At 72.0% G+C, this 54,354-nt stretch carries 51 protein-coding genes, 2 tRNA genes and 1 pseudogene; 41 read left to right on the plus strand and 13 right to left on the minus strand.

Features of this window, described 5'->3' with window-relative positions; all coding sequences use genetic code 11:
* The first annotated feature begins 190 nt into the window (after nt 1-190).
* Nucleotides 191-418 carry a hypothetical protein gene (locus ACTHLI_RS08130; protein WP_440182658.1) on the plus strand — a complete coding sequence of 76 codons (228 nt, stop codon included), beginning with the start codon at nt 191-193 and terminating at the stop codon, nt 416-418.
* Here the strand turns inward: ACTHLI_RS08130 and ACTHLI_RS08135 are convergent.
* Nucleotides 415-1,626 (minus strand): DUF4238 domain-containing protein, encoded by a 1,212-nt coding sequence (locus ACTHLI_RS08135; protein ID WP_440182659.1) that lies wholly within the window; start codon nt 1,624-1,626, stop codon nt 415-417. The two genes, ACTHLI_RS08130 and ACTHLI_RS08135, sit on opposite strands and share 4 nt — an antisense overlap.
* A 335-nt stretch (nt 1,627-1,961) precedes the next feature.
* On the opposite strand from ACTHLI_RS08135, the gene ACTHLI_RS08140 reads away from it, so the two are divergent.
* From ACTHLI_RS08140 to ACTHLI_RS08160, 5 genes and pseudogenes are all read left to right on the plus strand, one after another.
* A complete protein-coding gene (locus tag ACTHLI_RS08140; RefSeq protein WP_440182660.1) occupies nt 1,962-2,243 on the plus strand; it encodes a hypothetical protein in 282 nt (93 codons plus the stop codon).
* Nucleotides 2,244-2,529: 286 nt separating this feature from the next.
* Entirely contained in the window at nt 2,530-3,195 is a 666-nt protein-coding gene (locus tag ACTHLI_RS08145) for a potassium channel family protein (protein WP_440182661.1), read from the plus strand.
* A 111-nt stretch (nt 3,196-3,306) separates the two neighbouring features.
* Nucleotides 3,307-3,411, plus strand: a pseudogene (locus ACTHLI_RS08150) (DUF2510 domain-containing protein); the annotation flags it as partial.
* Between the two features lie 87 nt (nt 3,412-3,498).
* Nucleotides 3,499-4,725 carry a GmrSD restriction endonuclease domain-containing protein gene (locus tag ACTHLI_RS08155; protein ID WP_440182705.1) on the plus strand — a complete coding sequence of 409 codons (1,227 nt, stop codon included), beginning with the start codon at nt 3,499-3,501 and terminating at the stop codon, nt 4,723-4,725.
* A gap of 273 nt (nt 4,726-4,998) precedes the next feature.
* Complete coding sequence (locus ACTHLI_RS08160) at nt 4,999-5,403, plus strand: DUF6703 family protein (protein WP_440182662.1); 405 nt, start codon at nt 4,999-5,001, stop codon at nt 5,401-5,403.
* An 8-nt stretch (nt 5,404-5,411) separates the two neighbouring features.
* Here the strand turns inward: ACTHLI_RS08160 and ACTHLI_RS08165 are convergent, their stop codons facing one another.
* A complete protein-coding gene (locus ACTHLI_RS08165) occupies nt 5,412-5,897 on the minus strand; it encodes a hypothetical protein (protein ID WP_440182663.1) in 486 nt (161 codons plus the stop codon).
* Nucleotides 5,898-6,063: 166 nt separating this feature from the next.
* On the opposite strand from ACTHLI_RS08165, the gene ACTHLI_RS08170 reads away from it, so the two are divergent.
* The 11 genes from ACTHLI_RS08170 (at nt 6,064) to ACTHLI_RS08220 (ending at nt 14,409) form a co-directional block, all read left to right on the plus strand.
* On the plus strand, nt 6,064-6,582 hold the full coding sequence (locus ACTHLI_RS08170) for a DoxX family protein (protein ID WP_440182664.1): 519 nt from the start codon (nt 6,064-6,066) through the stop codon (nt 6,580-6,582).
* A 162-nt stretch (nt 6,583-6,744) separates the two neighbouring features.
* Nucleotides 6,745-7,185, plus strand: coding sequence for a Dps family protein (locus tag ACTHLI_RS08175; RefSeq protein ID WP_440182706.1), 441 nt, complete (start codon nt 6,745-6,747; stop codon nt 7,183-7,185).
* A gap of 123 nt (nt 7,186-7,308) precedes the next feature.
* Nucleotides 7,309-7,382: transfer RNA gene (locus ACTHLI_RS08180), tRNA-Pro, on the plus strand.
* A 67-nt stretch (nt 7,383-7,449) separates the two neighbouring features.
* Nucleotides 7,450-8,910 carry a trigger factor gene (gene tig / locus ACTHLI_RS08185; RefSeq protein ID WP_440182665.1) on the plus strand — a complete coding sequence of 487 codons (1,461 nt, stop codon included), beginning with the start codon at nt 7,450-7,452 and terminating at the stop codon, nt 8,908-8,910.
* Between the two features lie 220 nt (nt 8,911-9,130).
* A complete protein-coding gene (locus ACTHLI_RS08190) occupies nt 9,131-9,733 on the plus strand; it encodes an ATP-dependent Clp protease proteolytic subunit (RefSeq protein ID WP_440182666.1) in 603 nt (200 codons plus the stop codon).
* 29 nt (nt 9,734-9,762) lie between these two features.
* Entirely contained in the window at nt 9,763-10,431 is a 669-nt protein-coding gene (locus ACTHLI_RS08195) for an ATP-dependent Clp protease proteolytic subunit (protein WP_440182667.1), read from the plus strand.
* Between the two features lie 257 nt (nt 10,432-10,688).
* A complete protein-coding gene (gene clpX / locus ACTHLI_RS08200; protein WP_440182668.1) occupies nt 10,689-11,969 on the plus strand; it encodes an ATP-dependent Clp protease ATP-binding subunit ClpX in 1,281 nt (426 codons plus the stop codon).
* A gap of 74 nt (nt 11,970-12,043) precedes the next feature.
* Nucleotides 12,044-12,889 carry an aminoglycoside phosphotransferase family protein gene (locus tag ACTHLI_RS08205; protein ID WP_440182669.1) on the plus strand — a complete coding sequence of 282 codons (846 nt, stop codon included), beginning with the start codon at nt 12,044-12,046 and terminating at the stop codon, nt 12,887-12,889.
* A gap of 75 nt (nt 12,890-12,964) precedes the next feature.
* Nucleotides 12,965-13,531: a winged helix-turn-helix domain-containing protein gene (locus ACTHLI_RS08210; protein WP_440182670.1), complete on the plus strand. Its 567-nt coding sequence runs from the start codon at nt 12,965-12,967 to the stop codon at nt 13,529-13,531.
* A 351-nt stretch (nt 13,532-13,882) separates the two neighbouring features.
* The gene (locus ACTHLI_RS08215; protein ID WP_440182671.1) at nt 13,883-14,134 is read left to right on the plus strand and encodes a hypothetical protein; all 252 of its coding nucleotides are present in this window, start codon (nt 13,883-13,885) and stop codon (nt 14,132-14,134) included.
* Between the two features lie 26 nt (nt 14,135-14,160).
* Nucleotides 14,161-14,409, plus strand: coding sequence for a hypothetical protein (locus tag ACTHLI_RS08220; protein WP_440182672.1), 249 nt, complete (start codon nt 14,161-14,163; stop codon nt 14,407-14,409).
* 199 nt (nt 14,410-14,608) lie between these two features.
* Here ACTHLI_RS08220 and ACTHLI_RS08225 read toward each other — a convergent pair whose 3' ends face one another.
* From ACTHLI_RS08225 to valS, 3 genes are read right to left on the minus strand one after another with little or no spacing between them, the layout of a single operon-like run.
* Nucleotides 14,609-14,866, minus strand: coding sequence for a hypothetical protein (locus ACTHLI_RS08225; RefSeq protein ID WP_440182673.1), 258 nt, complete (start codon nt 14,864-14,866; stop codon nt 14,609-14,611).
* A 1-nt stretch (nt 14,867) separates the two neighbouring features.
* Nucleotides 14,868-15,314, minus strand: a complete 447-nt coding sequence (locus ACTHLI_RS08230; protein WP_440182674.1) for an N-acetyltransferase family protein — start codon at nt 15,312-15,314, stop codon at nt 14,868-14,870.
* Between the two features lie 11 nt (nt 15,315-15,325).
* The gene (gene valS / locus ACTHLI_RS08235; RefSeq protein ID WP_440182675.1) at nt 15,326-17,881 is read right to left on the minus strand and encodes a valine--tRNA ligase; all 2,556 of its coding nucleotides are present in this window, start codon (nt 17,879-17,881) and stop codon (nt 15,326-15,328) included.
* Between the two features lie 181 nt (nt 17,882-18,062).
* Between valS and ACTHLI_RS08240 the strand changes: the two genes are divergently transcribed.
* The 5 genes from ACTHLI_RS08240 to ndk all read left to right on the plus strand — a co-directional run bounded on the left by ACTHLI_RS08240 (nt 18,063) and on the right by ndk (nt 24,987).
* Nucleotides 18,063-19,217: an MFS transporter gene (locus tag ACTHLI_RS08240; protein ID WP_440182676.1), complete on the plus strand. Its 1,155-nt coding sequence runs from the start codon at nt 18,063-18,065 to the stop codon at nt 19,215-19,217.
* Nucleotides 19,218-19,432: 215 nt separating this feature from the next.
* The gene (ileS, locus tag ACTHLI_RS08245; RefSeq protein WP_440182707.1) at nt 19,433-22,813 is read left to right on the plus strand and encodes an isoleucine--tRNA ligase; all 3,381 of its coding nucleotides are present in this window, start codon (nt 19,433-19,435) and stop codon (nt 22,811-22,813) included.
* On the plus strand, nt 22,806-24,167 hold the full coding sequence (locus ACTHLI_RS08250; RefSeq protein WP_440182677.1) for a bifunctional folylpolyglutamate synthase/dihydrofolate synthase: 1,362 nt from the start codon (nt 22,806-22,808) through the stop codon (nt 24,165-24,167). Before ileS ends, ACTHLI_RS08250 begins: the two co-directional genes overlap by 8 nt.
* Entirely contained in the window at nt 24,158-24,568 is a 411-nt protein-coding gene (locus ACTHLI_RS08255) for a DUF4233 domain-containing protein (protein WP_440182678.1), read from the plus strand. The genes ACTHLI_RS08250 and ACTHLI_RS08255 overlap by 10 nt, the downstream gene beginning before the upstream one ends.
* On the plus strand, nt 24,565-24,987 hold the full coding sequence (gene ndk / locus ACTHLI_RS08260; RefSeq protein WP_440182679.1) for a nucleoside-diphosphate kinase: 423 nt from the start codon (nt 24,565-24,567) through the stop codon (nt 24,985-24,987). The genes ACTHLI_RS08255 and ndk overlap by 4 nt, the downstream gene beginning before the upstream one ends.
* A gap of 88 nt (nt 24,988-25,075) precedes the next feature.
* Here the strand turns inward: ndk and ACTHLI_RS08265 are convergent, their stop codons facing one another.
* Nucleotides 25,076-25,684: a vitamin K epoxide reductase family protein gene (locus ACTHLI_RS08265; protein ID WP_440182680.1), complete on the minus strand. Its 609-nt coding sequence runs from the start codon at nt 25,682-25,684 to the stop codon at nt 25,076-25,078.
* Between the two features lie 284 nt (nt 25,685-25,968).
* Here ACTHLI_RS08265 and ACTHLI_RS08270 point away from each other — a divergent pair, with 284 nt between their 5' ends.
* Nucleotides 25,969-28,341: an Rne/Rng family ribonuclease gene (locus ACTHLI_RS08270; RefSeq protein ID WP_440182681.1), complete on the plus strand. Its 2,373-nt coding sequence runs from the start codon at nt 25,969-25,971 to the stop codon at nt 28,339-28,341.
* Between the two features lie 63 nt (nt 28,342-28,404).
* Here ACTHLI_RS08270 and ACTHLI_RS08275 read toward each other — a convergent pair whose 3' ends face one another.
* Both ACTHLI_RS08275 and ACTHLI_RS08280 read right to left on the minus strand, forming a co-directional pair.
* Entirely contained in the window at nt 28,405-29,301 is an 897-nt protein-coding gene (locus tag ACTHLI_RS08275) for an endonuclease domain-containing protein (RefSeq protein WP_440182682.1), read from the minus strand.
* A 137-nt stretch (nt 29,302-29,438) separates the two neighbouring features.
* On the minus strand, nt 29,439-29,702 hold the full coding sequence (locus tag ACTHLI_RS08280) for a DUF4031 domain-containing protein (RefSeq protein WP_440182683.1): 264 nt from the start codon (nt 29,700-29,702) through the stop codon (nt 29,439-29,441).
* 214 nt (nt 29,703-29,916) lie between these two features.
* Between ACTHLI_RS08280 and rplU the strand changes: the two genes are divergently transcribed.
* The 9 genes from rplU (at nt 29,917) to rsfS (ending at nt 37,162) form a co-directional block, all read left to right on the plus strand.
* Nucleotides 29,917-30,225, plus strand: a complete 309-nt coding sequence (gene rplU, locus ACTHLI_RS08285; RefSeq protein ID WP_440182684.1) for a 50S ribosomal protein L21 — start codon at nt 29,917-29,919, stop codon at nt 30,223-30,225.
* A 10-nt stretch (nt 30,226-30,235) separates the two neighbouring features.
* The gene (gene rpmA / locus ACTHLI_RS08290) at nt 30,236-30,517 is read left to right on the plus strand and encodes a 50S ribosomal protein L27 (RefSeq protein ID WP_440182685.1); all 282 of its coding nucleotides are present in this window, start codon (nt 30,236-30,238) and stop codon (nt 30,515-30,517) included.
* Nucleotides 30,518-30,594: 77 nt separating this feature from the next.
* Complete coding sequence (gene obgE / locus ACTHLI_RS08295) at nt 30,595-32,103, plus strand: GTPase ObgE (protein ID WP_440182686.1); 1,509 nt, start codon at nt 30,595-30,597, stop codon at nt 32,101-32,103.
* A 109-nt stretch (nt 32,104-32,212) separates the two neighbouring features.
* Nucleotides 32,213-33,034 carry a glutamate 5-kinase gene (gene proB / locus ACTHLI_RS08300; protein WP_440182687.1) on the plus strand — a complete coding sequence of 274 codons (822 nt, stop codon included), beginning with the start codon at nt 32,213-32,215 and terminating at the stop codon, nt 33,032-33,034.
* A gap of 43 nt (nt 33,035-33,077) precedes the next feature.
* The gene (locus ACTHLI_RS08305) at nt 33,078-34,352 is read left to right on the plus strand and encodes a glutamate-5-semialdehyde dehydrogenase (RefSeq protein ID WP_440182688.1); all 1,275 of its coding nucleotides are present in this window, start codon (nt 33,078-33,080) and stop codon (nt 34,350-34,352) included.
* A 54-nt stretch (nt 34,353-34,406) separates the two neighbouring features.
* A complete protein-coding gene (locus ACTHLI_RS08310; RefSeq protein WP_440182689.1) occupies nt 34,407-34,598 on the plus strand; it encodes a hypothetical protein in 192 nt (63 codons plus the stop codon).
* The gene (gene nadD / locus ACTHLI_RS08315; protein WP_440182690.1) at nt 34,558-35,229 is read left to right on the plus strand and encodes a nicotinate-nucleotide adenylyltransferase; all 672 of its coding nucleotides are present in this window, start codon (nt 34,558-34,560) and stop codon (nt 35,227-35,229) included. The genes ACTHLI_RS08310 and nadD overlap by 41 nt, the downstream gene beginning before the upstream one ends.
* Nucleotides 35,226-36,788 (plus strand): hypothetical protein, encoded by a 1,563-nt coding sequence (locus ACTHLI_RS08320; protein WP_440182691.1) that lies wholly within the window; start codon nt 35,226-35,228, stop codon nt 36,786-36,788. Before nadD ends, ACTHLI_RS08320 begins: the two co-directional genes overlap by 4 nt.
* An 8-nt stretch (nt 36,789-36,796) precedes the next feature.
* Nucleotides 36,797-37,162: a ribosome silencing factor gene (rsfS, locus tag ACTHLI_RS08325; protein ID WP_440182692.1), complete on the plus strand. Its 366-nt coding sequence runs from the start codon at nt 36,797-36,799 to the stop codon at nt 37,160-37,162.
* Between the two features lie 167 nt (nt 37,163-37,329).
* Here the strand turns inward: rsfS and ACTHLI_RS08330 are convergent.
* The 3 genes from ACTHLI_RS08330 to ACTHLI_RS08340 all read right to left on the minus strand — a co-directional run bounded on the left by ACTHLI_RS08330 (nt 37,330) and on the right by ACTHLI_RS08340 (nt 40,116).
* Nucleotides 37,330-37,405 (minus strand) — tRNA-Ala (locus ACTHLI_RS08330).
* A 64-nt stretch (nt 37,406-37,469) separates the two neighbouring features.
* A complete protein-coding gene (locus ACTHLI_RS08335) occupies nt 37,470-38,909 on the minus strand; it encodes an MFS transporter (RefSeq protein ID WP_440182693.1) in 1,440 nt (479 codons plus the stop codon).
* A 58-nt stretch (nt 38,910-38,967) separates the two neighbouring features.
* Nucleotides 38,968-40,116, minus strand: a complete 1,149-nt coding sequence (locus tag ACTHLI_RS08340; RefSeq protein WP_440182694.1) for an acyl-CoA dehydrogenase family protein — start codon at nt 40,114-40,116, stop codon at nt 38,968-38,970.
* 106 nt (nt 40,117-40,222) lie between these two features.
* On the opposite strand from ACTHLI_RS08340, the gene ACTHLI_RS08345 reads away from it, so the two are divergent.
* Entirely contained in the window at nt 40,223-41,614 is a 1,392-nt protein-coding gene (locus ACTHLI_RS08345; protein ID WP_440182695.1) for a glucose-6-phosphate dehydrogenase, read from the plus strand.
* A 4-nt stretch (nt 41,615-41,618) separates the two neighbouring features.
* On the opposite strand, the gene ACTHLI_RS08350 is transcribed toward ACTHLI_RS08345, so the two are convergent.
* The gene (locus ACTHLI_RS08350) at nt 41,619-42,611 is read right to left on the minus strand and encodes an App1 family protein (protein WP_440182708.1); all 993 of its coding nucleotides are present in this window, start codon (nt 42,609-42,611) and stop codon (nt 41,619-41,621) included.
* Nucleotides 42,612-42,814: 203 nt separating this feature from the next.
* On the opposite strand from ACTHLI_RS08350, the gene ACTHLI_RS08355 reads away from it, so the two are divergent.
* From ACTHLI_RS08355 to ACTHLI_RS08370, 4 genes are read left to right on the plus strand one after another with little or no spacing between them, the layout of a single operon-like run.
* Nucleotides 42,815-43,726 carry an ABC transporter ATP-binding protein gene (locus ACTHLI_RS08355; protein ID WP_440182696.1) on the plus strand — a complete coding sequence of 304 codons (912 nt, stop codon included), beginning with the start codon at nt 42,815-42,817 and terminating at the stop codon, nt 43,724-43,726.
* The gene (locus tag ACTHLI_RS08360) at nt 43,726-44,421 is read left to right on the plus strand and encodes an ABC transporter permease (protein ID WP_440182697.1); all 696 of its coding nucleotides are present in this window, start codon (nt 43,726-43,728) and stop codon (nt 44,419-44,421) included. The genes ACTHLI_RS08355 and ACTHLI_RS08360 overlap by 1 nt, the downstream gene beginning before the upstream one ends.
* Complete coding sequence (locus ACTHLI_RS08365; protein WP_440182698.1) at nt 44,421-45,158, plus strand: ABC transporter permease; 738 nt, start codon at nt 44,421-44,423, stop codon at nt 45,156-45,158. Before ACTHLI_RS08360 ends, ACTHLI_RS08365 begins: the two co-directional genes overlap by 1 nt.
* 4 nt (nt 45,159-45,162) lie before the next feature.
* Nucleotides 45,163-46,116 carry an ABC transporter substrate-binding protein gene (locus tag ACTHLI_RS08370; protein WP_440182699.1) on the plus strand — a complete coding sequence of 318 codons (954 nt, stop codon included), beginning with the start codon at nt 45,163-45,165 and terminating at the stop codon, nt 46,114-46,116.
* A 796-nt stretch (nt 46,117-46,912) separates the two neighbouring features.
* On the opposite strand, the gene ACTHLI_RS08375 is transcribed toward ACTHLI_RS08370, so the two are convergent.
* Nucleotides 46,913-47,608, minus strand: coding sequence for a DedA family protein (locus ACTHLI_RS08375; protein ID WP_440182700.1), 696 nt, complete (start codon nt 47,606-47,608; stop codon nt 46,913-46,915).
* 63 nt (nt 47,609-47,671) lie between these two features.
* Here ACTHLI_RS08375 and leuS point away from each other — a divergent pair, with 63 nt between their 5' ends.
* From leuS to holA, 4 genes are all read left to right on the plus strand, one after another.
* Nucleotides 47,672-50,212 (plus strand): leucine--tRNA ligase, encoded by a 2,541-nt coding sequence (gene leuS, locus ACTHLI_RS08380; protein WP_440182701.1) that lies wholly within the window; start codon nt 47,672-47,674, stop codon nt 50,210-50,212.
* Between the two features lie 85 nt (nt 50,213-50,297).
* Nucleotides 50,298-50,900, plus strand: a complete 603-nt coding sequence (locus tag ACTHLI_RS08385; protein ID WP_440182702.1) for a helix-hairpin-helix domain-containing protein — start codon at nt 50,298-50,300, stop codon at nt 50,898-50,900.
* The gene (locus tag ACTHLI_RS08390) at nt 50,897-53,203 is read left to right on the plus strand and encodes a ComEC/Rec2 family competence protein (RefSeq protein WP_440182703.1); all 2,307 of its coding nucleotides are present in this window, start codon (nt 50,897-50,899) and stop codon (nt 53,201-53,203) included. The genes ACTHLI_RS08385 and ACTHLI_RS08390 overlap by 4 nt, the downstream gene beginning before the upstream one ends.
* A 10-nt stretch (nt 53,204-53,213) precedes the next feature.
* A complete protein-coding gene (gene holA, locus ACTHLI_RS08395; protein ID WP_440182704.1) occupies nt 53,214-54,236 on the plus strand; it encodes a DNA polymerase III subunit delta in 1,023 nt (340 codons plus the stop codon).
* Nucleotides 54,237-54,354 lie beyond the last annotated feature (118 nt).

Genomic DNA, 54,354 nt, shown 5'->3' on the forward strand with positions numbered 1-54,354 from the left:
GGCGGATCGCGGTCCACCGGTTCGGGTGATCCGGTCCCGCCTCAGCGAGCATCCGCAGCGCCCGCTCACGCATCTCCGGGCTGTACGTCGTCATCGGTTCCATCCTGACTCTTCAGTCGGAACGAAACCCAGGCCGAATCAGACTACGACTTTCTCGGCCTCTCTAGACTGACCCGCCTAACCGGCCCACGTGACCGACGTGGGTGCGCGGGCGGATCGAGGAATGGTTCGGCCCTTCGTCCACGGTCGAGCGCTGATCGTGCTGCTGCTGACCGCGATGGCTGCACCGCGATTTCTGCTGAGTAAGCCATCCGGCGTAGACGCGATGAAGGCCAATTCGGAGGACGCCGAGCGCGTGATGATCATCCACACGCCCCTGCCGATCATCGTGAAGAGATCGGTCGCGGTCCGCTCTTAACCGCGGCCCGCACGCTGGATTCGATCCATCTCCGCGAGGTTTCGCGGGTCAGTGGGCGGCGCGTCGGGCACCACTTCAGGCCAGAGTCGCTCGATCGGGCGGACAGGCGCAAGCGGGTCGCCGTGCCAGCGCTTGGGATTCCAAAGGTGGATCAGGCTCTCGGTGGAGTCTCGCGAGTGCGCCACCGTGGCGTTTCCCTGCCACTTCCCTGGCGGGACGTACAGCTTGTCGGCCCGAGCATCGGACGGGGATGAGAAGATCTGGCGCTCTGCGTTGCCAGCGATCACGCGATTCAGGTCGTGCGTCTCGATCACGGACAGCGTCGAACCCGTGGGCACCAGCACCGGGAGGTCTCCTCGGATTAGCAGGAGCACGGATTGAGGGCCCAGTGGGAACGCGAGGAATGGAGCCCCCATGTACCCCGCGCCTCGGGACCGCGGCGGATACTCGCCCATGTGCTCCTGGAGTTCAATCACGGGTTCGTCACTCGTAACGATGCGGCGCGCAGTGTTGTACACGGCGAGTTTGCGGGTGCTGAGCGCGAGCGTGATCGATTCCGCCGACTTCCCCGACAGTCGTAGTTCCTCTTCCCTCGTGAAGAACGGTCGGTCGGGGTCGGCGTACCGCTTCAGCAAACGCTCCCGCTGCTCTGTAACTGCTGGCCCGTCCCCGTCGAAGCCTGCCTTCCTCATCAGGGCGATGAACTCGTCATCCGGCATCGAGCGAATCAGTGCGGTGTAGCCGTCGGCCATGTGATTCCGCATCCGGCGGCGCGAAGCGCGCGAGCGACTTGCCTGGATGCCCAAGAAGCCGAGCAGTAGCCCTTGGTCCTCGACGCTCATCCGCCCGTCAGAGGAGTCAAGACGCGCGAAGACCGGCTTGGCAGCGCCCTCGATCGCAGACAGCCACGTCTCCCACACCACGGGCGACACCCCGTCGGCGAAGCGTCGCGGGTCGATCCGGTAGAAGTCGGTTTCTACTCCTGCGTTTGCGGTCGAGGTGACGAAAGGCGCACGGCTCCCGTTCGTATCAACGACCTTCACCCGACCGCTCTCTGCCCATCTGTCGAGGTAGAAGCGCGGGACCACGTGATGGCGTCGGGGCTCACGCCCCGCGTCGGTCATCGCTTGTGCGGCCGCAAAGACGGCATCGATGTCGAACCTCGGGTCGTACCAGGGCCCCGTTCGCCTTCGCCTTCGCTTGGTCACTGAGCGAAGGTAGGCGCCGCTATCGGAACGGGGATCGCGCGGCGCGCGGTCGTCCAACAGGTGGAGGCCCCGGCGCCCCCGGCGCCCCTTGGTCGGTCGTGCACGCAGCGGGGTGCTCCGTACCTGCCGTGTCGTGCTGCCCTGTCGGTGCAGCCGGGAATGGTTCGCCCATGGGCTTAGCAAGCGACATCGCCGCATGGGTCGGAGCCACGGCCGGTCTCGGCTCCCTCGGATGGCAGGTGCGGACATGGCGCCGCTCGGCGCATGACGTGGCCGTCCGTGTGAGCAACGCATGGCCCCAGGTGGGAGGCGTCCTCGGTGATCACTGGATCGAGGTGACCGCCGTCAACAACGGATCCGGCGCGGTGACCATCACGGGATGGGGCATCACGGCCGGAGGCGGCGCCAACATCGTGATGATCAATCCGCTGCCGGAGTCGAAGCCGCTGCCGCACCGACTCGAAGGTGGCTCTGATGCCAAGTTCTACATACCCGCGGACCACGTGAAGGCTCAGCACCTCCAGCGCGATGTGCCCTACTCGCAGATGCGACCGTGGGTGCGGCTTGCGACAGGGCGGGAGGTCGTCTGCCGCCGAGGCGTTCCGATGCGGGACTGAGCGGTCCGTAACCGTCCGCGTAATCGATCGGCGACTACGGCGTACCCTTCAACCGGGCGGACGAGGCCGTCTCATATCATGTTTTCCCTGGTCAGGAGCACCTCGGTGGGCAGTTATCTCAGTCTTCCAAACCTGATCACACGGGTTCGATTCCCGTCATCCGGTCCAGGAGGGCTGCTCCCTGGTCGGGGCAGTCGTGGCACAGGGTCAGGACGAGGCGTTCGGCAGGAGCTGCGCCGCCTACTGGGGATCGCGGCCCCACGCGGGCGGGTGATTCGCTCGACGTGTGACTCAGCAGCGGTGGCGCGCACTCACGGAATGGCCGCTTCTCGCGCTCTCGCTCATCTTCCTGCTCGTCTACGCGTTCGAGGTGATCGCCGACCTGCCCGGTCGCGAATCCGCGGTGCCCGACTCGGTGATGAACGGCATCTGGGTCCTGTTCGTCGCGGACTACGTCGTGAACCTGGTGCTCGCGCGCCCGCGTCGCCGCTGGTTCCTCACCCACTCGTGGGAACTGGCGATCGTCGCCCTTCCGATGCTGCGTCCCCTCCGGCTCCTTCGGCTGCTCTCCGTCGTCGCGTTGCTGCAACGGAACACGGTGCGTGCCGTTCGCGGACGGGTCGGCGTCTATGTCGTCGCCGCGACGACGCTGCTCGTCGCAGTCGCGGGAATCGCGGTGCTGGATGCCGAGCAGAACGCGCCCGGCTCGAACATCCACAACATCGGGGACGCGTGGTGGTGGGCGTTCGCCACCATCACCACCGTCGGTTACGGGGACTTCTACCCCGTGACGCTCGCCGGTCGGCTCGTGGCCGTCGCGCTCATGGGATGCGGCGTCGCGTTGCTGGGTTCGGTCACGGCGCTGTTCGCGTCGTGGCTCGTCGGACAGGTGCAGGCCGCCAAGACGGAGGTCCTGGTCGTCGACGAGGAAGAGGCCTCCGCCGACCGGTAGTCGCTCGGCACTACGCAGAGCGCCGCGCTGCCGGAGGTGTGCGGTCCCGCCTCCGTGATCCGGGGCATCCGTCCACGTACGGTGCAGACGGACCGACCGATGGGGGAGCCGATGTCCGAACCGGAGATCCCGAGGCCGGGCTGGTACCCGGATCCGCGCGAGCAGGGCCTCGAGCGATGGTGGTCCGGGCGTGACTGGACCGACGACACGCGTCCCCGGGCGGCTACCGACCAGTCGCCGGAGGCGCCGCCGCCAGCGCACGGCAGCGTCTCTCCGAGAAGCCCAGGGCGGTTCCGAACCAGCGTGGGTGCTCGCGAGATCGTGGCGACCGTCGTCGTGGGGCTCCTGGTCCTCGTCGCGCTGCCCGAAGGGGTCGCGGGCGTCGGCATCGTCGTGGGGCTCGCGGCGCTCGTCGTCGCGGCGTGGGCGCTGATCCGTGGGCGGAGCCGGACGTTCCGGATCCGTTCGCGTTCCGTCGGACTCGGGGTGCTGCTCACCGCTGCGTCGGTGGTGCTGGGCAGTGCAGGCGCGTACGGCGCGATGCATCCCACGAGCGCCGTCGTGATCGTCGCGGGATCCGCCGATCCTTCGGCCGGGCGGACTCCGGCAGCGACGGCTGGGCGGGCTTCGGCCGCGGCGCTGAGTACGGCTTCGAGTACGCCGGAGACGCCGACCGCGACGGTCACGACCTCCGCGGCACCGACGAGCTCGGCCCTCGCCGTGCTCGCCACGCTGACCATCAAGGGCAAGTCGCCGTTGACGGGCTACGACCGAGTCGCGGACTTCGGCCCCGCCTGGCTCGATGTCGATCGGAACGGCTGCGACACCCGCAACGACATCCTCCGCCGCGACCTGACCTCGACCACGGGCAGCGGTTGCCGTGTGCTGACCGGCACGCTGCACGACCCGTACACCGGCAAGGTCATCCACTTCGTGCGCGGCAACACCACCTCCACCGCGGTGCAGATCGATCACGTCGTCGCGCTCGCTGATGCCTGGCAGACCGGCGCGCAGAAGCTGTCGCTCCAGCAGCGCGCCGATCTCGGGAACGACCCCATCAACCTCTTCGCGGTGGACGGCCCGACGAACGAAGCGAAGGGCGACGGTGACACCGCGACGTGGCTGCCGTCGAACAGGTCGTTCCGCTGCGAGTACGTCGCGCACCAGATCGGGGTGAAGGCCGCCTATCACCTCTGGGTGACGCCGGCCGAGCACGACGCCATGCAGCGCGTGCTCACGACCTGCCCGAGTGTCACGATCCCGACCTCCGTGACGGCACGGCTCACGCCGACTGTTCCCGTGCACACCACGGCGCCCAGGCCCCCGGCGGCGACGAAGCCGAGGTCGACGAGCGGCGGTTCGTCGTCCTCGTCGCACCACGCGAGTCCGCCGAGCGGGTCGAAGCCGGGCTCGCCGGCCGGCGCGACCGCGCGATGCCGCGACGGCTCCTACTCCTTCTCCGCACACCGGCGAGGCACCTGCTCGCACCACGGCGGTGTGGCCGTCTGGTTGCGGGACGTGCCGAGTTGATCGGCTGAGACCTCGATGCTGCTCCAGGGCCTGCGCCGCAGGATCTCGGGGCCCGCAGGGGGAGTGGCCCGCGCCTCGCTCTGCTGAGCCGCAAGTGGGGCGAGACGCGGGTCGACCGAGCTGCAGCGTGCTCGGCACTCATGCGGGCCGTCCTGTGCGTATCCCGCGCGTGCGCGAACGCTACGACCGGAAGCCTGAGAAGACCTGTGGACTGGCGTCCGGACCAGGCACTGCCTTGTGCCCGGTCCGGACACCAGATTGCATTCGCACGGTGTGCGTCGGCCACTCGACGATGCCGAGCGGCCGGAGGAGCATACGTGGCTCTCGCGGCCGGGACGCCCGCCTGCCCATGGTTCCAAGGGGCGGCGCGCGCAGCGCCGTGAAGTCGATCGAGGCCGGACGTTCAGGATGCCCGGAACGGGACTGCATACGGTCCTCATCGTGGCGGCCGAACGACGGTGGGGACACAGCGTCTGGCTCTGGCGCGCGCTGGCGGTGTCCGCGATCGCTTCGGTGGCCCTGCTCCTCCTGTCGCTCACCGAGGACGGGCGGATCTTCGCGGTGCTGCTCCTGATCGCGGAGGCGTTCATCGCCGTGACGGCGTACGTGCGATGGGCGAGGGCGGAGCGGACTCGGTTCGAGGCCGAGCTCCAAGGTCCGGGCGACGGCGGCTACTGAGCCGAGCGTCAGCGGCCCGCGAAGCTCGACAGGTCGGCGGCGATGCGGCTGAGGGTCGCGTTGCCGTGGCCGTAGCGCCGGCGCTGCCGGTCGACCGCGGCGATGAGCCGGTCCAGGCCCTCCTCGTCGATCCGGCACGTGAGCCGGAGGATCGCGAACCCGATCCCGATGAGCGCGGGGTCCGTGTCGCGGGTCCGCTGGAGGTCGGTCGCGTCGAACTCCTCGTCCTCCAGCTCGAGCACGTCGTCGGCGAGGTCACGCAGCGTGGCGTCCTCGTCGAGCGGCAGGAAGTCCTCGACGAGCTCCGCGACGGCGTCCCAGCCCTCGTCCGAGCCGAACGGCGTGAGCTCGTCCGACTGGTCCTCGTACAGCTGATCCGGGAACGCACGGAGGAAGGCCGGGTGCGGCGCGGGCAGCTCGAGCTCGTCGAAGTCGTCCTCGTCGAGGTCGTCGTCGGAGTCCTCATCGAGAGGAGCGGGCCGCTCGGACGTCACGGTGCGACCGTAGCCAGGGCAGCGGGGCACGGCACCGGCGCGCGTCCATCCGTCGGTCGACGTTCACCCGGCGTTCGCACGGCCGGCCGGTACCGGCCGGAGCGCGCGCCAGGGAGGGCTCAGGAGCTCGCATCTAGAGTCGCCCCGACTCGACGAGAGGAACTCCATGGCAATCGGAACCCTGCTCCTCCGCCTCACGGTCGGCGGCCTCTTCATGGGCCACGGCCTGCAGAAGCTCACGGGCGCGTTCGACGGGCCCGGACTCGAAGGCGCCGAGGGCATGATGCGCTCCCTCGACATGCACCCGCCGCGCCAGCACGCCCTCGCTGCGGCGTCGGCCGAGACGTTCGGCGGCGCGGCGCTCGCGCTCGGCGCAGCGACGCCGGTCGCTGCCGCGGCGCTCATCGCCACGATGACCACGGCGGTCCGCAAGGTCCACCTCCGGAACGGGCCCTGGAACAGCAAGGGCGGGTGGGAGTTCAACGCGGTGCTCGCGGCCGCGGCGGCTGCCGTCGCCTCCGACGGCCCCGGCGTGCTGTCCGTGGACGCGCTCTTCCGCCGCTCGCGGTGGGGGATCGGCGGCGCGCTCTTCGCGCTCGGTGCCGGCGTGGCCGGCTCGTTCGCGGCCACGGAGTACGCCAAGCGCAGCAAGCCGGAGGGGCCGGCCGACGCCGACGCGGCCTGACGGCTCCACAGCGCACGTCCACCGCGTGTTCAGTCGGTCTCGTCATCATCGACCGCGACGAACCGGAAGGACACCAGGAACGTGACCAACCTCGAAACCCCCACCAATGTCGAGGCCAAGGCCGAGCCGACCCTCGACCAGACGCAGGCCAGTGCCGACGACATCAACGGCACCCAGCAGTTCCTCGCCCCGGTGGTGCTCGCCATGCAGGCGCTCGCCATCGACGGCAAGCAGGCGCACTGGCACGTGCGCGGCGAGAACTTCATCGCGGTGCACGAGCTGCTCGACAAGCTGGTCGACCACGCCAGGGCCTACGCCGACCTGGCCGCCGAGCGGACGGTCGCCCTCGGGCTCCCGATCGACGCGCGGTTGCAGACCCTCGCCGCCAAGAACCCGCTCCCGCAGATGAAGGACGGGTTCCAGAACTACGGGCCGATGATCCAGCAGGTCGTCGCCCAGCTCGACGCCGCGATCGCGGTGGTCCGCCGCGCGGTCGAGGGGCTCGACGACATCGACCTGAACAGCCAGGACGTCGCCATCGAGATCGAGCGCGGGCTGGTGGAGGACCGCTGGTTCCTCGCCGCGCACCTCGCGACCGACTGACCTGTCGAGCGCTGGAGGGGTCGCCCTGGAGGGGGCGGCCCCTCCACCGCTGTCCGGGACTCGCTAGACTTCCCGCCGGGCGTTTCCGGCTCCACCGCGGCGCTCCTTCACCGGTCGCCTCCGCGGGGCGTAGCTCAGCTTGGTAGAGCACCCGCTTTGGGAGCGGGAGGCCGCAGGTTCGAATCCTGTCGCCCCGACCGACGGCGGTGCGCGAATCGGAAGCGCCGCACGGACTTCGCAATTCAAGGATCGAGGAACACGACCATGGTCACCACGACCGTCGAGAAGCTGAGCCCGACGCGGGTCAAGCTCGCCATCTCCGTCGCGCCGGACGAGCTCAAGCCGAGCATCGCCCACGCCTACAGCCACATCGCCGAGGACGTGCAGATCCCCGGCTTCCGCAAGGGCAAGGTGCCGCCGCCCATCATCGACCAGCGCGTGGGACGCACCGCGGTGCTCGAGCACGCGGTCAACGAGGGCCTCGACGGCTTCTTCCGCGAAGCGGTCGCCGCGAACGACATCCAGCCGCTCGGGCGCCCGGAGGCCGACATCACCGCGTGGCCGGACGCGAAGGACTTCTCCGGGGACCTCGAGCTGACGGTCGAGGTCGATGTCCGACCGGAGATCGAGCTGCCCGAGCTCGGCAAGCTGACGGTCATCGTCGACGCCATCGAGGTCACCGACGCGGACGTCGCGCAGCAGGTCGACGAGCTCCGCAGCCGGTTCGGCACGCTCAGCACGGTCGAGCGTCCCGCGAAGACCGGCGACTTCGTGCAGATCGACCTCGTCGCGACCATCGGCGACCAGCAGGTGGACTCGGCGAACGCGATCTCCTACGAGATCGGCTCCGGCGAGCTGATCGAGGGCATCGACGAGGCGCTGGAGTCCCTCACCGCCGGGGAGTCCACGACGTTCTCCTCCACCCTGCTCGGTGGCGACCACGAGGGCGAGGAGGCGCAGATCGCCGTCACCGTCCTGGCGGTCAAGGAGCGCGAGCTGCCCGACCTCGACGACGACTTCGCCCAGATGGCGAGCGAGTTCGACACCCTCGATGAGCTGCGCGCCGACGTGACGCGGCAGGTGGAGCAGCAGAAGCGTTTCGAGCAGGTCTCCCAGGCGCGCGACAAGGTCGCGGACGCCCTGCTCGCGCAGGTCGACGTGCCGGTGCCCGCCTCCCTCATCGAGGACGAGGTGCACCGCCACCTCGAGAGCGAAGGGCGCCTGGAGGACGAGACACACCGCGCCGAGGTGACGGAGGCGAGCGAGAAGGCGTTCCGCTCGCAGCTGCTCTTCGACAAGGTCGCCGAGCAGGAGCAGATCGGCGTCTCGCAGGACGAGTTCGCGCAGTACGTCATCCAGTCCGCGCAGCAGTACGGCGTGCAGCCGCAGGAGTTCATCGAGGTGCTGCAGCAGAACAACCAGCTGCAGTCCGTGTTCTCCGAGGTCGCGCGCAGCAAGGCCATCGGCGTGCTGCTCGGCAAGGTGGAGGTCGTCGACACGAACGGCGCACCGGTCGACCTGAGCGACTTCGTGCCGGCCGAGTCCATCGCGAACGTCGCCGACGAGGAGACCGGGGAGCCGGTCGAGACGCTCGAGCAGGCGGACGCGGAGGTCGTCGCGGAGGCCGAGCAGCTCGCGGATGAGGCCCCCGCGGCCGAGGAGCCCGCCCCGGCGCCGAAGAAGCGCGCCTCCCGCAAGAAGGCGGAGCCGACGCCGGAGGCCTGAGCCCTTCGCCACACCTCTGTTGCCGCTTCCGGTGACCCGCGCTCGCGTGGGGCACCGGGGGCGGCAACACGTGTCTCCGGGCGATGAGAGCAGCAGCAGCCCTGCCCGAACGCCGACGGCGAACAGGGCCACCCGGGTCAGGCCCGCTCAGTAGCGTTGTGGCCACGCTTCGAATCGCGGGTCGAGGCGTGTTACGACCACACGAACGGAAGTGCTCCCCATGGCCGACTTCAGCCCGACGCCCAGCGTCTTCGACCGCCTGCTGCGCGATCGGATCATCTGGCTCGGCAGCGAGGTTCGCGACGAGAACGCGAACGAGATCGCCGCCAAGCTCCTCCTGCTCGCCGCGGAGGACAGCGAGAAGGACATCTACCTGTACATCAACTCGCCCGGTGGCTCGATCACGGCCGGCATGGCGATCTACGACACGATGCAGTTCATCCCGAACGACGTCGTCACCGTCGGGATCGGCATGGCCGCGTCCATGGGGCAGCTGCTGCTCACGGCGGGCACGAAGGGCAAGCGGTACATCACGCCGAACGCCCGCGTGCTCCTCCACCAGCCGCACGGCGGGTTCGGCGGCACCTCGTCCGACATCCAGACGCAGGCGCAGCTCATCATCGACATGAAGAACCGTCTGGCGCAGATCACCGCCGACGCGACGGGCAAGACCGTCGACCAGGTGAACGCCGACGGCGACCGCGACCGCTGGTTCAACGCGGAGGAGGCGCTCGAGTACGGGTTCGTCGACCACATCCGCGCCTCCGCAGCCGACGTCACCGGCGGCGCCGGCACCGGCGCGAAGACCTCGGCCACGGTCTGAGACCCGAAGGAGACGAAGGAATGAACTGGATGAACACGCCCCGGTCCGGCGGCGACCTGCAGATGCCCTCGAGCCGGTACATCCTGCCGAGCTTCGAGGAGCGCACGGCCTACGGGTACAAGCGCCAGGACCCCTACGCGAAGCTGTTCGAGGACCGCGTGGTCTTCCTCGGCGTGCAGGTCGACGACGCCTCGGCGGACGACATCATGGCCCAGCTGCTCGTGCTCGAGAGCCAGGACCCCGAGCAGACGATCCGCATGTACATCAACTCGCCCGGCGGCTCGTTCACCGCCATGACGGCGATCTACGACACGATGCAGTACATCCGGCCGCCGATCTCCACGGTCGTGCTCGGGCAGGCCGCGTCCGCCGCCGCCGTGATCGCGGCCGCGGGGACGCCCGGCATGCGCCTGGCTCTGCCGAACGCGCGCATCCTCATCCACCAGCCCGCCACCTCCGGCGGCTCCGGCGGGCAGGCGAGCGACATCGAGATCCAGGCGGCTGAGGTGCTGCGCATGCGCACCTGGCTCGAGGAGACGCTGGCCAAGCACTCGAAGCGCACCATCGAGCAGGTGAACCGCGACATCGAGCGCGACAAGATCCTGAACGGTCAGGACGCCCTCGAGTACGGCCTGATCGACCAGGTGCTCTCGAGCCGCAAGCAGGTTCCGGCGACCCCGGCGCTCACCCCGGCCTGAGCCGCGGGCCCATCCGGATCACGCCCCGGATGCTCCGTCTCGGCGGGACGCATCGTCCTGCCGAGACGCGGCATCCGGGGCGTTCCTCGTCCTGGGGCCCAGCACGGCACCCCGGTCGCATCGTTCTCCCGCGCCGCCGTCGTGTCCGCGCTCCGCGAACGGGGGATGCGACACCCCGTGCGACACACCGCCGCCCGGTGTCGGCGCGCGGGTTAGGCTCGACGCCAATCGATCGACTCCCGGGGGAGAACCGCTCCATGGCTCGTATGGGCGAAAGTGCCGACCTGCTGAAATGCTCGTTCTGCGGCAAGAGCCAGAAGCAGGTCCAGCAGCTCATCGCCGGTCCCGGCGTCTACATCTGCGACGAGTGCGTCGAGCTCTGCAACGAGATCATCGAGGAGCGCCTGGCCGAGGCGGCCGAGGACAGCCCGGGGGAGTTTGATCTCCCCAAGCCGAAGGAGATCTTCTCCTTCCTCGAGGAGTACGTCATCGGCCAGGAGGCGGCCAAGCGCGCGCTCTCCGTCGCCGTCTACAACCACTACAAGCGCGTGCGGGCCAAGGGCGCGCTCGCCTCCGCGGACTCGATCAAGGACGACATCGAGATCGCGAAGTCGAACATCCTGCTCATCGGGCCGACCGGCTGCGGCAAGACCTACCTCGCCCAGACGCTCGCGAAGCGCCTCAACGTGCCGTTCGCCGTCGCCGACGCGACCGCGCTGACGGAGGCCGGCTACGTCGGTGAGGACGTCGAGAACATCCTGCTCAAGCTCATCCAGGCCGCCGACTACGACGTCAAGCGCGCCGAGACGGGGATCGTCTACATCGACGAGGTCGACAAGATCGCGCGGAAGGCGGAGAACCCCTCCATCACCCGCGACGTCTCCGGGGAGGGTGTGCAGCAGGCCCTGCTGAAGATCCTCGAGGGCACGACCGCCTCGGTGCCTCCGCAGGGCGGCCGCAAGCACCCGCATCAGGAGTTCATCCAGATCGACACGACGAACGTGCTGTTCATCGTGGCCGGTGCGTTCGCGGGGCTCGAGCAGATCATCGGTCAGCGGGTGGGCAAGAAGGGCATCGGCTTCGGGGCGCAGCTGCACTCGAAGGTCGACGAGAAGACCCTGTTCGCCGACGTGCTGCCGGAGGACCTGCACAAATTCGGCCTGATCCCCGAGTTCATCGGGCGCCTGCCCGTCGTGACGACGGTGCTGCCGCTCGACCGCGGGGCCCTGATGGAGATCCTGACGGAACCGAAGAACGCCCTGGTGAAGCAGTACCAGCGGATGTTCGAGCTCGACGGCGTCGACCTGGAGTTCGACCACGGCGCGCTCGAGGCGATCGCGGACCTCGCCGTGCTGCGGCAGACGGGCGCCCGCGGGCTCCGAGCGATCCTCGAGGAGGTCCTCGGACCGGTGATGTTCGAGGTGCCGTCGTCGAACGAGGTCGCGCGCGTCGTCATCACGCGAGACGCGGTGGAGAAGAACGCGGCTCCGACCATCGTGCCGCGTACGCGGATCCGCCCGCAGGAGAAGTCCGCGTAACCCGTCCTCGCTCCTCCGCTCCTCGCCTCTCCGTTGGTCGAGGTGCGAGCGCAGCGAGCCTCGAGACCACCCCGATGCTGATCGATGAGGACCTCGCGCGGGCGCTCGTCGCCGAGTGCTTCCCCGCGTGGTCGCACCTCCCGATCCGGCAGGTGCTGCCCGGCGGATGGGACAACCGCACGTTCCGGCTCGGCGACGACCTCGCCGTCCGGCTACCGAGCGCGGAGGGATACGTCCCCGCGGTCGAGAAGGAGCAGCGCTGGCTGCCGTCGCTCGCGCCGCAGCTGCCCCTCCCGATCCCGGCTCCCGTCGCAGCGGGACGCCCTGCGGCGGGCTACCCGTGGCCCTGGTCGGTGAATCGGTGGCTCGACGGGCGCTCCGCCGCCGAGGCGCAGGTGCGGGACGAGGTGCTGTTCGCGCAGGACCTCGCCGCGTTCCTCCGTGCGCTCCGCGCCGCGGACGCGAGCGGCGGTCCCGTCGCAGGACCGCACAGCTTCTTCCGCGGCGGCGACCTCCACGTCTACGAGCAGGAGACGAGGGACGCGATCGCGCGGCTCGACGACCCGGCGCTCGCCCGTTGGAGCGGCGCGGTCCTCGAGCGCGCGCTCGCATCGCGGTGGGAGGAGCCACCGGTCTGGGTGCACGGAGACATCGCTGACGGGAACCTGCTGGTCGCCGACGGCCGGCTGTCGGCGGTCATCGACTTCGGCTCGAGCGCCGTCGGCGATCCCGCGTGCGACCTCGTGATCGCATGGTGCCGGTTCGACGCCGGCACCGCAGCCGTGTTCCGCGCAGCGGTCGGTCTCGACCCGGCCACATGGGACCGCGCGGCCGGGTGGGCGCTCTGGAAGGCCCTCATCACGGTGGATCACCCCGGCAGCGCGACGACGATCGCGCGCCTCCGGGAGGACCTCGGCTGACGTCACGCGCGAATCCGCGCCGAATGTTTGCAAAGGTGCGTTTGCAAAGATGCCTTTGCGGTGTATCCTCGAGGCATGGCCGAGCAGACCCGCAGCATCGGGGTGGAGGCGCTGAAAGCGCTCGCCCACCCGCTGCGTGTCCGCATCTTCAGCGAGCTGACGACCTACGGCCCTGCGACGGCCAGTGCGCTGGCGGCGCGACTGGGGGAGTCGAGCGGGTCGACCAGCTACCACCTCCGGCAGCTGGAGAAGCACGGCTACGTGCAGGAGGACCAGGAGCGGGGCAACGCCCGGGATCGGTGGTGGGAACGCGTGCCCGGCCCGATCGAGCTCTCGGCCGCCACCTTCGCGCTCGACCCGGGCGCTCGCGAGGCCGGTGACCTGGTCGAGCGTGAGCTGATCGACGCGGAGAACCAGCGGTTCGCGGACTACTGGGCGAGCCGCTCGGGCCTGCCCGACGAGTGGCTGCGCACCACGCAGACCGGCTCGGCGACGTTCCCGCTGACGGCGGAGGAGCTCGAGGAGCTCGGCGCTCGGGTGTGGGCGCTGTTCGACGAGTACCGAGGTCGCAGCCCCGAGGGCCGGCGGCGGGTGGACCTCCAGTTCCGCGGCTTCCCGGTCGTCGATCGCGGAGGATCCTGATGACGCGCCGCGAAGGGGTTGTGGGTCGACGAAGAGCCGGGCTACAGTTCCCGGACGCAGACCGATGAAAGGAGCGTGAGCCCGATGAACCCGATGACGATCGCCATCGCGCCGGATCGCGCCCGCGTCGGCCTCCTCGCCTGCTGAGCATCGCGTCGACACGGGGCCGCAAGCCCTAGCCCGCATCCGGCACCGCCGCCCGTCGTCATGACGACGACGCCGCGCTCGTTCTGAGCGCGTCCCACCGCCCGCACCTCAGTGCGCGCGGCTCCCGCCCGTCCCGGGCGTCCCGTCCGCCGCTCCGGCGGACCACCGGCGTGCTCGCACGCCCGCGTTCAGAAGAGAAACCCCATGTCCACCACCGGCACCCGTGCGCGCGACAGCGCACTGGACACCGCGCTGAGCTGGGGCGAGCTGCCCGAGCTCAGCACCGCCGACCGGCTCGCGCTCCGGCTCGGTGTCGCGCTGATCCTGCGGGCTCAGCACCACGCGGAGCGGCTCGCTCGCGCCGAGCAGGCGCGGCTCGGCCGCGCCGACGAGCTCGCGGCTCGCTCCCGCGACACGACATTCGCATCCCGTCACCGGTCCGGACCGACCTGGTGATCACGAGCACTCGAGAGGAGGAGAAGATGACCACGATCACACCCACGCGACCGGCCGAGCAGCCGGCGCAGGAGCTGCCGCCGCTGACGGCGGCCGACAGGAGGGCACTGGCCGTCGGCACGCGCCTGATCCTGCGGACCGAGCGGCACCGTGTGCGCCGGAGCGAGCAGGCGGCCCGCGCCGAGCAGGCGCGGACCGCTCGCGCCCGGGCCAGCGTCGAGGCGGCCGACCACAGCACGTTCGAGCACCGCGCCTCGGCCGGTCCGACCTGGTGATAGCACGACCGCACCCGCGCGAAGGGCGCCGACACAGCACGCGTCGGCCCCCTTCGTCGTCCACCCGTCCCGAGGTGCGGGGTGGTCTCGTGGCGGCTTCGCCGCGCCTCGACCACCGGAGGCAGGCCCATCCCGGTGGTCGAGGTGCCAGCGCAGCGAGCCTCGAGACCACCCCGGACCGAACCGGGGGCCGGGAGGATCAGTCCTCGGCGGCCGCGTCGTCCAGCTCGACGGAGGTCACGAGCGCGACCTCGTCGTCCACCAGGCGGATGCGCGTGCCGTCGTCGAGGTCGACGATCGGCTTCCCCTCGAGGTAGGTGAGGGTCCAGCCCCAGCCCGCGGTCGACTGGTCCGCGTCCTCCAGCTCCGCCTCCACCGTGCGGATCGCCGCTCGGATCGGCTCCGGGATGCGATCCGGTGCGGAGGCGCCGACGGCCCACCGCGTGCCGAGCTGCATCTCAGGCCACCGGCACCGACTGCAGGACCCAGCCGCCGGCCGCGTCGGCGAACTTCTCCTTGAGCGCCCGCACCGCGGCGTCGTCGTCGTGAGCCGCCCAGCGCAGGAACTCGTGTCCGCGGCTCTCCGCGGCACCCCGCACGTGCTCGAGGAGCGCCGTCGCGACGCCCTGACCGCGGTGCGCGGGCGCGACGAACAGGTCCTCCAGCTGGAGACCGCCGTCACCCTGCAGGAGGCGCTCGAACGGCACCGCGTGCACGAAGCCGACGACCGAGCCGGACTCGTCGTGCGCGACGGCCGCGTAGGCGCCCGGCTTCTGCAGCGCGGTCCACACGCGCATCACCTGCTCGTCGGTGGCGTCGACCCCGGCGTTCGTCGCGTACTCGGCGAACACGCCGTACCAGTCGAAGAACTCGCGCTCCGTCAGCGGAGTGATCGTGACCGTCATCGTGCTTCCCCCTACTGCGCGTCGTCCACGAGCACGACGTCCGAGACCGCCACGGCGTCCTCCGCGTCGTCCGCCCGGAGATGCACCACGGCGATCCGCCCCGCCGCCTTCAGATCGTCGACCACGAGCTCGATGCCCTGCAGCATCGCGGCCGGGCCGCTGATGGTCACCGATGCTACCGGGGACTTCTGCGACGCCTTGGCATCCGTCTTGGCACGTCGGATCCCGATCAGCGCATCGCCGGCGATCGACAGGAGCGCGCGGTCGCCGTCGATGCCGAGCGGGGTCGGCCAGCGCTCGGCGTGGATCGAGCCGCTGTGGGACCAGCGCCACGCCTCCTCCGTCGCGAACGGGATGACCGGTGCGAGCAGCTTGAGCAGCGCGTCGAGCGCCAGCTTCAGTGCGGCGGCCGCGGAGGCGCTGTCCGCGCCGTAGGCGCGCTCCTTGACGAGCTCCAGGTGGTCGTCGCAGAACGTCCAGAAGAACGGCTCGACGATCTCGAGCGCCCGGGCGTGGTCGGAGGCCTCGAACGCCGCCGTCGCCTGCTCGATGACGTGGTCGAGCGTGGCGAGCATCGACAGGTCGAGCGGCGCGGTGACGAGCGACCGGTCCGCCTCCCCGGGGAACCCGAGGATGAACTTCGCGGCGTTCAGCACCTTGATGGCGAGCTTGCGGCCCTTGCGCATCTGCGTCGGGTTCTGCACGTCGAGCGCGGCGTCCGAGCCGAGGCGGCTGGACGCGGCCCAGTAGCGCACCGCGTCGGACCCGTGCTGCTCGAGGATGTCGGCGGGCGTGACGACGTTGCCCTTCGACTTCGACATCTTCTTCCGGTCCGGGTCGACGATGAAGCCGCTGATCGCCGCCGCGCGCCACGGGAGCTCCCCGAACCCGAGCTCGCTCCGGAGCAGGGTCGAGAACAGCCAGGTGCGGATGATGTCCTGCCCCTGCGGGCGCAGGTCGAACGGGAAGACCGCCTCCCACAGCGCCGGGTCCCGCAGCCAGCCTCCGGCGAGCTGCGGAGTGAGGGAGGACGTGGCCCAGGTGTCCATCACGTCGACCTCGCCGATGAACCCGCCCGCCTGTCCGCGCTGCGCCTCCGTGAACCCCGGCGGCACGTCCGTCGACGGGTCGACGGGCAGCGCATCCGCGTCAGGGACCAGCACGTCCTCGAAGCGCGGGTTGCCGTCGCCGTCCAGCCGGTACCAGACCGGGATCGGCACGCCGAAGAAGCGCTGCCGGCTGACGAGCCAGTCGCCCGTGAGGCCGCCGACCCAGTTGTCGTAGCGCACCCGCATGAAGTCGGGGACGAAGTCGAGCCGCTGACCCGCGTCCAGGAGGCGCTGCTTCAGCGCGGCGTCCCTGGCGCCGTTCACCAGGTACCACTGGCGGGTGGAGACGATCTCGAGGGGCCGATCGCCCTTCTCGAAGAACTTCACGGGATGGGTGATGGGGCGCGGGTCGGCCAGCAGGCGTCCGTCGGCGCGGAGCAGCTCGACCATGGTGGCGCGCGCCGAGAACACCGTCTTGCCCGCGAGCTCGCCGTACGCCTCGCGGCCGCCCGCGCTCTCGATCGCGGCAGGCGCCTCGCTGACGAACCGGCCGTCGAAGCCGATGACCGCGCGAGTCGGCAGGCCGAGGTCGCGCCACCAGGTGACGTCGGTGAGGTCGCCGAAGGTGCAGATCATCGCGATGCCGGTGCCCTTGTCCGGCTGAGCGAGGTGGTGCGCGACGACCGGCACCTCCACGCCGAACACGGGCGTGCGGACGGTGCGGCCCACGAGGCCCGCGTACCGCTCGTCGTCCGGGTGGGCGACCAGCGCGACGCAGGCCGGCAGCAGCTCCGGGCGGGTCGACTCGATCACGACCTGGCCGTCGGGACCCTCGAACGCGATGGTGTGGTAGGCCCCGGGCTGCTCGCGGTCCTCGAGCTCCGCCTGCGCGACCGCGGTGCGGAAGGTCACGTCCCAGAGGCTCGGCGCCTCCGCCTGGTAGGCCTCACCACGCGCCAGGTTGTCGAGGAACGCCCGCTGGCTGATCGCGCGGGCCTCGTCGCCGATCGTCCGGTAGGTCTGCGTGAAGTCGACGGACAGGCCGACCGTGCGGAACACCTCCTCGAACTTCTGCTCGTCCTCGACGGTGAGGCGCTCGCAGAGCTCGATGAAGTTGCGGCGGGAGATCGGCTGCTGGTCACCGGCGCGCGTCGACTTCGCGGTGCCCTCGGCCGGCGGCGCGAAGTCGGGGTCGTAGGGGAGGGAGGGGTCGCACCGGACCCCGTAGTAGTTCTGCACCCGGCGCTCGGTCGGCAGGCCGTTGTCGTCCCAGCCCATCGGGTAGAAGACGCGCTTGCCCCGCATGCGCTGGAACCGCGCCATCAGGTCGGTGTGCGTGTACGAGAACACGTGCCCGATGTGCAGCGACCCGCTCGCGGTCGGCGGCGGGGTGTCGATCGAGTAGACGCCCTCCCGACCCCCGTCGGCACCGGGGAATCGGTAGACGCCCTCCTCCTCCCACACCGCGGCGAACTTCTGCTCGAGCCCTTCGAGAGCGGGCTTGTCGGGGACGGACATGGGCGACCTCGCGTTCGCGGTGTGGGCGGCACCGTGTCGCAGGTGCCTCAGATGTGCGCCCGGTCGGGCGATGCGCCGATCGTACCGGCTCATCCCGGACCACTTCGCTCCCGCTTCTGGACGTCGCGATGCCGCTTCGGCGTCCAGAAGCGTGAGCAGAACGGGTGGGTAGCGTGACGGGGTGGGCGCGCGGGCGTGGTGGCGGATCGCGCCTGCGGTCTTCGCGCTCGCGTGGGGCGGCAACCAGTTCAGCCCGCTCCTCCTGCTCTACCGGCAGCAGGAGGGGTACAGCCAGGTCGAGGTCGATCTGCTGTTCGCGGCGTACATCGTCGGGATCATCCCCGGGTTCCTCATCGCGGGCCCGCTGTCGGACCGCTTCGGGCGGAAGCCCGTGCTGCTCGTCGGCACGGTGCTCGGCGTCGCCGCCAGCGTGATCCTCGGGCTCGGCGCGACGTCCGTGCCGGCGCTGTCGATCGGACGACTCGTCTCCGGCGCGAGCGTCGCGGCGGCCATGGTCGTGGGCAGCAGCTGGATCAAGGAGCTCTCGGCCGCGCTGCCCGCGCCGGTCGCGGCGCGGCGCGCGTCCCTCACGCTCACCGCGGGCTTCGGGCTCGGGCCCGCCGTCGCCGGCGTCATCGCGCAGTGGGGTCCGGATCCGACCGAGCTGCCCTACGCCGTCCACGTCGTGCTCACCCTCCTGGCCGGTGCGGTCCTGCTCACCGCGACGGAGACCCGGCGCGCCGGGGTGCTGCTCGTCCGCGTGCCGCGTGCGGTGCGCGGGCGCTTCCTCGGCGTCGTCCTTCCCGCGGCGCCGTGGGTGTTCGGCTGCGCGAGCGTCGCGTTCGCCGTCACGCCCGCGGCGCTCGCCGGGCGGCTCGGCGGCGGCGCGATCGGCTACGCGACCCTGCTCGCGGTCGTCGCGCTCGCCTTCGGGGCGGGCGTCCAGCCGGTCGCCGCCCGGATCGGCCGCGCGACCGGCGGCCGCCAGCTCGCGGTCGGGCTCGCGATCGCCGTCGTCGGGGTGCTCGGGGCGGCCCTCGTGGCCCTGGTGCAGCAGCCGCTGCTCGGCGTGCCGGTCGCCGCCGTGCTCGGCGCGGCCTACGGCATCTGCCTCGTCTCCGGCCTGACGGAGGTGCAGCGGACCGCGCCGCCTGAGGACCTCGCCGCGCTGACCGCGGTCTACTACAGCGCGACCTACCTCGGCTTCACCTTCCCGGTGCTGCTCGCGGCCCTCACGGCGATCGCACCGGAGCCGCTCCTCCTGGCCCTGCTCGCGCTCGTGGCGGCCGGCTGCCTCGCGGTCGTCCTCCGCAACTCCGCCCGCTCCAGCACGTGAGCCGCGAACGCCTGGTGCAGGGCGGATTCGCATAGAATCGCCGCAGCGACTGCGATCCGGCCATCACCGGGGAGTCCCCGGAAGAACGCCTCCTGAGGTCAGTAGAACCGGGCGGGCCGGCCCGTCACAGCCGCACCAAGAGTGGGCGCGTGAGCGTCAAGCGGGGTGGTACCGCGCCGGAAGGCGTCCCCGTGCCGATGAGCACGGAGGTGGACATGGCCTACCCGAAGGACGGCGGAGAACCCGTCAACCCGAGCCCTCGCTTCCCCGACATCGAGCGCGACGTCCTCGCGTTCTGGGCGGAGGACGGCACGTTCCAGGCGTCGATCGACGCGCGGGACGGCGCTCCCGAGTGGGTGTTCTACGACGGGCCGCCGTTCGCGAACGGGCTGCCGCACTACGGGCACCTCCTCACCGGGTACGCGAAGGACGTGTTCCCGCGTTACCAGACCATGCGCGGCAAGCAGGTGCACCGGCGGTTCGGCTGGGACACGCACGGGCTCCCCGCCGAGCTCGAGGCGATGCGCCAGCTCGGCATCACCACCAAGGAGGAGATCGAGCAGATGGGCGTCGGCGCCTTCAACGCCGCGGCCCGCGCCTCCGTCCTGAAGTACACGGGGGAGTGGCGCGACTACGTCACGCGCCAGGCGCGCTGGGTCGACTTCGACAACGACTACAAGACGCTCGAGCCCGAGTTCATGGAGAGCGTGCTCTGGGCCTTCAAGCGCCTTCACGACCAGGGGCTCGCGTACGAGGGCTTCCGCGTCCTCCCGTACTGCTGGAACGACGAGACGCCGCTCTCGAACCACGAGCTGCGGATGGACGACGACGTCTACCAGCGCCGCCAGGACCCGTCCGTCACCGTGACCTTCCCGCTCGTAGGGGAGAAGGCGGAGGCGCTCGGCCTCACCGCGGTGCGGGCGCTCGCCTGGACGACGACACCCTGGACCCTTCCGACGAACCTCGCGCTCGCGGTCGGCCCCGAGATCGAGTACGCGGTCGTGCCCTCCGGCCCGCTCGGTACCGCCGACTCGCAGGGCGCGGACGGGACCGGCGCGCCCAGCTCGGCCGCGGAGATCCTGTCGGCCGACTACCTGATCGCGTCGGCCCGCGTGGGCGACTACGCCAAGGAGCTCGGCTACGCCTCGGCGGCGGAGGCGCGGGCGGCCGTGACCCGGACGGTCCTCGGGCGGGAGCTGCAGGACGTGCAGTACGACCGCCTCTGGGACGTCTACGCCGACACGGCGACCTGGGGCACCGAGCACGCGTGGCGCGTGCTCGTCGCCGACTACGTCTCCACCGAGGAGGGCACCGGCGTCGTCCACCAGGCGCCCGCCTACGGCGAGGACGACCAGCTCATCTCCACGGCGGCCGGGATCCCGACGATCATCTCCGTCGACGAGAAGGCCCGCTTCCTCCCGATGTTCGGGGACACGGAGCTCGCCGACATCGCCGGCGTGCAGGTGTTCGAGGCGAACCGCACCCTCATCCGCGCGCTCAAGGCGAAGGGCCGTCTGCTGCAGGAGCGCTCGTACGAGCACGCGTACCCGCACTGCTGGCGCTGCCGGCGCCCGCTGATCTACAAGGCGGTGTCGAGCTGGTTCGTCCGCGTCACGGACTACCGCGACCGCATGGGCGAGCTGAACCAGCGCATCACCTGGGTGCCCGAGAACGTGAAGGACGGCCAGTTCGGCAAGTGGGTCGCGGGCGCCCGCGACTGGTCCGTCAGCCGCAACCGGTACTGGGGCAGCCCGATCCCGGTGTGGCGCAGCGACGACCCCGCCCACCCCCGCACCGACGTGTACGGCTCGCTCGAGCAGCTGGAGGCCGACTTCGGCCGGCTCCCGCGCAACGAGGCCGGCGAGGTCGACCTCCACCGCCCGTACATCGACGAGCTGACCCGGCCGAACCCGGACGACCCGACCGGCGCCTCCACGATGCGCCGCATCGAGGACGTCTTCGACGTCTGGTTCGACTCGGGCTCGATGCCGTACGCCCAGGTGCACTACCCGTTCGAGCACCGCGAGTGGTTCGAGGGCCACAACCCGGCCGACTTCATCGTCGAGTACATCGGGCAGACCCGCGGCTGGTTCTACGTCATGCACGCGCTCGCGACCGCGCTGTTCGACCGGCCCGCGTTCTCGACGGTGGTCAGCCACGGGATCGTGCTCGGCAACGACGGCCAGAAGATGTCGAAGTCGCTCCGGAACTACCCCGACGTGTCCGAGGTGTTCGACCGCGACGGCTCCGACGCCATGCGGTGGTTCCTGCTCGCGAGCCCGGTGCTGCGCGGCGGCAACCTCGTCGTGACGGAGGAGGGGATCCGGGAGGGCGTGCGGCAGGTGCTCCTGCCGCTGTGGAGCACCTACTACTTCTTCACCCTCTACGCCGGCGCGGAGGACTACGACGCGCAGTGGCGCACGGACTCGACCGACCCGCTGGACCGCTACATCCTCGCCGCGACGGGCGAGCTCGTGCGCGGGCTCACCGCGGACCTCGACGCGTTCGACACCGCGGGGGCGTCCCAGCGGCTCCGCGACTTCGCCGACGTGCTCACCAACTGGTACGTGCGGCTCTCGCGTGAGCGGTTCTGGGCGGTGCGGTCGGGGAGCGACGGGCTGTCGCAGTCGAGCCGCGACGCCTTCGACACGCTGTACACCGTGCTCGAGACGGTCACCCGGGTCGCGGCACCGCTGCTCCCGCTCGTGACGGAGCGCATCTGGAAGGGCCTGACCGGCGGCCGCAGCGTGCACCTCACCGACTGGCCAGACGCGAGCGCCTTCCCGGTCGACGCGGCGCTCGTCACGCGGATGGGGCGGTTGCGCGAGATCGTGTCCGCCGCGCTCGCGCTCCGGAAGGAGGCGGGGCTGCGGGTCCGGCTCCCGCTCGCGCGCCTCACGGTGGTGGCGGCGGACGCCGCGGAGCTGCGGCCCGGTGTGCAGATCCTCCGCGACGAGCTGAACGTGCGCGCAGTGGACCTCGTCGTCGAGACGCCGGGCAGCGGCGCGGAGTACGGGGTCGCGCAGCGGCTGTCCGTGAACGCCCGTGCGCTCGGGCCGCGGATCGGCAAGCAGGTGCAGACGGTGATCAAGGCCGCCAAGGCGGGGGACTGGTCCGCCGAGCAGGGGGCCGTCGTGGTCGGCGGCGTGCCGCTGCTGGAGGGCGAGTACGACCTCGTGCTCGAGCGGTCAGGCGCGACCGAGGGCACCGCGCTCGGCCTGCTTCCGAGCGGTGGGTTCGTGCTGCTCGACACCGTCACCACGGCCGAGCTCGAGCTCGAGGGGCACGCGCGGGACTTCGTCCGGGACGTGCAGCAGGCGCGCCGCGCGGCCGGGTTCGAGGTCACGGACCGCATCGATCTCACGGTCGAGGGCGATCAGGAGCTGATCGCGATGCTCGACGCGCACGGCGACCTCGTGCGGCGCGAGACCCTGGCGGAGTCCCTCGTCGCCCGGCCGGCGGACGCGGGCTCCACCGATCGGGTGCTGCGCTGGCCCGACGGCCATCTGGTGCACCTCGCACCCGGGACCTGGGGAGCAGCCGAGGGCGGCAGGTTCGAGCTGCGGCGTGCGGGAGGATCGGTGCTCGATGTCTGACACCGCACTCGACCGCATGCTCGACGAGCTCTACGGCCGCGTGGGGGAGAAGGCGCCCCAGCCGCGCCTCTCCGCCACCCGGCGGGCGCTCGAGCTGATGGGCGACCCCCACCGCGCCTACCCGATCGTGCACATCACGGGCACGAACGGCAAGACGTCGACGTCCCGCATCATCGAGAGCCTCCTCCGGGCGCACGGGCTGCGCACCGGGCTGTTCACGAGCCCCGATCTCGGGTACCTCGGGCAGCGGATCGTCGTGGACGGCGAACCGATCGACGAGGCGTCGCTGCTCGCCGCGTGGGCGGAGGTGAAGCCCTACCTCGAGCTCACGGACACGGAGCTGGCAGCTGCGGACGAGCCGCCGCTCACCTTCTTCGAGGCACTCACCGTGCTCGCGTACGCCGTGTTCGCCGACGCCCCGATCGATGTCGGCGTCATCGAGGTCGGCATGGGCGGCGAGTGGGACTCCACGAACGTCGCCGACGGCCAGGTCGCCGTCTTCACCCCGATCGATCTCGACCACACCGAGCGACTCGGCCGGACCGTCGCCGAGATCGCCAGGACCAAGGCGGGCATCATCAAACCCGGCCGCTCCGTCGTGACCGCGGCCCAGCAGCCGGAGGCGCTCGCCGAGCTCGAGCGCGCGGCGGCGCTGTCCGAGGCGGACGTCACGCTCGAGGGCCGCGACTTCCGCGTGCTGTCCAGGACGCCCGCCGTCGGAGGCCAGCTCGTCGACGTCCAGGGGCGCGCGGGTCGCTACGAGGGGCTCTTCGTGCCCCTCCTCGGCGCCCACCAGGCGCAGAACACCGCCGTCGCGATCGCCGCGGTCGAGACGTTCATCGGCGGCGGGGAGCAGCCGATCACCGGCGACGTGCTCGCCGAGGGCCTCGCGGGCGCGACGTCGCCCGGGCGCCTGCAGGTGCTCGGGAGCGGGCCGCTGCTCGTGGTGGACGCCGCGCACAACCCGCACGGCGTCGCCGCGATGAGCGCGGCGCTCCGGGAGTCGTTCCCCCTCGGCCACGTCGTCGCCGTGCTCGCGGTCCTCGCGGACAAGGACGCGGCCGGGATCGTGCGCGCCGCGGAGGGGCTCGTCGACGAGTTCGTGGTGACCACCGCGCCCTCCGACCGCACCACCGACCCCGACGAGCTCGCCGCGACCGTCGTCGGTGTCGTCGGCGCGGACCGCGTGGTCGTCGAACCGGACGTCGAGCAGGCGCTCAGGAGGGCCCGGGAGCTCGCGGACGAGCACGAGGGAGCCGTGGGCGAGCCGTCCGGCGCAGGCGTGGTCGTCTTCGGCTCGATCACCCTCATCGCGAAGGCGATCCAGCTCGTGGACGAGCACGGGTGGCCGTGACCGGGCCGCGCCCCGCGAGGCGGTCGCGCCGCCGGCGCAGCGTCACCGCCACCCTCGGCGCGATGCTGCTCGCGTGCGAGCTCGTCGTCGTGATCCTGGCCGCGCTCGCGCTGCTCGGGCTGAGGAGCGTGCCCGCGGCGGTCGCGCTCGGCGGAGGCGGCGGGGTCGTCGCGCTCATCGCCGTCGCGGCACTGCTGCTCTCGGCGTCCCCGCGCGCGGCGAGGATCGGCGTGGCGCTCGGCTGGCTCGTGCAGCTCGTCCTGCTCGCCAGCTTCGCGCTCAGCGTCCCCGTCGGGCTCGTCGGCCTCCTGTTCGCAGGCATCTGGGTCTACAGCATGATCGTCGCCGGGCGCATCGACCGCCGCGAAGCCGGACCGACCACGGAAGAAGGAGCACCATGACCGACGCGATCCAGGAGACCCTCGTCCTCGTCAAGCCCGACGGGGTGGCGCGGAACCTGACCGGGGAGATCCTCCGCCGCATCGAGGCGAAGGGCTACTCGATCACGGACCTCAAGATGGTCGAGGCGGAGCGCTCCCTGCTCGAGCAGCACTACGCCGAGCACGTCGGCAAGCCGTTCTACGAGCCGCTGGTCGAGTTCATGGAGTCCGGGCCGATCGTCGCCGTCCGGGTCGCGGGCGAGCGCGTCATCGAGGGCTTCCGGTCGCTGGCGGGCGCCACCGACCCGACCACCGCGGCCCCCGGGACGATCCGCGGCGACTTCGGCCGCGACTGGGGGCTCCGCGTGCAGCAGAACCTCGTGCACGGCAGCGACAGCCCGGAGTCCGCCGCGCGCGAGCTCGCACTCTGGTTCGCCTAGAGCACGACAGCAGGACCCAGCAGCGACGGCAGGACGGAACGCGCGTTTCTGTCCTGCCGTCGGCGCTCGGTCCTGCTGACGTGCTCGATCAGAGGCGGTGGAGGACGTCCAGTCGCACCTGGGCGATCACCGCGAAGATCACGTAGACCACGAGCGTGATGATCGGCATCCAGCCGTACAGCACGCCGGCGATGCGCGCGACCCGAGGGCCGAGCGGAAGGTGCTGCTCCCGCAGGTTGAACAGCGTCGTCGCGAGCGACATCGGGATGACGACCGCCCAGACGGTCATGCACCACGGGCAGAGGGTGCCGAGCACCCAGACGCTGACGCTCATCAGGTACGCGACGAATCCGATCGCGAACGCCATCCCGACGTTGAAGAGGGCCCACCACCAGCGGGGGAACCGGATCCCGGCGAGCGTCGCGACGCCCATCAGGAGCGTGATGGGGAACGCCACCAGCCCGATGATCGGGTTCGGGAAGCCGAACACGGCGCCCTCCGGGGACGCCAGGTTCTTGCTGCACTGCACCAGCACCGAGAAGTCGCAGGACGCCTTGGCCGAGATGCCGTCGATCTGGTTCTGCAGGGCGATGAACTTGTCGAGCGTCAGCTCGAACGCCGCGATCAGCCCCACGATCCCGCCGATGATCAGGAGGATCGCGAGTGCACGGGAGGGCCGGGACGTCCGCTCGATCACGGCGAGCAGTATCCCACCGCGGGTGCGGCGGCCCGCGCCGACGCGGGCCTCGTGCGATACTTGACGGCAGGTCACCGTTCTTCGGTACCGAACGCTTGGACAGGTCTCCGGACCGAGCCCCGTGGCGCACACGCAGCGGGGCGGCGCTTGTCCCGCCACCGGCGCACCGACCCGGCGCGCCACGACATCAGGATTGCTCAGGGCCTCCGCCGTCGTGCGACGCGGAACCCCGAGGTGGACACGGAGGCGGCGGAAGTCGCAGCCGCGTGAGGAGTGCACCAGCGATGGTGGAGTACCACGAGAACGAGCACGAGCAGGGCGAGGAAGCGGAGGAGCGACCGACCGGACGGCGTCGGCGCAGCACCTTCCAGCCGATGCCGCTGAGCGGCGCGGACGCGCCCGAGCCCATGGGCCCGACCGGCGACCCGACCGGCGAGGTCGCCGACCCCGCGGAGGTGCTCCCTCCGCCCTCCGTGCCGCAAACCGCGGACGGCACCGGCGCGGTCGTGCTCGACGACTCCGAGGAGCAGGGCGAGCCCGACGTGATCGTGCCCGAGTCCGCGGACTCGACCGAACCGGCGCCCGAGCAGCAGCCGTCGGCGCCTGCGCGTCCGCCGCTGGCCGTGCTGTTCAAGGCGCCGCCCGCGCTGCCGTCCCTGCCCGACGCTCCGGCCCGGCCGGAGCCTGAGGAGTCGGCGGACGAGGACGACGAGCAGGGCGGCTCGCGCCGCCGCCGTCGCACCCGCCGTCGTTCGGGCGGTCAGGGCGACGGCGAGTCCGGCGCGTCGACCGAGGTCGTGACGAAGGCGAAGCCCGTCCGCGAGCCGATCACCGAGCCGCAGAAGCTGAAGGGCTCGACCCGGCTCGAGGCGAAGCGTCAGCGGCGGCGGGACGGCCGGGACGCTGTGCGGCGGCGCACGGTCGTCACCGAGGCCGAGTTCCTGGCACGCCGCGAGGCCGTCGACCGGGTGATGCTCGTCAGGACGAACGGCGACCGGGTCGAGATCGGCGTGCTCGAGGACGGGATCCTCGCCGAGCACTACGTGGCCAAGAGCCAGAACCTCTCGCTGATCGGCAACGTCTACCTCGGCCGCGTGCAGAACGTGCTGCCCTCGATGGAGGCGGCGTTCGTCGACATCGGCCGCGGGCGCAACGCGGTGCTCTACTCGGGCGAGGTCGACTGGGAGGCCGCGAGCGAGCGCCTCGGTGACAAGGGATCGCAGTCCCGCAAGATCGAGCTGGCGCTCCGCTCCGGGGACCAGGTGCTCGTGCAGGTCACGAAGGACCCGATCGGGCACAAGGGCGCGCGGCTCACCTCCGCGATCTCCCTCCCGGGCCGCTACCTCGTCTACGTGCCGAACGGCTCGATGTCCGGGATCTCGCGCAAGCTGCCGGACACCGAGCGTGCCCGGCTCAAGAAGATCCTGAAGGACGCGCTGCCCGACTCCGCGGGCGTCATCGTCCGCACCGCCGCGGAAGGCGCGACGGAGGAGCAGCTCACCATCGACGTGCAGCGGCTCGCGAACCAGTGGGCCGAGATCGAGCACCTGATCGAGACCGCGAGCGCGCCCGCGATGCTGCACGGCGAGCCTGACCTCCTCGTGAAGATCGTGCGCGACGTGTTCAACGAGGACTTCTCGAGGCTCATCGTGGACGGCGACGAGCCCCGCGCGACCATCGAGCGCTACCTCCAGCAGGTCGCGCCCGACCTCCTCGACCGTCTCGAGCCGTGGGAGGGCGACACCGACGTCTTCACGGCGCACCGGGTGCACGAGCAGATCGAGAAGGCGCTGGACCGCAAGGTCTGGCTGCCCTCCGGCGGCTCCCTCGTCATCGACCGCACCGAGGCGATGACGGTCATCGACGTGAACACCGGCAAGTTCGTCGGGTCCGGCGGCAACCTCGAGGAGACCGTCACCAAGAACAACCTGGAGGCGGCGGAGGAGATCGTCCGGCAGCTCCGGCTGCGGGACATCGGCGGCATCATCGTCGTCGACTTCATCGACATGGTCCTCGAGTCGAACCGGGACCTGGTGCTGCGGCGCCTCGTCGAGTGCCTGTCCCGCGATCGCACGAAGCACCAGGTCGCGGAGGTCACCTCCCTCGGGCTCGTGCAGATGACGAGGAAGCGGCTGGGCGTGGGGCTCGCGGAGTCGCTCGGCGAGGGCGGTTCGAGTCTCGAGAAGCAGGAACTGCAGCAGCAGCAGGGCAGGCGCCGCGGCCGCGGAGGCAACGGCGGCGGCAACGGCGGCCAGCAGCAGTCCGCGCCGCCGAAGGCGGCCGCGACGCACGCGATCACGGAGGGCGCGCGCACCGCGCTCTCGCAGATCGCCGGTGCGACGCTGCGACCGGGCGAGCACACCGAGCACGGCGAGCACGCAACGCACGGCGAGCACGCGGCGCACGCCGAGCAGACGGCCGCACCGCGGCGCGCCGAGGCACCCGCGGCGTCCGAGCCGGCTGCTGCACCGCAGGTCGTGCTGGACCTGCCGGCGGAACCGAAGGAGCACGTCACCCGGCCGCCGAAGCGCGAGGCAGAGGGGCTGCTCGACGCGGTCCTCGACGCCCTCCCCGCTCCGAAGGCGGCGGGCCAGGGACGGCGCCGCAGCCGCCGCGTCTCCACCCCCACGCTGACCGCAGGCGACGACCAGCGCTGACGCCCCTTCGTCGTTCAGGAGAAACGCCGCGCCGGCCGCCGTTTTTCCTGAACGACGAATTGGTCAGCGCGCGAGCTCGGCGGCGATCTCGTCCAGTACGCCCTCGAGATCGAACACGATCCGTTCGTAGCTGAACCGAAGCACTCGGTAGCCGAGCGCGCGGAACAGGGCGTCCCGCTCGGCGTCCGCGACCGGATCGTGCCAGCGGTCGCTGTCCGCCTCCACGATGAGCTTGCCGGGCAGGAGGAAGTCGACGAACCGGTTGGTCGTCGGCGAGAACTGCAGCACCCAGGGACCGATGCCGCGCCGGAGAAGGCCGAGCCGCAGGAGGGTCTCGGTGCAACTCCCCGAGAGCGGGTCCACGAGATCGAGCGCGGGCAGCAGACGATCGGGCAGGTGCTTCGCCAGCTTCTCGAACCCCGCAGCGGACAGGAGCGGTGCGCCTCCTCGGGGCACGTGGAGGGCCGCGTCGAGCGCGGCCACGAACCACTCGACCGGCACGCAGTCCGCGAGCTGCAGGAGCGTGTCGAGGAGGGACGCTCGCCAGCCGTGAACCGGCTCGACGCGCGCGTTCCAGTGCCAGCGGACCCGATGGTCCTGGCCGGCGAACACGCGCATCCGCTTGTCCGTGCTGTGCCGCAGGCGGCTCGCGTTCGGCGCGAGACCGACGTGGACGAGCGGGTGCTCGTCCGGCGGCACCGGAAGTCCCCACGACTGCGCGGAGGACACGCACGTCGCGACCCCGCCGACGCGCGCCGCCAGCCGCGCCTGCCACGGCAGGGCCGGATCCAGGTACCACCCCTTCCGCGGCCGCTCGATCGCGCCCCTGGCGAGGATCGCCGCGACCTGGAGGGCGCTGAGGTCGGCGGCGCGGAACGCGCGGAGGGGCGCGAGGCCCTGATGCTGTCGGAGCACGTCGAGCGCGACGGCGGTGGCCGCGGTCCAGTCGGAGTCAGACATGGCGGTGATCGTCGTCGCCGCGTGTCCGGTGCGTAGCCGTCGCCTCTGTGGAGGAGCGGAGGCGGGGCTCCACACTTCGTCGTTCAGGAGAAACGCGGCGCCGGCCGCCAATTCTCCTGAACGACGAAGGGGGTGGGTCAGCGGTCGCGGGAGCGGACGCGGAGGCCGGAGGCGATCAGGCGGCGGGTGAGCTCGTTCGCCGTCACCTGCTGCGCGCCGAGGGCGACGAGCTCGCCGACGCGCTCCTCCGGCACGTCGTAGTGGTCGCGATCGAAGCTGCGCGGCGGCAGCGCGGCGCGCTCCGCGAACGCGTGGAGCTCGTGCAGGGACGTGTCGCTGACGAGGTGCGCCCACAGCCGGCCGTGGGCGGGCCACATCGGGACGTCGACGAGCACGGTCACCCGGTCATCGTCGCACCGGCGCCCGGTGGCGAGCCGGGCGCGGTCTGCTGCTACGATGGACGGTCGGTGCGCTGGGCCGCCCATGCGTGTGGGCCTGTCGAGCACCGATCCGACGTGGTCGGTCGCGCCGCCCGGTACTCCTCGCGGAGGATCGGACGGGTGCGGGCCGACGGGTGCATCAACCCAGGCAGTGAACGAAGAGTTGGGGCTCGAAGTGGTCTATGCGATTGTGCGCGCCGGTGGGCGCCAGGAGAAGGTCGAGGTCGGCACCGTCCTGACCGTCGACCGCCAGAAGGCGGCCGAGGACGGCACGGTGACGTTCGCGCCCGTGCTCCTCGTCGACGGCGAGAAGGTCACGCACTCGGCCTCCGACTTGGCGAAGGTCACGGTCACGGGCGAGTGGCTCGCGGACACCCGCGGCAAGAAGATCGTGATCCAGAAGTTCAAGAACAAGACCGGCTACAAGAAGCGCCAGGGCCACCGCCAGGAGCTGAGCCGCGTCCGCATCACCGCGATCGGCTGAGGAGCAGCACATGGCACACAAGAAGGGCGCGAGCTCGACCCGCAACGGTCGTGACTCCAACGCACAGCGTCTCGGCGTGAAGCGCTTCGGCGGCCAGGTCGTCAAGGCCGGCGAGATCATCGTCCGCCAGCGCGGCACGCACTTCCACCCCGGCGCGAACGTCGGCCGTGGCGGCGACGACACCCTGTTCGCCCTCGAGGCGGGTGCGGTGGAGTTCGGCGCGAAGGGCGGCCGTCGCGTCGTCAACATCGTGGTCCCGGCGGAGCCCGTGCTGGAGCACGCCGGCGCCTGACGCAGCAGACCTTCGGTGACGGGCGGGCTCCTTCGGGACCCGCCCGTTCCGCATGGTGGGAGTGAGGAGGCACGGGCATGGCGACGTTCGTCGACGCGGTGACGCTGCATCTGACCGCCGGTCGAGGCGGGAACGGTTGCGTGTCGATCCGGCGGGAGAAGTTCAAGCCGCTCGCCGGACCGGACGGCGGCAACGGCGGCAACGGGGGCGACATCGTCCTCGTCGCCGACCCGCAGGTGACCACGCTGCTCGGCTACCACCGCGCGCCGCACCGATCCTCCGGCAACGGGCGCCCCGGCGCTGGCGACGACCGCGACGGCGCGAACGGTGAGCCCCTCGAGCTGCCCGTGCCGGTCGGCACCGTCGTGACCGGTGAGGACGGCGAGCCCATCGCGGACCTCGCCGAGCCGGGCGACCGGTACCTCGCGGCGGCCGGCGGCCGCGGCGGCCTCGGCAACGCGGCCATCGCGACGCCGAAGCGCAAGGCGCCCGGCTTCGCCCTGCTCGGCACGGAGGGGGAGCAGCGGGACGTCCGGCTCGAGCTGAAGACCATCGCCGACGCCGCGCTCGTCGGCTTCCCCTCCGCAGGCAAGTCGAGCCTCATCGCGGCGATGTCGGCCGCGCGGCCGAAGATCGCCGACTACCCGTTCACGACCCTCCAGCCGAACCTCGGCGTGGTGGAGGCGGGCAGCGTGCGGTACACGATCGCCGACGTCCCCGGCCTCATCGAGGGCGCGAGCGAGGGGCGTGGACTCGGGCTCGACTTCCTCAAGCACATCGAGCGCTGCAGCGTGCTCGTGCACGTCATCGACTGCGCCACGGTCGACCCGGGCCGCGATCCGCTCACCGACCTCGACGTCGTGCTCGCGGAGCTCGCCGCGTACGAGGTGCCGGCCGGCGCGCGGCCGCTCCTCGACCGCCCGCAGCTCGTCGCGCTGAACAAGATCGACTCGCCGGACGCGAAGGAGCTCGCCGAGCTCGTCAGGCCCGACCTCGAGGCTCGTGGTCTCCAGGTGTTCGCGGTATCCGCCGCGAGCCACGAGGGACTGCGCCCCCTCTCCTTCGCGCTCGCCTCGATCATCGAGGCCGACCGCGCGGAGCGCGCCGCCGAGGAGGCGCTCCGGCCCCGCATCGTGGTCCGGCCGAAGCCCGTCGACGAGACGCCGTTCGTCGTCAAGGCGGAGGGCGGCACGGAGACGGTGTACCGGGTGCTCGGCGCGAAGCCGGAGCGCTGGGTGCAGCAGACCGACTTCACGAACGACGAGGCGGTCGGCTACCTGGCGGACCGGCTCGCGAAGCTCGGCGTCGAGGAGGCCCTGTTCGCCGCCGGCGCCCGGGCGGGCTCCGCGGTCGTGATCGGCCCGGGCGACGGCGTGGTCTTCGACTGGGAGCCGACCCTCACCTCCATGGCGGAGCTGGTGACCGGTCCGCGCGGCACCGACGAGCGCATCGGCGGCTCCGACCGGCGCACCACCGGACAGCGGCGGGAGGCGTACCGCGATCGGATGGACGCGAAGGCGGCAGCGCGCGCGGACCTCGAGGTGGAGCGCCTCGCCGAGCGCGACGCGCGGGAGTCCGAGCGATGACCGGATCGCCCTCGCGGATCCGCAGTTCTGCTGCTAGACCCCGGCGATCCGGCTCCGTGCGCGGCGTGTCGGGCAGGATCTGCGGATCCGCGTGCGTCGGGGCGGCGCGGTGACGGCGCCCGCCACGCAGGACGAGCTGTCCTCCGCCAAGCGGATCGTCGTCAAGGTCGGCTCGTCCTCGATCTCGGGGGACCGGACGGGCCAGCTCGCGCCCCTGGTCGACGCCCTCGCGGCCGCGCACGCGCGCGGAGCGGAGGTCGTGCTGGTCTCCTCCGGCGCGATCGCCACCGGGATGCCCTACCTGCGGCTCCGGGAGCGGCCGACCGATCTGGCCGTGCAGCAGGCCGCGGCCGCGGTGGGACAGAGTCTGCTGGTCAAGCGGTACCAGGAGCGCCTCGACCTGTTCGGCATCACCGCCGCACAGGTGCTGCTCACCGCGAGCGACATCGACGACCCCACCCACCGCAGGAACGCGGAGCGCGCCCTCGAGACGCTCCTCTCGCTCCGGATCCTGCCGATCGTCAACGAGAACGACACGGTGGCGACGCACGAGATCCGCTTCGGCGACAACGACCGGCTCGCCGCGCTCGTCGCCCGCCTGATGCGGGCGGACCTGCTCGTGCTGCTCTCCGACGTCGATGCGCTCTACACGCGGCCGCCCCAGGAGCCGGGCGCGGTCCGGATCCCTTTCGTCGCCGCGGGGGATCCGTTGACCGAGGTCGTGGCGCCGGAGTCGAACACGGGTGTCGGCACGGGAGGCGCGGCCACGAAGCTCGCCGCCGCGCGGATGGCCGCGGACGACGGCATCGCGGTGCTCCTCACCGCGACCGAGCGGGTGGAGGCGGCGCTGGCGGGGGACCGGGTGGGCACCTGGTTCGAGCCGTCGCCCCACGCTCCCGAGTCCCCGGGAACCGCGCACCCGCGCCCCTGATCGGCGCGTCGAGCGGCGAACGGGCGGGTCCTACACTTCCGGCATGACGGACGTGCTGGAGGGTCGCGGGCTCGACACGGCGGAGGGTCGGTTCCGGGCGGCGAAAGCGGCGTCGGGCGCGCTCGCGACGGCGACCACCGTGCAGAAGAACCGGGGCCTCGAGGCCATCGCGGGTGCGCTGCTCGCGCGCACCGGCGAGATCGTCGCCGCCAACGCGGCGGATCTGGCCGCTGCCCGGACCAACGGCTTGTCGACGGGACTGATCGACCGGCTCACGCTCGACGAGCGACGGGTCGCCGCGCTGGCGGACGCGGTGCACGACATCGTCGCGCTGCCCGACCCGGTCGGCGGGGTGATCCGCGGCAGCACCCTGCCGAACGGCCTCCGGCTGACGCAGGTCCGGGTCCCGTTCGGCGTGATCGGCGCGATCTACGAGGCCCGCCCGAACGTGACCGTGGACATCACCGCCCTCGCGCTGAAGAGCGGCAACGCGGTCGTCCTCCGGGGCGGCACCGCAGCCCAGCACTCGAACGGCGCGCTCGTCGCGGTCGTGCAGGACGCGCTCGCCTCCGTCGGCCTGCCGGCCGACGCGGTGCAGACGGTCGACGAGTTCGGCCGCGACGGCGCGACCGCCCTCATGCGCGCGAGGGGCCTCGTCGACCTCCTCGTCCCGCGCGGCAGCGCCGGCCTGATCAGGACCGTCGTGGAGGAGTCGACCGTGCCGGTCATCGAGACCGGCGCCGGGGTCGTGCACGTCTTCCTCGACGAGAGCGCCGACCTGGAGATGGCGACCTCGATCGTCCTCAACGCGAAGACGCAGCGCGTCGCGGTGTGCAACACCGTGGAGACGCTGCTCGTGCACGCGGCCGCGGCCGAGCGCCTCCTGCCTCCCGTGCTCGGGGCGCTCCGCAGCGCCGGGGTGACCCTGCATGCGGACGAGCGGACGCGCGAGCTGGTGCCGGGGCTCGTGCCCGCGACGGACGAGGACTGGGCGGCCGAGTACTACTCGATGGATCTCGCCGTCGCGGTCGTCGACGACCTCGACGCCGCCATCGCCCACATCGCGACGTGGTCCACGCACCACACGGAGTCGATCGTGACGGAGTCGGTCACGAGCGCCGAGCGGTTCCTCGCGGAGGTGGATTCCGCGGTGGTGATGGTGAACGCCTCCACGCGGTTCACCGACGGCGGCGAGTTCGGCTTCGGGGCGGAGGTCGGGATCTCCACGCAGAAGCTGCACGCGCGCGGCCCGATGGGCCTGCAGGAGCTCACGAGCACGAAGTGGCTCGTCCGCGGCAGCGGGCAGATCCGGGGCTGAGCCCGCACGTCCTAGACTTGGCGCCGCCCGCCGGGCGCTTGAAGGAGGATCCCGATGACCGTCGCCTCGGCCGTGCTCGCCGCAGCTCCCGCGATCGTGGAGCAGCCGCTCCCCGTGTCGAGCGTCGTCTTCCCGCTGATCGCGATCGGGGTGTTCGCCCTCCTCGGCGCCGTCGCCTGGTCCTACCGCGACGTCGCGAACCGCCATGCGGGCAAGGGCGGCTCGGGCTCCTCGCAGCACCACTGACGGAGCGGTCGTCAGCGCGCTGAGCGCCGCCCGCTCCGAGGGGAGCACCCGCCGCCGCATCGGCGTGATGGGCGGCACGTTCGATCCGATCCACCACGGCCACCTCGTCGCTGCGAGCGAGGTGCAGCGCGTGTTCGACCTCGACGAGGTCGTCTTCGTGCCCACCGGCCAGCCGTGGCACAAGACACCGGTGTCCGAGTCCGAGCACCGGTACCTCATGACGGTCATCGCGACCGCCTCCAATCCGCGCTTCACCACCTCGCGCGTCGACATCGACCGAGGCGGCGTCACGTACACGGTCGACACGCTCCGCGACCTGGCGGCGCAGCACCCGGACGCGGACCTGTTCTTCATCTCCGGGGCCGACGCGATCGCGCAGATCATCACCTGGAAGGACCTCGACGAGCTCTGGGCGCTCGCGCACTTCGTCGCGGTCACCCGGCCCGGCCATCAGCTGTCGGTGACCGGCCTTCCGCAGGGGGACGTCAGCGTGCTCGAGGTGCCCGCACTCGCCATCTCGTCGACGGATTGTCGAGCCCGTGTGCGACACGGCGCACCGGTTTGGTACCTCGTGCCGGACGGTGTGGTTCAGTACATCAGCAAGCACCGGCTGTACAGGAGCGAAGCATGACCTCATGGCAGGACCAGCAGACGCGCGGGGGCGCGAGCAGCGCTGCCGACCCCTCGGTCGCCGCCGCCCCCGGCAGCCGCCGAGCGGCTCGGGAGGCGGAGCGGCGCGCGGCGGAAGCGCTCGCCGAGCGGCAGCCCCACCCCTCGGGCGTGGTGGACTTCGACGCGCACGACTTCAGCAGCGAATTCGCTCCGGATCAGGAGTTCAGTGTCGGCGACACGCAGGACATCTGGGCTGCGCTGACGCGCGGTCAGCGTCCCACGACGCAGCCGACGACGGACCTCGGCGCCTTCCGCTCCGGTCGCCAGGAGGCGCCCGTCGTGCCGCAGCAGGACAGCGTGTCCGGCGACATGCTCGACCGGGTCCGCGACGCCCTGCTGCGCCGCGAGGCGCCCGCACGCCCGGCGGATCAGCCGCCCGCAGCCGCTCGTCCGGCGGCGTTCCCGCAGCCCGGCGTCCCGCAGCCGGCCTCCGACGAGGGGCTCAGCCGCCGTCGCCGCCGTGAGCGCGAGGCCGCCGACCAGCGCGAGGACGGGCTCCCCGGCGAGCTCTTCGACGCGCGCCCCGCCGTCGGACCGCAGCCGGCTGCGCAGCCGAGCGGGTTCGAGGGGTACGACTACGAGGACGACGGCTACTACGACGAGCCGTACCAGCCCGAGCCGACCGTCGCGATCCCGCGTCAGGTCACGGACCTCGAGGCGCCCTCGCACACGACGAACCCGATCAGCCTCCCGCACGCCTTCAGCGAGCCGACCGGCGACGACGCCATCACGTTCTCCAGCCCGGTCCAGCCTGCCCCCGCCGACCGGCGCGACGACTGGGCCGCTGCGCGCATCGACCCGGCGTTCATCGAGCCGGCGGACCGCTGGGAGGACGACGAGGACGACCAGTACGAGCAGGGCGGCTACGAGCCCCGCGCGTACACGCCCGGGCCGCTGCCCGCGCAGCCCGCCTTCCAGGAGCCCGAGCAGTACCCGGCGCACTTCCAGAGCCCGCAGCTCGGCCCGCCGAGCGAGGTCACGGATCTCGCCGGCTTCGAGGCCCTCATCCGCAAGGCCAGGCAGCAGCCCCAGCCCGCGGAGCAGGTGCAGCAGCCGGGGCGTCCCCTCGCCTGGGCCGACGAGGACGAGACGCAGGAGGGCTTCACCGGCCTCCTCAGCCGTTCGGTCGGCGGCTCGCACGGCTCGGCCAACGCGCTGATCCTCCCGAACGACCCGCAGCCCGACATGACCCAGGCGGTCAACGCCAACGGCGACATCTTCATCACGGGCTCGATGAACCTCCCGCGGAGCCTCTCCACCACCGGGGCGCACAGCGACCTCTACGACTCGCAGGACATCGACCGCCTGTACGAGGCGGCGCAGGATGAGCCCGCCGCAGGGGTCGCTCCCGTCCGCGCGTCGAAGGCGGTGAGCGGAGCCCCGCACGAGCGCGGCTTCTCGAGCGCGCCACGCCGCCGGGGGAACGTGCTGCCCACGGTCCTGGCGATCGTCGCCGGTGCGATGGCTGTGGGTGTGGTGACCCTGCTCGTCGGCAGCTGGGTGCTCAAGCTATTCTGATCGCTCAGATGGAGCGACAGATCAGGTCACAGGTGCAGGCGGCGGCGGAAGCCGCCCTCTCGAGGAACGCGACGGACCTGGTGGCGCTCGACGTCTCCGGCCGGCTGCCGCTCACGGACGCGTTCCTCATCGCGTCGGGCAGCAGTGAGCGCAACGTGGGCGCGATCGCCGACGCGGTGGACGAGCGCCTCGGCGCGATGGGCCTGCCGCTCAAGCGGCGGGAGGGCCGCGGGTCCGGCCACTGGGAGCTGCTCGACTTCGGCGACGTCGTGGTGCACGTCTTCCTCGAGGAGGACCGCGCCTACTACGCCCTCGAGCGACTCTGGCGCGACTGCCCGGTGATCCCGATCGAGGAGCGCGCGACCGCCTCCTGACGGCGGCCGGCGGAGCGCCGGGCGGTGGGTGCGTACGCCGTGACGGCGCCGTCCGCCGAGCGGCCACCTGATCATCGCGGCTGCGCGACGCCCGGCCGATCGGGGCGGCTTCTGCCCGTCCGGAACGACCGAAGGCCCCGTCCTCGCGGACGGGGCCTTCGGTGCTCTGGTGGATCTGAGGGGACTCGAACCCCTGACCCCCTGCATGCCATGCAGGTGCGCTACCAACTGCGCCACAGACCCGCTGCGCCGCCGAAGCGGCCTGTCGAGTGTACACCGACCTCGGGCTCGAGATCCCCGCGACGCGTCACGCGCCGGCCGCGTCGTGGAGGAGGGGGCCGAGTCGCTCGCTCGAGCGGGAGGCCGCTCGGGAGTTGCTGAGCGACGCGATCGCGACGATCGCCGCCGCCGCGCCGACGACGGTCCACCAGAGCGGATGCGCGTCGACGGCGAAGGACTTCGGCACCCCGCCTGCGGCTCCGGAGGCGCCGGTGATCGAACCGGCCAGCGCGATGCCGAGCGAGGTGCCCACCTGACGCCCGGTGGACGCGATGGCGGACGCCGCGCCCGCCTGGTCGTTCGGCATGCCCGACACCGCGGTGTTCGTGATGGGCGCGTTGACGAGCCCGAACCCGAGCCCGAAGAGGGCGAAGACGACCGCGATGACGGCGATGGGCGTGCTCGCCGTCGTGAAGGCCAGCCAGCCGGCGCCGACCGCGATCAGCGCGCCCGCGAGCGTCATCGGGAGGCGCGTGCCGACGGCGCCGACGAGCCGACCGGCGATCGGCGAGGCGACGAGGATCGCGAGGCCCGCAGGCATGAAGAGCAGGCCGGTGACGATCGGCGGGAACCCCTTCACGTCCTGGAGGTACAGGGTGTTCGAGAAGAGGAACGCGCTCCACGAGCCGAACGCGAGCACCGCGGCGAGCACCGCGCCCGCGAACGGGATGCTCGTGAAGAAGCGAGGATCGATCAGGGGTTCCTTGCGATGCAGCTCGACCGGGACGAACAGCGCCAGGGCGATCGCCGAGACCGCGAACGCGCCGATCACGAGCGGGGAGCCCCAGCCGATCTCCGGCCCCTCGATGATCCCGAACACGGTGCCGGCGAGGAGCAGCACCACGAGCACCTGGCCGAGCGGGTCGACGCGTCTGCGCTGCTGGGCTCGCGACTCGGGCACGAAGAGGGTCGTCAGCACGAGGGCGGCGAGCACGATCGGCACGTTGACCCAGAAGATCGCGCGCCAGCCGATCGACTGGACGAGCAGGCCCCCGACGAGCGGGCCGAACCCGAGCGAGACGCCGCTGATCGCGCCCCAGATGCCGAGCGCCCGCGCGCGCGCCTTCCGCTCCTGGAAGGCGTTCGTGATGATCGACAGCGACACCGGGTTGAGCATCGTGCCGCCGAGCGCCTGGAGCACCCTCGCGGCGATGAGCAGCGCGTCGGAGGTGGCGAGGCTGCAGGCGAGGGAGCCCACTCCGAACACCACGAGGCCCACCCGGAACAGCCGCTTCCTGCCGAGCCGGTCCGCGCTCGAGCCCGCCAGCACGAGCAGGCTCGCGAGGGTCAGCGTGTATGCGTCGAGGGTCCACTGCAGGGAGGTCACGCCCGCGTGCAGCTCTTTGCCGATCGTCGGCAGCGCGACGTTCGTGACCGTCGCGTCGAGCGTGACGATGAACAGGCTCAGGCAGCAGATGGCCAGGATCACCATCGGGTGCTGCTGTCTCGGCGGGACCTCGTCGCTCACGAACCGAGGCTAAGGACCATTCGCTGCGGGATCCTCGGGTTCCCAGAGGACGGGGGCGTCAGGACCCGACCGGTCCGAGGACGGCGGTCGCGATGGTGCTGAGCGCCGAGTCCGCCGTGGAGGGGTTGAACGCCCCCGCGAGCACGTCGCGGTAGAGGCGGGCGAGCTCGGAGGAGGCCGCGTACCCGCTGCCGCCGCCGACCAGGATCGCCTGGTCGACGATCGCCTTCGCCTGCTCCGTGACCCGCACCTTCAGCCCTGACGCCTTCGCGAACCACCGAGGGCCGTGGTCCGCGATCGTGTCGACGTCACGGGCGAGCGCGCGGATCTGGGGGTCGAGGGCGTCGTCGAGCATCGCGGCGGTGGCGACGCGGCGGCGCACGTCGGGGTCGTCCGAGCGGGGCGCTCCGCCGAGCCGCAGCGACGACCGGCGCCTCGCCGCCTGCGCCGCGAGCTCCACCGCCCGGTGGGCGATGCCCGCGTACACGGACGCGAGCAGGATCTCGAAGTTCACGAACACGCCGAAGACCAGCGGATCCGGGTTCGGTCCCGGCGGCAGCCTCCGCACCACGCGGTCGGGCCGGGCGACGGCCCCGTCCAGGAGGGTGGTGTCGCTCCGGGTCGCGCGCTGCCCCAGCGGGTCCCAGTCCTCGACCACGCTGATGCCCGGTGCGCCCCGGTCGAGGAACCCCCACACGATCCGCGGGGCGTCCTCGCTCACGCTGTCGAGGCCGAACGTCCCGAGCCGGGTCCAGACCGGCGAGAGGGAGGTGAAGGTCTTCGTGCCGGTGTAGGCGACGCCGCCGTCCTGCAGCGGCCGGGCCTCCACGGTCGAGCCGAACAGCACGAGGTCGTTGCCCGCCTCGCTGACGCCGAAGGCGAACACCTCGCCGGCGGCGGCCTCGTCGAGGACGAAGTCGAGGGACGCGTCCCCGCGGTCGTGCAGGGTCTTCGCGACCGCCGTCCACACGAGGTGCATGTTCACCGCGAGGGCGGTCGCCGGCGCCGCGGCGGCGAGCCGCGACTGCTCGCGGGTGAGCTGCTCGAGCGACAGTCCCCACCCGCCCCGCTCGGCGGGCACGAGCGCGGCCAGGTAGCCGGCGGCGCGCAGCTCGGCGAGGTCCTCCTCCGGGAACGAGCCGTCCCGGTCGTGAGCGGCGGCCCGACCGGCGATGCGGTCGAGCAGGTCGGCGGCGAGCTCGGGCACGTGGTCACGCTACGCGCGGCCGCCGGCCCGCTGCAGCACCGTGACCCGCCCCGCGTCCAGCGCGCCCGCACCGCGCGTCCAGCAGCCGCTTCGTACGCTCCCGGTCGTGACCTCCACGACGATGCTCATCCTCGGCGCCAGCGGTGACCTCGCGAAGCGGCTGCTGCTACCGGGCATCGGCAGCCTCATCGCCGGCGGCGACGCCGACGACCTCCACCTCCTCGACGGCCTGCGGGTGGTCGGCAGCGGCCGCTCCGATCGCGCCGACGAGTGGCACGACATCGTCGCCGAGGCGTTCGAGCAGGTCGGGGCGGAGGGAGACGCGGCGGACGCGATCCTCGACGCCACGCGCTACGTGCGGGCCGACCCCACCTCGGCGGACGACTGGTCCTCGCTCCTCGACGGCGTGGACGGCGACCTCGTCGTGTACTTCGCGCTGCCGCCCGCGATCGTGTCGAAGGTGGCGGGGGTGCTCGAAGGGCTCGACCTGCCCGAGCACACCGTGCTGGCGGTCGAGAAGCCGTTCGGGGACGACGCCGACAGCGCCGAGGCGCTGAACGAGGCGCTGCGCCGGGTCGTGCCGGAGGAGCGCATCCACCGGGTCGACCACTTCCTCGGGCAGCGCGCCGCGCTCGCCGTGCTCGCGACCCGGTTCAACAACCGGTTGCTCGAGTCCGCCTGGAACGCGGACGAGATCGAGCGCGTCGAGATCGTCTACGACGAGCAGCTGGGGCTCGAGGGCCGCGCTGGCTACTACGACACCGCCGGCGCGCTCCGGGACATGCTGCAGTCCCACCTCCTGCAGGTGCTCGCGGTGACCGCGTGCGAGGCGCCTGGGGGCTTCGACCCCGCCCATCTCCGCGACGCGCTGGCCTCGGTGCTCGCGGTGACGCAGGTCTGGTCGGGCGCCCCCGTGTTCCCGAACACGGATTCCCCGTCCCGCCGAGCCCGCTACACGGCGGGCGAGGTCGGCGGTAAGCACCTGCCCGACTACACGGCGGAGGACGGCGTCGACCCCGAGCACGAGACCGAGACGCTCGCCGAGATCGCCCTCGAGGTCGCGAACGCGCGATGGGCCGGGGTGCCGTTCGTGCTCCGGTCCGGCAAGGCCATCGGCGACCCCGCGAACGAGATCCGGGTGCGCTTCCGCCCGGTGCGGTTCCGCCCCGACGGGCAGTCCGGGGACGGCCACCCGGAGATCGTGCGCTTCGGCTTCAAGCCGCCGCGCATCGAGCTGCAGTTCACGGCGGGCGGCGGGAGCATGCCGTTCGAGCTCGAGCCGATCCGGATGACGGGGGAGCTGCCGAAGACCGCCGTGACGGAATACGGCGAGGTCGTCCGCGGCGTGCTCGGCGACGACCCCACGCTCTCCATCCGGGGCGACGTGGCCGTGCAGTGCTGGCGGATCGTGCAGCCGGTCCTCGACGCCTGGCAGCGCGGCGAGGTGCCGCTCGACGAGTACGCCGCCGGCAGCGACGGACCCGCCTCCTGGTCCTGACGCGTCAGAGCAGTCCGAGGCGGATCAACCCGGTCAGGAAGCCCCCGCCGTCGGGCGCGTAGATCCACGGCACGTCGGTCGTCCGCCTCCGGTCGTCCGCGCGCGACCTGCCGCCGGCGAGCACGGCCTCGCCGATCGACAGCTGCCGGATGCAGACCGCGGCCACGTTCTCGGGGTGCGCTCGCGCGAAGCCGCTGTACGTGTCCTCGTCGTGCTGCCCGTCGTCGCCGATCAGGATCCACCGCATCTCGGGGAACTCGTGCGCGAGGCGCTCGAGCTCGTCGATCTTGTGGGCGCGCCCCGAGCGGAACACGCGGTCCGGGGTGGGACCCCAGTCCGTGAGCAGCAGCGGGCCGGGCGGGTACAGGTTGCGGGAGAGGAACCGGCTGAGTGTGGGCGCCACGTTCCACGCCCCGGTGGAGAGGTAGAGGAACGGCGCCGCCTGGTGCTCGTGATGGATGCGGTCGTACAGGACGGCCATCCCGGGCGTCGGGGAGCGGGCCTGCTCGTTCAGCACGAAGGTGTTCCAGGCCGCGAGCAGCGGGCGGGGGAGCGCGGTGACCATGACCGTGTCGTCGATGTCGGAGACGATCCCGAACGGCGCCTCCGGGTCGAGCACGAACACCGGGGCCTGCACGGCGGGCGTGTGCCGCCCCTCGCCCTCCGTCTGGAGCGTGATCCGGTGCCAGCCGGGGGTCAGCTGCGCTTCGACCCGCACGTCGATGACACCGCCGTTGTCGGCGACCACGTGGTGCACCGTGTCCCCGATGGTGACCTCGACCGGGGCGCCGTCGACCGGGATGCCGGTGAAGCTCCGCCAGCCGCGGAACGACTCCTGCGGTGAGCCGGAGGGGGCGTGACGGGTGATCAGGACCCGTCCGAGCACCCGGACCCAGCTCGTGGACCCGTAGCCGGTGTACGGCACGACGATCGGGATGCGGCCGCGGCGCCGCGCCCGCCGCTCGCGGAACTCGCGCACCGCGTCGTCGACCCGCATGGCCCGGCCGACGGCCTGCTCGACCGCTGGGGATGGCGCGCGCCGCCGGAACGGTCGTCGTCGGGATGCGGCCACGCGTCGAAGTCTCGCAGACGGCTTCACGGGGCGTCATGAACCTGACAGTGCCCTGAAGGCGCGCTTGGATGTCCGACGGCGTCGGTATGGTTCGACGCGCTTCGGCCGCGGAAGAGGAGGGCGCACGGGTGGGCATCGAGTTCCGGCACGTCCGCAAGACCTATCCCGACGGCACGACGGCGGTCGAGGACTTCTCCGTGGTGATCCCGTCCAGGACCACCACGGTCTTCGTCGGATCCTCCGGCTGCGGCAAGACCACCCTGCTCAGGATGATCAACCGGATGGTCGATCCCACCGAGGGCGAGATCCTCATCGACGACGAGCCCGTGTCCGGCATCGAGCCGGTCGCGCTGCGGCGCCGCATCGGGTACGTCATGCAGAACTCCGGGCTGCTGCCGCACCGCACCGTCGTCGACAACGTCGCGACCGTGCCCGTGCTGACGGGTACGCCCAAGGCGAAGGCCCGGCAGGCGGCGCTCGACCAGCTCGATCGGGTCGGGCTCGACCGCGCGCTCGCGAACCGCTACCCCGGCCAGCTCTCGGGCGGCCAGCAGCAGCGCGTGGGCGTCGCGCGCGGGCTCGCCGCGGACCCGAACATCCTGCTGATGGACGAGCCGTTCGGCGCCGTCGACCCGATCGTGCGGGACGAGCTGCAGCAGGAGCTCCTGCACCTCCAGCGCGAACTGGGCAAGACCACCGTGTTCGTCACCCACGACATCGACGAGGCGTTCCTGCTCGGTCAGCAGATCGTCATCCTGCAGCGCGGCGGCGTCATCGCGCAGATCGGCACCCCGCAGGAGATCCTCGCCCACCCCGCCAGCGACTTCGTGGCGGACTTCGTGGGCGCCAAGCGGGGCAAGCGGCGGCTGACCGCGGAGGAGCAGGGCGTCGGGGACGACGTGCTGCTCGTCGACGCGGCCGGGTATCCCGCCGGCGTCATCAGTGCGCCGGAGGGGCGGCTGGCGCTCGCCGGCTCCGCCGGTGCCGGCCCGAAGTCGCGCAGCATCTCGAACAAGACGGATCAGGCGGGCGACGCCTGATGTCGTGGGTGTGGAGTCATCTCGACCTGGTGTGGTCGTCGACCCTGGCGCATGTCGCGCTCTGCGTCCCGGCGATCGTGCTCGGGTTCGCGGTCTCCGTGCCCCTCGGCTACTGGGCTGCGCGCTCGGCCCCGGCCCGGAGCGTGCTCCTCACCCTCGGCAACATCCTCTACACGATCCCCGGCATCGCGCTGGTGGTCCTCGTGCCGGTCGTGCTCGGGCTGCCCATCCTCAACCCGCTCAACGTCACGATCGCGCTCCTGATCTACGCGATCGCGATCATGCTCCGCTCGGCCGCGGACGCCTTCGCGAGCGTCGACGACGACGTCCGCGGCGCCGCCCGCGCCCAGGGCTTCTCGGGCACACAGCTCTTCTGGCGTGTCGAGCTCCCGCTCGCGGGGCCGGTGCTGCTCGCCGGGGTCCGCGTCGTCTCGGTCAGCACGATCAGCCTCGCGACCGTCGCCGCGCTCGTCGGGATCCCCAGCCTCGGCGGCTTCTTCACCGACGGCTTCCAGCGGAGCTTCCCCGTCGAGGTCGTGACCGGGCTCGTCGCCGTCCTGCTCCTCGCGGCGGTGTTCGACGTGGTCATCGGGCTGATCGGCCGTGCGCTCATGCCCTGGAAGCGCCGAAGGCGCCGCTCCTCCGCCGCGACGAAGTCGCTCGCGATCCCCGTGCCGCAGGCCGGAGGCAGCTGATGCTCTTCCTCCAGGCCATCCAGTGGATCCTCGACCCGGCGCACTGGGGCGAGGTGAACTTCTCGGCGGGCATCGCCGCGGAGCTCGGCGCGCACCTCTGGCTGTCGTTCCTCTCGGTCCTCTTCACCGCAGCGATCGCGCTGCCGATCGGGCTCTACATCGGCCACACGGGCCGCGGCCGAGGGTTCGCGATCATCGTCGCGAACGTCGTCCGCGCGGTGCCGACGCTCGGCCTGCTGTCGGTGCTGCTGCTCGTGTCGCTCGCGCTCCCGCCCGCGGTCCTCGTCTTCGTGCTCCTCGGCGTGCCCCCGCTGCTCGCGGGCGCGTACGCGGGCCTCGAGCAGGTGGACCGGCAGACGATCGACGCCTCGCGGGCGATGGGTATGACCGAGTGGCAGATCCTCCGCCGCGTCGAGCTGCCGCTCGCGGCTCCGCTGATCCTCGGCGGCCTGCGCGCGTCGACGCTGCAGATCATCGCGTCGGTCACGCTCGTGTCGAACTTCGGCATCAACAGCCTCGGCGACTTCATCCTCGGCGGCCTGGCCGCGAACGACTACGTGCAGATGACGGCCGGCGCGATCCTCGTCACCGTCCTCGCCCTCGTCGTCGACGGTCTCCTCGCCCTCCTCCAGCGCTTCGCCGCGCCGCGCGGGGTGTCCCGCGGCCGCGGTTCCTCCACAGCACGGGCCCGGCGGCTGCCGGTCCCGACACGGGCACCCGTTTCGGAAGGGAACTAGCACCATGTCCATCACACGACGAAGCCTCATCGGGGCGGCGGCGGTCGCCGCGGCCCTCTCCCTCGGACTCGCCGGCTGCGCGAGCTCGAACACGATCGGCGGCGGCTCGAGCAGCAGCGCCGCAGCGAGCGGCTCCGCCGCCTCCGGCGACGCGAAGTCGATCGTGGTCGGCTCCGCGAACTTCGGCGAGAACGAGATCCTCGGCTACATCTACGGCGGCGCGCTCGCGAACAAGGGCTACACCGTCTCGTACAAGCCGGCGATCGGCGCCCGCGCGGCCTACCTCGCGGCGCTGAAGAGCGGCGAGATCAACCTCGTCCCCGAGTACGCGGGCTCGCTCCTGTCGTACCTCGACCAGAGCGCGAACGCGAAGAGCGGCGACGCGGTGAAGTCCGGCATCGACGCGAAGATCTCGACGCTGAACGCGAAGGCGCTCGACCTCGCGCAGGCGGCGGACTCCGACTCGCTGAACGTCACCTCGTCCTTCGCGAAGGCGAAGGGGCTGACCTCGATCGCCGACCTGAGCAAGGCAGGGAACGTCACCCTGGCCGCGAACCCCGAGTTCGCGACGCGTCCGGACGGCATCAAGGGCCTCGAGTCCGTCTACGGCCTGAAGAACATCTCGTTCAAGGCCATCAACGACGGCGGTGGCCCGACCACGCTCAAGGCGCTGCTGAGCAACCAGGTGCAGGTGGCCGACATCTACTCGACGACCCCCTCCATCAAGAAGAACAACCTCGTCACCCTCACCGACCCGAAGAACCTCTTCGCGTCCCAGCAGGTCGTGCCGATCGTGTCCACGAGCAAGGCGACGAGCGACCTCGACTCGATCGTGAACGCGGTCTCCGCGAAGCTCACGACCGCCGACCTGCTCGACCTGAACACCCAGGCGGCCGGCAGTGGCAAGCCGGACTACCAGGCGCTCGCGAAGGCCTGGCTGTCCAAGAACGGGTTCTGACCGGACTCCGCACGAAGGGCCGTCTCCCCAGGGAGGCGGCCCTTCCGCGTCCCGACCGAGCACGTGAGCAGGTCGGTTGTGCTTCGGCACTTCGGCAGGCCGGTCCTGCTTCGGCACTCCGGCAGGCTGGTTGTGCTTCGGCAGGCCGGTCCTGCTTCGGCAGGCCGGTCCTGCTTCGGCACTTCGGCAGGCTGGTCGTGCTTCGGCAGGCTGGTCGTGCTTCGGCAGGCTGCGTGGCGCCTCCTGAGCCTGCTGAAGTGGATCTGGCCTGCTGGAGTGCTCGGCTGAGCACGTGAGCAGGCTGGCTCCCGCTTCGGCAGGCTGATCCTGCTTCGGCAGGCTGGTCGTGCTTCGGCAGGCTGCGTGGCGCCTCCTGAGCCTGCTGAAGTGGATCTGGCCTGCTGGAGTGCTGGGTCGAGCACGTGAGCAGGCCGGTTCCCGCTTGGGCAGGCTGATCCTGCTTCGGCAGGCCGTCCTGCGGCTCCTGAGCCTGCTGGCGTGGATCGGGCCTGCCGGAGTGCTGGGCTGAGCACGTGGGCAGGCTGGTTCTCGCGTGGGCAGGCTGGCTGCGCTTCGGCAGGCTCCGTGGCGCCTCCTGAGCCTGCTGGAGTGGATCGGGCCTGCTGGAGTGCTGGGTCGAGCACGTGAGCAGGCTGGTTCTTGCTTCGGCAGGCTGGTTCTGCTCCGGCAGGCCGTCCTGCGCTTCCTGAGCCTGCTGAAGTGGATCTGGCCTGCCGAAGTGCTCAGGCCGAGGTGCTCCTGCCGAGGTGCTGAGGCCGAGGGTCGGAGGACCGGGTCAGGGGCGTTCGAGGCGGTGGAGGAGCTTCCTGCCCAGCCAGACGAGGACGAGGAACACCACGACACCGCCCAGCACGATCCAGCCGGCGAAGTGCAGGTCGTGGGCGAGCGCCCGGTAGCTCGACCCCGCCGCCTGCCCGACGGACACGTAGAGCGCGGCCCACACCACGCACGCCGGGGCCGTCCAGGCGAGGAACCGCCGATAGGGGTACCGGCTGGCGCCGACGGTGACCGGGATCAACGCGTGCATCACCGGCAGGAAGCGGCTGATGAGGATCGCCGCCCCGCCGCGGCGCTCCAGCCACCGCTCGGCCCGCAGCACGTGCCGCTCGCCGATGCGCCGCCCGAGCCGGGAGCTGAGCAGCCGCGGGCCGAAGAACCGCCCGATCATGAACCCGATCGACTCGCCCGCGAGCGAGCCGGTCACCACCGCCAGCACGAGGAGCGACCAGTCGACCGGGCCGCGGCCCGCGGTCGCGGTGAACAGCACGATGGTGTCGCCCGGCACCACAAGACCGACGAACAGGCTGGTCTCGAGGAGCATGCCGACGGAGGCCACGACGTAGCGCCAGGCGCCGAGGCCCGCCAGCCCCTCGAGCAGGGCGGTCAGCCAGGCATCCAGGTGGCGCTCCTTCGTCGTCGCGCCCAGCGTACGGCGTCGTCGCGGGTCGCGGCGGACGGAGGGGGCGGGCACCGACCTCTACAGTGGAAAGCTGTTCCCGCGCCTGAAACACGCTTGAAACATGTGAGGACCGCGATGCCCGAGCCGACCGCCGACGCGCTGCCGACCCCCGCGCAGCTGCAGGAGAAATGGCTGCCGATCTGGCGCCAGGGCGACTTCTTCCGCACCGACGACCCGGAGGACAAGCGCCCCCGCAAGTACATCCTCGACATGTTCCCGTACCCCTCCGGCGACCTGCACATGGGGCACGCGGAGGCGTTCGCCTTCGGGGACATCACGGCCCGCTACTGGCGGCAGCGCGGGTTCAACGTGCTGCACCCCATCGGCTGGGACTCGTTCGGGCTGCCGGCCGAGAACGCCGCCATCAAGCGGGGGAGCGACCCCCGCGAATGGACCTACGACAACATCGCGCAGCAGAAGGCGTCGTTCGAGCGCTACGGCGTGAGCTTCGACTGGAGCCGTGAGCTCCACACCTCGGACCCCGAGTACTACAAGTGGAACCAGTGGCTGTTCCTCGAGCTGTACAAGAAGGGGCTCGCGTACCGCAAGGACAGCTGGGTCAACTGGGACCCGGTGGACCAGACCGTGCTCGCGAACGAGCAGGTGCTGCCCGACGGCACGAGCGACCGCTCCGGTGCCGTCGTGGAGAAGAAGAAGCTCACGCAGTGGTACTTCCGCATCACGGAGTACGCCGACCGGCTGCTCGACGACCTGAAGCAGCTCGAGGGCACGTGGCCCGCGAAGGTCATCGCGATGCAGCGGAACTGGATCGGGCGGAGCAACGGCGCGCAGGTCGACTTCCGGGTCGAGGGCCGGGACGAGCCGATCACGGTCTTCACGACGCGCCCCGACACGCTGCACGGCGCCACCTACATGGTCGTCGCGCCCGACTCCGATCTGGCCGCGGAGCTCGTCGCCGGTCAGCCGGCCGAGATCGCCGAGCCGTTCGCCGCCTACCTCGCCCGGGTGCAGTCGACGACCGAGGTCGAGCGGCTGAACACGGACCGGGTGAAGACCGGGGTCTTCCTCGGCCGGTACGCGATCAACCCGGTGAACGGTGAGCGGCTGCCGATCTGGGCCGCCGACTACGTGCTGTCCGACTACGGCACCGGCGCGATCATGGCGGTGCCCGCCCACGATCAGCGCGACCTCGACTTCGCGCGGGCGTTCGACCTGCCCGTGAAGATCGTCGTGGACACGTTCCAGCCGGTGACCGGCGTCATCCCCGTGATCCCGCCGGGCGGCGAGCTGCCCGAGATCGAGTCCGTCGACCCCGCGGTGACGGGCATCGCGCTCGCGGGGGAGGGCCGGATGGTCAACTCCGGCAGCCTGAACGGGCTCTCCAAGGCCCGCGCCATCGAGCAGATGGTGAAGGAGCTGGAGGCGGCGGGCACCGGCCGCGCCGCGAAGAGCTACCGGCTGCGGGACTGGCTGATCTCCCGGCAGCGCTTCTGGGGCACGCCGATCCCGATCATCCACGCCGCCGACGGCACCGAGATCCCGGTGCCGTTCGAGGATCTGCCGGTCCGCCTCCCGGACACCGAAGGGCTGGACCTCAAGCCGAAGGGCACCTCGCCGCTCGGCGCCGCGAGCGACTGGGTCAACGTGCCGAGCCCGATCGACGGCAGCCCCGCGAAACGCGACGCCGACACCATGGACACGTTCGTCGACAGCTCCTGGTACTTCCTCCGGTTCCTGTCGCCGAACGACGACACCCGCCCGTTCGACCCCGCGGAGGCGGACAAGTGGGCGCCCGTCGACCAGTACGTGGGCGGCGTCGAGCACGCGATCCTGCACCTGCTGTACGCCCGGTTCATCACGAAGGTGCTGTTCGACCTGGGGCACGTGCACTTCACCGAGCCCTTCAGCGCCCTGCTGAACCAGGGGATGGTGCTCTCCGGCGGCGCGAAGATGTCGAAGAGCCGCGGCGGCGTGAGCCTCTCCGACGAGCTCGCGACCTACGGCGTCGACGCGATCCGCCTGACCATGGCGTTCGCCGGGCCCCCCGAGGACACCATCGACTGGGAGGACGTCCGGCCGGGCGGCCAGGTGAAGTTCCTGAACCGCGCCCTGCGGCTCGCGATGGACGTCACCAGCTCGCCCGACGTGGTGTGGGCGAGCGGTGACGAGGCGCTCCGCCGGCAGACGCACCGGTTCCTCGCCGACATCCCCGGCCTCGCCGAGACCTTCAAGTTCAACGTGCTCATCGCGCGGATCATGGAGCTCGTCAACGTCACCAGGAAGGCGATCGACAGCGGGCCGGGCGGCGCCGACGGCGCGGTGCGGGAGGCGGTCGAGACGATCGCCGTCGCGCTGAGCCTGTTCGCGCCGTTCACCGCGGAGGAGATGTGGGAGCGCCTCGGCTACGAGCCGTCGGTGGCGCTGCAGGGCTTCCGCAAGCCGGACCCGACGCTCCTCGTCGAGGAGTCGGTGACCGCGATCGTGCAGGTCGACGGCAAGGTGCGGGCGAAGCTCGAGGTCTCCCCGAAGATCACGGCTGAGGACCTCGAGCGGCTCGCGAGGTCCTCGGACGTCGTGACTCGGTCCGTCGGCGGCAGGCGGATCGCACGCGTCGTGGTCCGGGCGCCGAAGGTCGTGAGCATCGCCACGGAGTGATCCTCCCTCCCTCCACAGGGCGGCCTTCTGGCCCCGGGTGCTGAGCGCGGTGCCAGGAGGAGGGGACGCGCCCTAACGTCCCCGCGTGGATTCGCTCCGAGCCCGCTTCGCGTCGGTGACGTCCGGTCGGCCGGGCGTGCTCGTCGCGCTCGCAGCGGTCGCCGTCGGGATCCTGCTCACCGCCGTGCTGATCGCGGCCGGGCAGGCCTCCGGCAGCACGGCCGAGGGATCCGGGGTTCGGATCGTCGCGACGACCGCGGCCCCGACGCCGCTGCTGGTCCACGTCAGCGGTGCCGTGCGCGCTCCGGGCCTCGTCGCGCTGCCCGCCGGCTCACGCGTGGCCGACGCCCTCGCGGCGGCGGGCGGTCCGACGGCCGAGGCCGATCAGAGCGGGATCAACCTCGCGGCACGGCTCGCCGACGGGCAGCAGGTCGTCGTGCCCGAGCGCGGTGCCGCGGCACCGGCTGCGACCGCGAGCGCCGCAGGCGCTGCCAGCGGGCCGATCAGCCTCAGCTCGGCGACGGCGGAGCAGCTCGAGACCCTGCCGCGGATCGGCCCGGCGCTCGCCGCGCGGATCATCGCGTACCGGGAGGCGCACGGGCCGTTCGCCTCCGTCGACCGGCTCGGCGAGGTCGGGGGCATCGGGCCGAAGACCTTGGCGGGCCTGCGCGACCTGGTGGTCCCGTGAAGCTCGTCCGGACCGGCCTGCTGCTGCCGGCCGCGGCCGTGTGGTTGCTCGCGCTCCTCGCGACCGCCCTGCCCGCGACCACGCCTGCGGCGGCCGCCTGCGCGTTCGGCGCCGCCGGCTGGCTCCTGCTCCGCGCGATCCGGCGCCGCACGCGAGGCGCCGCGCTCCTCGCCGCGGGCGCGCTCGGATGCGGCGCGCTCCTCGTCGCCGTCGTCTGGGGCGACGCGCACCGCCATCCTGACGGCCTCGTGACGGGGCGCCCCGCGACCGTCGAGGTCCGGGTGGATCAATCCGCGGTGCTCGAGGGGAACGGGCGGAGCGGCGCGCTGACCGAGCGCCGGATGCTGCACGGCTCGATCGTGAGGGCGGGGGAGCGACGGATGGACGTCCCGGTGCTGCTCTTCGCGGACGGGGGAGCGGCGCCGATCCCCGGCAGCGTCCTGCGGGTGCGCGCGAGCCTCCACCCGGCCGCTCCGACGGACGCGGCCGCGGTCGTCGGGTCGGCGCTCTCGCGGCCCACGGTCGTCGCACGGCCTCCTCCGGTGCAGCTCGCCGCGGCCGCTCTGCGAGCCGGGCTGCTCGGGCGCACGGCCCTGCTGCCGGGCGACGGCGGCGCGCTGCTGCCCGGCCTCGCGGTCGGGGACACCACCCGGGTAGGCGCCGACCTGCGGCTCGCCATGCAGGACGCGTCGCTCACCCACCTCACCGCCGTGTCGGGAGCGAACTGCGCGGTCGTGACGATCGGGGTGTTCGCGATCGCCGGCGCGCTCCGGCTGCCCCGCACCGTGCGGGTGCTGCTCGCCGGCGCCGCGCTCGCCGGGTTCGTGGTGCTGGTGACGCCGCAGCCCTCGGTCGTCCGCGCCGCGGCGATGGCAGCGGTGGCCCTGCTGTGCACGCTGCGAGGCGGCCGGGCGGCGGGCGTGCCGGCCCTGTCCCTTGCGGTGCTGGTGCTCCTCGTCTCCGATCCCTGGCTCGCCTGGAGCGCCGGCTTCGTGCTCAGCGCAGCCGCCACCGCGGGGCTGCTGCTGCTCGCACCGCCGCTCGCGGAGCGCCTCGGCCGCGTGCTGCCGCACCGGCTGGCGCTCGTGCTCGCGGTCCCGATCGCCGCGCAGGCCGCGTGCCAACCGGTGCTCGTGCTCCTGCAGCCGGGCATCCCCGTGCTCGGCGTCGTCGCGAACCTGCTGGCGGAGCCGGCCGCCCCGGTCGCGACCGTGCTCGGGCTGATCGCGTGCCTGCTCGGCCCCGTCGCACCTCTGGCGGCGGGTGCTGCCGCGGTGCTCGCCTGGGTACCGGCCGCCTGGATCGGCCTCGTCGCGCGCACCACCGCCCGAGCGCCGCAGCTCGGGTGGCCGGCGGGCATCCTCGGCGCGGTGCTCGCGGCCGTGCTGCTCGTCGCGGGCGTGCTGCTGCTCGCCAGGGCCGCGCCCCGACGGGCCAGGAGGATCGGCGGAGGGGTCGCCGTGGTCGCGGTGCTCGTCGTGATCGGCGCGGTCTCCGGTGGCGCGGTCGGCCGGTTCCTCGGCACACCCCGCGACTGGACCGTCGCGGCGTGCGACGTGGGTCAGGGGGACGGCCTCGTGCTGAACGGCGGAGGCGGCCACTTCGCGGTCGTCGACACCGGGCGGGAACCGGCACCGATCGCCTCCTGCCTCGCCCGACTCGGGGTGGCCCGCATCGACCTGCTGGTGCTCACCCACTGGGACGCGGATCACGTCGGCGCCGCGGCGTCGCTCGCCGATCGCGTCCGTACGGCGCTCATCGGCCCCCTCGATCGGTCCGCATCCACCGTGCTGCGGGCGGCCCTGGTGCGCGCCGGTGCCGCGGTGCATCAGGCGCGCAGGGGCGACACGGTCCGGATCGGTCGACTGCGCTTCGACGTGCTCTGGCCGACTGAGCCGCTCGGCGACCTCGGCACCGGCAACCCGGCGAGCATCACGCTGCACGTCACGGGCAGCGGCGCCTCCGTGCTGCTGACCGGCGATCTCGGCGAGGACGCGCAGAACGCGGTGCTCGCGGCCGGACCGCTGCCCCGGGTCGACGTCGTCAAGGTCTCGCACCACGGGTCCAGCGATCAGAGCCCCGCGTTCTACGCCGCGGCTGGAGCCGCGTTCGGGATCGTCTCCGTCGGCGCGGGCAACGACTACGGGCACCCGACGCGGCGGCTCCTCGCGATCCTCCGGGCCGTGGGGACCCTGCCGGTCCGGACGGACCAGGACGGGCTCGTGCTCGTGTCGTGGGTCGCCGGCCGCGTGCGGGTGTGGACCGAGCGGGCGGTGACGGCCGACGTCTGGACCCCTGGGTAGGTTCGAGGGCATGGCAGCCAGGGCCGCGACGCGCGCCACGACCGCGAAGATCGAGCAGGTCGGCTGGGACGCGGCGCGGCCCGCTCCTGTGGTGCTCGTGTCCGGGCCGGAGGAGCTGCTGGCCGAGCGGGCGATCCGCCGCATCCGCGAGACCCTCGCCGCCCAGGATCCGAGCCTCGAGGTCACGGACCTCGACGCCTCCGCGGCCGTGCCGGGGGATCTCACGACGCTCGCCAGCCCGTCGCTCTTCGGTGAGCCGCGGCTCATCCGGGTCGGCGCGGTCGAGCGGCTGTCCGAGGCGTTCCTGTCCGAGACGCTCCGGTACCTGGAGGCGCCGGCCGACGGGGCGACACTCGTGCTCCGCCACGCGGGCGGCGTGCGGGGGAAGAAGCTGCTCGACGCGATCCGCGGCGGCGCCGGGGGCGGGATCGAGATCGCGTGCGCAGAGGTGAAGCGCGACGCGGACCGCTCCGCGTTCGCCTCCGCGGAGTTCCGGGCGGCAGGGCGGCGGGTGGCGCCCGGCGCCCTCCGGGTGCTCGTCTCCGCCTTCCAGGGCGACCTCGCCGAGCTCGCGAGCGCGTGCCAGCAGCTCATCGCCGACACGAGCGGCGACATCGGCGAGTCGACCGTGCAGACGTACTACGCGGGCCGGATGGAGACCGATGCGTTCGCGGTCGCGGACGCGGCGCTCGCGGGCAGGTCCGGGGAGGCGCTGGTGCTGCTCCGGCACGCGATCGACAGCGGCGCGGACCCGGTGCCGATCGTGGCGGCCCTGGCCATGAAGCTGCGCTCGATGGCGAAGGTGCTCGATGCGCGCGGACCGTCGGCGAAGCTCGCGGGGGAGCTGGGCATGGCGCCGTGGCAGATCGATCGGGCGAAGCGCGACGCGCAGGGCTGGCAGTCCGCGGGCGTGGGTCGCGCCATCGTGTTCGCCGCCGAGACCGACGAGCGGGTGAAGGGCGCCGCGCGCGATCCGGAGTACGCCGTCGAACGTCTCGTCACGTTCATCGCGCACCGCGGCGAGCCGGCCTGAGCCGCCCCCTTCGTCGTTCAGGGGAAACGGGCCGGGCGGCGCCGGTCCAGCTGAACGTCGACGTGCCCGCCCCCCCTGGGGGCGGGCCCGACGGGGGACGGCGGCGGAGAGGGCGCGG

Source organism: Amnibacterium sp. (genome assembly GCF_051956055.1).
Classification (GTDB): Bacteria; Actinomycetota; Actinomycetes; order Actinomycetales; family Microbacteriaceae; genus Amnibacterium.

Bases quoted from the DNA above. Each gene is read 5' to 3' on its own strand.
- ACTHLI_RS08170 (WP_440182664.1), top strand. From the start codon at position 6,064: ATGGCAATCGGAACCCTGCTCCTCCGCCTCACGGTCGGCGGCCTCTTC.
- tig (WP_440182665.1), top strand. From the start codon at position 7,450: ATGGTCACCACGACCGTCGAGAAGCTGAGCCCGACGCGGGTCAAGCTC.
- ACTHLI_RS08190 (WP_440182666.1), top strand. From the start codon at position 9,131: ATGGCCGACTTCAGCCCGACGCCCAGCGTCTTCGACCGCCTGCTGCGC.
- ACTHLI_RS08195 (WP_440182667.1), top strand. From the start codon at position 9,763: ATGAACACGCCCCGGTCCGGCGGCGACCTGCAGATGCCCTCGAGCCGG.
- clpX (WP_440182668.1), top strand. From the start codon at position 10,689: ATGGCTCGTATGGGCGAAAGTGCCGACCTGCTGAAATGCTCGTTCTGC.
- ACTHLI_RS08205 (WP_440182669.1), top strand. From the start codon at position 12,044: ATGCTGATCGATGAGGACCTCGCGCGGGCGCTCGTCGCCGAGTGCTTC.
- ACTHLI_RS08210 (WP_440182670.1), top strand. From the start codon at position 12,965: ATGGCCGAGCAGACCCGCAGCATCGGGGTGGAGGCGCTGAAAGCGCTC.
- ACTHLI_RS08215 (WP_440182671.1), top strand. From the start codon at position 13,883: ATGTCCACCACCGGCACCCGTGCGCGCGACAGCGCACTGGACACCGCG.
- ACTHLI_RS08220 (WP_440182672.1), top strand. From the start codon at position 14,161: ATGACCACGATCACACCCACGCGACCGGCCGAGCAGCCGGCGCAGGAG.
- ACTHLI_RS08225 (WP_440182673.1), bottom strand. From the start codon at position 14,866: ATGCAGCTCGGCACGCGGTGGGCCGTCGGCGCCTCCGCACCGGATCGC.
- ACTHLI_RS08230 (WP_440182674.1), bottom strand. From the start codon at position 15,314: ATGACGGTCACGATCACTCCGCTGACGGAGCGCGAGTTCTTCGACTGG.
- valS (WP_440182675.1), bottom strand. From the start codon at position 17,881: ATGTCCGTCCCCGACAAGCCCGCTCTCGAAGGGCTCGAGCAGAAGTTC.
- ileS (WP_440182707.1), top strand. From the start codon at position 19,433: ATGGCCTACCCGAAGGACGGCGGAGAACCCGTCAACCCGAGCCCTCGC.
- ACTHLI_RS08250 (WP_440182677.1), top strand. From the start codon at position 22,806: ATGTCTGACACCGCACTCGACCGCATGCTCGACGAGCTCTACGGCCGC.
- ndk (WP_440182679.1), top strand. From the start codon at position 24,565: ATGACCGACGCGATCCAGGAGACCCTCGTCCTCGTCAAGCCCGACGGG.
- ACTHLI_RS08270 (WP_440182681.1), top strand. From the start codon at position 25,969: ATGGTGGAGTACCACGAGAACGAGCACGAGCAGGGCGAGGAAGCGGAG.
- ACTHLI_RS08275 (WP_440182682.1), bottom strand. From the start codon at position 29,301: ATGTCTGACTCCGACTGGACCGCGGCCACCGCCGTCGCGCTCGACGTG.
- rpmA (WP_440182685.1), top strand. From the start codon at position 30,236: ATGGCACACAAGAAGGGCGCGAGCTCGACCCGCAACGGTCGTGACTCC.
- obgE (WP_440182686.1), top strand. From the start codon at position 30,595: ATGGCGACGTTCGTCGACGCGGTGACGCTGCATCTGACCGCCGGTCGA.
- ACTHLI_RS08305 (WP_440182688.1), top strand. From the start codon at position 33,078: ATGACGGACGTGCTGGAGGGTCGCGGGCTCGACACGGCGGAGGGTCGG.
- ACTHLI_RS08310 (WP_440182689.1), top strand. From the start codon at position 34,407: ATGACCGTCGCCTCGGCCGTGCTCGCCGCAGCTCCCGCGATCGTGGAG.
- nadD (WP_440182690.1), top strand. From the start codon at position 34,558: ATGCGGGCAAGGGCGGCTCGGGCTCCTCGCAGCACCACTGACGGAGCG.
- ACTHLI_RS08320 (WP_440182691.1), top strand. From the start codon at position 35,226: ATGACCTCATGGCAGGACCAGCAGACGCGCGGGGGCGCGAGCAGCGCT.
- rsfS (WP_440182692.1), top strand. From the start codon at position 36,797: ATGGAGCGACAGATCAGGTCACAGGTGCAGGCGGCGGCGGAAGCCGCC.
- ACTHLI_RS08350 (WP_440182708.1), bottom strand. From the start codon at position 42,611: ATGCGGGTCGACGACGCGGTGCGCGAGTTCCGCGAGCGGCGGGCGCGG.
- ACTHLI_RS08360 (WP_440182697.1), top strand. From the start codon at position 43,726: ATGTCGTGGGTGTGGAGTCATCTCGACCTGGTGTGGTCGTCGACCCTG.
- ACTHLI_RS08365 (WP_440182698.1), top strand. From the start codon at position 44,421: ATGCTCTTCCTCCAGGCCATCCAGTGGATCCTCGACCCGGCGCACTGG.
- ACTHLI_RS08370 (WP_440182699.1), top strand. From the start codon at position 45,163: ATGTCCATCACACGACGAAGCCTCATCGGGGCGGCGGCGGTCGCCGCG.
- leuS (WP_440182701.1), top strand. From the start codon at position 47,672: ATGCCCGAGCCGACCGCCGACGCGCTGCCGACCCCCGCGCAGCTGCAG.
- holA (WP_440182704.1), top strand. From the start codon at position 53,214: ATGGCAGCCAGGGCCGCGACGCGCGCCACGACCGCGAAGATCGAGCAG.